Consider the following 57,671-nt stretch of genomic DNA (forward strand, 5'->3'; position numbering starts at 1 on the left):
TTCATCCGTGGTAAGATGGGTGTAGGTCATTCGTGATCACTCCTATGTATTCTTTGGTCGGAATTACAATTTGAGTGTACCACGAATGGCTTTTTTATTTGTCTAGCTTAATTTTACAATCGACGTAGGAATAACAATTTATTATTGAAGTCTAATTAACTGTTATGAACAATCAGATAAGCGAGGTCATTTGCAAGGTCAACTAGCGTGAACATCACAAATTTTAAAGGTGTAAATAGTAGAAATTTTGATAAATAAAAAGTGAGGATGAATAAATATGATAGATATTACTACTGAATATAGGGACATTCTTTTTTCCCCTCCTGATATTTCTGATAGGGAAATTGATGAAGTTGTAAAGGCACTTAAATCAGGGTGGATTACAACTGGTCCTCGTACTAAAGAGTTCGAAAAAGAAATTGCTGAGTTTGTAGGTGTAGATAGAGCAGTATGTTTAAATTCCGCTACAGCTGCAATGGAAGGTGTCTTGAGAATACTGGGTATTGGACCAGGAGATGAAGTTATCACTTCTGCATATACGTATACTGCTTCTGCTTCTATTATTGATCATGTTGGAGCAAAAATTGTACTTGTCGATACTGCCCCAGATTCATTTGAAATGGACTATTCAAAACTTGCAGATGCTATAAATGAAAACACAAAAATGATTATACCTGTTGATTTGGCAGGGAGAATGTGCGATTATGACAAAATTTATGAAGCAGTAGAAAACAAAAAACATTTATTCAAAGCTAATAACTTGCAACAAGAAATTTTTAATCGAGTAGTAGTGATGGCTGATGCGGCACATGCCTTTGGTGCTGAAAGAAATGGATTAAATTGTGGTCAAGTAGCAGATTTCACTTGTTTTTCTTTTCATGCAGTTAAGAATCTTACGACTGCAGAAGGTGGCGCTGTTGTTTGGCGCAATAATCTAGGTATTGATGACGACGAAATGTATAGACAATTTATGCTTTATAGTCTTCACGGTCAGTCCAAAGATGCACTAGCAAAAACGCAAAAAGGTTCATGGGAGTATGATATCGTTTATCCTGCATATAAATGCAATATGACGGATATAGTTGCTTCAGTAGGTCTTATTCAACTGGAAAGATACAAATTCATGTTAAAAAGAAGACGTGAGATGATTGAAATATACGATGAAGCTTTACTTCCACTAGGTATTGAAACGTTAGAACACTATAGTGACCAACATTCATCTTCAGGACATTTGTATTTGGCAAGGATACCAAATGCTACTGAAGAACAAAGAAATGAAGTAATCCTACATATGGCTGACGCTGGAATTGCAACAAACGTGCACTACAAACCTCTACCTATGTTTACTGCATACAAAAATCTAGGGTTTAATATCGATGATTACCCTAATGCCTATAACATGTATAAGAATGAGATAACATTACCACTTCATACATTGTTAAAAGACGATGATATCAAATATATAACAGAAAACATGAAGTATATCTTAAGCATGTTACAGATATGATTGAATCTATGATAAGAGGTGAAAAAGCGTGTATCGATTTTTTCTAAAGAGAGTACTAGATTTGCTTTTAGCGATAATAGCTTTACCATTTTGGTTGATTATTTTAGTGTTTATCGGGCCATTAATATATTTTCAAGATAGAGGGTCAATTTTTTATAATTCTTCTCGTTTGGGAAAAGACGGGGAAGTTTTCAAAATGTATAAACTGAGATCTATGAAATTTAATTCACCTGACATTAGAAATCAAGATGGTTCTACATTTAATTCAGAAAATGATCCAAGGTTAACAAAAATTGGGAAATTTATTAGAAAAACGAGTCTTGACGAAACCCCTCAACTCTTAAATATTATTAAAGGTGATATGAGTATCATTGGACCAAGACCAGATCTTCCTGAACATAAAGAATTATATGAGGGCATTGAGTCAAGAAAACTTGAAGTAAGACCTGGAGTAACAGGGTATAACCAAGCCTACTTTAGAAATACTATTCCCTGGAAAGAAAGAATACAGAATGATATTTACTATATTGACCATCTATCCTTTTTGATGGACGTGAAAATATTTTTTAAAACCATTGTATCTGTATTGAGAAGAGAAGACGTGTTTTCAGAACAACGAATGGCAAATAAAAGTGGTGAAAATACCTATGGACAATAAAAGTTATGAATGTAATTACTTGGAATGGGATACAAATTACTTTGGAATAGAGTGCGGCAGAGTAAATCTTTTTGGGGCTACCAGTAATGAAGACCAACAAAAAATTTCTGACTTTTTAAATGAATTTAAGTTTGTTACGATTTCAAATTATGGTAACAGAAAAGAAAACAATATTTGGATTGCAAATAAAACTAATGCCTTCCTGGCGGATGTAAACATTCAATTTGAAAAAAAATTAAACAACAATAGCAACTTTAAAGATGAGAATACATATGTCACAAATAATCTGCACAAAAATGATCAAATTATAAATATCGCTAATAAATCATTTCAGCATTCTAGATTTTTTAATGACCCTAATCTACCAATAAAAGAATCTGAACGTATCTATGTTCATTGGACGGAAAATGCATTCGAGAAAGAGAATAAATATTTTGTTATCTCTAAAAAAGAAGAGAATGTTTTGGGTTACCTTTTATTTTCCATAACTAATAAAAATAATGCAGTAATAGAACTAATAGCAGTTGATAGTAGTTTCCAAGGGCACGGAATTGGCGGAAAATTAATGAAGACATTAGAAACGTTTCTTTCTCAGAAGAAAATCACATCACTTAAAGTTGGAACGCAAGTCAACAATATTTCAGCGAATCAATTTTATACTGCCATGGGATTCAAGTATGTAAGCTGTGGAAGTATATATCATTTGTGGCGGTAATAAAAGGAGTTAGTAATGAAAGTATTATATATAGCAACCTCATTTCCTGAACCGGATAAAGGAGCAACGATTTATACAGATTTGGCTGAAACATTACATGAAGCAGGACATAGTGTTACTGTAGTTGTATCTGAACAGGCTAGAAACCTATCGGAGACCAAAAAAGGAATAGAACGTGGCTTTGAAGTTATCCGAATAGTTACGGGCAATTACTATGATGTTGGATTATTAGAAAAAGGAATTACTACGTTGAGAATTCCCTTTCTTATGAGAAAGGGAATTGCTCGACACTTAAAAGATAGGGAATTTGACTTTATATTATATGAAGCTCCCCCAGTAACAAATGCGAGCTTAGTTAACTGGGCAAGAAAACATTTTAATTGCCCATCTTATTTAATGTTAAAAGATATTTTCCCGCAAAATGCAGTCGACATCGGCATAATAAAAAAAAATAGCCTCATTTACCACTTTTTTAAGAATAAAGAGAAGCGCCTTTATGAATCTGCAAGTATAATTGGTTGTATGTCAGAAGCCAATAAAAAATTTATTATAAAAAATAATCCTCAGATAGATGAGCGAAAAATTGAGCTGTTCCCAAACACAAAAAAAATAACAGACGATATATTACCACAAAAGCAAACGATGAGGGAAAAATATGATATACCAAATGACGCGTGTGTATTTTTATTTGGTGGAAATATGGGTAAGCCGCAGTATATTGATTTGCTTTGTGAGACTATAGTTGAATGTAAAAACGAGGCTAACATATATTTTCTTTTTGTTGGTAGAGGAACGGAACGTCATAAACTAGAAGAAATAATAAATAGGGAATCAATAACTAACGCAAAGATTATAGAGAATTTACCGAGACCCCAGTATGAACAGATTACTAAAGAGAGTGATGTGGGATTAATAATTCTGGATCCGCGATTTACAATACCTAACTACCCGTCTAGAATTTTATCTTATATGGAGTATTCTAAGCCAGTCATTGCAGCTACTGATAAAGTAACTGATTTAAAAAAACTTGTTGAAGATGCTGAATGTGGAGAGTGGGTATGGTCAGCTGACAAAAATCATTTTGTAGAAGCAGTTAAGATGATGTCAAGGAATCCTAATCGTAAAGAGTTAGGAACAAACGGACGAAAGTATTTGGAGAAAAATTTCTCTATAGCTAAATCTGTTCAAATACTCGAAAAACACTTTAATTCAGAAATGAGGCATTATGATGTTCGAAAATAAAATTTTACTTATTACTGGAGGCACAGGATCTTTTGGTAATGCTGTTCTAAAAAAATTTTTAAATACAAGATTAAAAGAAATTAGAATTTTTTCTCGTGATGAAAAGAAACAAGATGACATGCGGAAACAATACAATAATCCAAAAATCAAATACTACATTGGTGATGTCCGTGATATTAATAGCATCCGAAATGCAATGCACGGAGTAGACTATATCTTCCATGCAGCCGCTCTAAAACAAGTTCCTTCCTGTGAGTTTTTCCCGATGGAGGCTGTAAAAACAAATGTAATTGGTACAGATAATATGTTAAATGCTGCAATTGAAGCAGGAGTAAAAAAAGTAATCTGCTTGTCTACAGATAAAGCTGCATACCCAATCAATGCCATGGGAACATCCAAAGCGATGATGGAAAAAGTATTTGTTGCCAAAGCCAGAAACGTTGATCCAGAAAGAACGTTGATTTGTGGAACGAGATACGGCAATGTAATGGCTTCTAGAGGCAGTGTCATTCCATTATTCGTTGAACAGCTTAAACTAGGCCAACCACTGACTGTAACAGACGGAGACATGACTCGCTTCATGATGAGTCTAGAAGAAGCAGTTGATTTAGTAATGTTTGCCTTCGAAAACGCCGAAGCAGGGGACATCATGGTCCAAAAAGCTCCAGCCGCAACGATTTACACATTAACAGAAGCTCTTCAAAAGATTTTCGGCACAGACGTTCCAGTAAACACAATCGGTATCCGTCATGGAGAAAAAATGTATGAATCCTTATTAACGACAGAAGAAGCTGCTCATGCAATTGACATGGGAGGGTTCTACCGCGTTCCATCTGATAAAAGAGACTTGAACTATGGTAAATTCTTTGATGAAGGAATGGAGGCATTACCTCACCTAGAAGAATACAACTCTGATAACACTGAACAACTAACAGTTGACGGCATGGTTGAAAAATTACTCAAACTTGACTACATCCAAGAAGAGTTGAAAGGATGGAAAGTTAATGCACATTCTAGTTACCGGGGCTAAAGGATTTATCGGTAAAAACCTTGTAGCACATTTAAAAGCGACTACAGATCACACAATCTATGAATTTGATATAGATAGCGACCTACATTTATTAAATGATTACTGTCATAATGCTGAATTTATCTTTCATCTAGCGGGAGTGAATCGCCCAGAAACGGAAGATGAGTTCATGGAAGGAAACTTCGGTTTTACTTCTATTTTATTAGAAACATTGAAAAAAAATAATAACACAAGCCCGATTATGATTTCCTCTTCCATTCAAGCAGAATTGGACAACCCATACGGGAAAAGTAAAAGAGCCGGCGAAGAGCTGTTAAGAAACTACGGCCAAGAAACAGGGGCTAAAGTTTTGATTTATCGCTTTCCGAATGTGTTCGGAAAATGGTGTCGGCCGAACTACAACAGTGCAGTCGCGACCTTTTGCTATAACATTGCAAGAGACTTGCGGATTACAGTTAATGACCCTAGTGTCCTGATGAATTTAGTTTATATTGATGATGTTGTGGAAGAGTTAACTCTAGCACTTCTTGGAAATGAAACGGTAGATGGTCAGTATTGTAAGGTTCCGATAGTTCATCAAGTTGAACTAGGGAGAATTGTAGAACTCCTTGAGTCGTTCAAGAATAGCCGAGAAGAGCTAACTGTTCCTAACATGGCTGATTCATTTACGAAAAAATTGTACAGCACTTATTTAAGTTACTTGCCTGAAGATCAATTTTCATATCCTCTTAAAATGAATGTAGATAACCGTGGATCTTTTACAGAAATCATTCGTACGCCAGATAGAGGTCAAGTATCTGTCAATATTTCTAAACCAGGAATAACAAAAGGAAATCATTGGCACCATACAAAGAATGAAAAATTTGTGGTAGTGAGTGGTGAAGGAATCATACGATTCCGTAAACCTGATTCAGACAAAGTTATTGAGTATCAGGTAAGTGGCGATAAAATTGAAGTTCTTGATATTCCAGTAGGGTATACGCATAACATTGAAAATATCGGTGAAACTGATATGGTTACGATTATGTGGGTAAATGAGCCATTTAACCCTGAACAACCAGACACATACTATTTGGAGGTTTGACACAAGTGAAGAAGTTAAAAGTAATGACGGTAGTAGGTACTCGTCCAGAGATTATCAGACTATCCGCAGTAATAAATAAACTAGAAGAATCAGAAGCGATTGAACATATTTTAGTTCATACTGGACAAAATTACGATTATGAACTAAATGAAGTATTCTTCGAGGACTTTAATTTGAAAAAACCTGACTACTTTTTGAATGCTGCAACAGGTACAGCTATTGAAACAATTGGAAATATCCTTATTAAAATTGATCCTATCTTAGAAGAAGTAAACCCTGATGCATTCCTAGTCTTAGGGGATACTAATAGCTGCCTATGCGCTATCGCAGCAAAAAGAAGAAAAATTCCTATTTTCCATATGGAAGCGGGAAACCGTTGCTTTGATCAACGAGTACCAGAAGAAACTAATCGTAAAATAGTGGATCATATTGCTGATATAAACTTAACATACAGTGATATTGCTAGGGAATATTTGCTAGCAGAAGGTTTACCAGCAGATCAGGTTATAAAAACTGGGAGCCCAATGTTTGAAGTATTAAATTCAAGAAAAGAAGACATTCAAAACTCAAATATTCTTGAAAGATTAAAATTGAAAAAGAATAAATATTTTGTTGTCTCAGCCCATCGTGAAGAAAATATAGCTTCTAAAGAAAATTTTATGGATTTAGTAAATACTTTAAACGCAGTAGCAGAGAAATATGCTTATCCAATAATTGTTAGTACACATCCCAGAACCAGAAAAATGATTGAAGAAACAAACGTAACTTTTAATGACAACATTCAATTGATGAAACCCCTTGGGTTCATCGATTATAATAAACTACAACTAACCGCTAAGGCTGTATTAAGTGACAGTGGAACAATTAGCGAAGAATCCTCTATTCTAGGTTTTAATGCATTAAATATTCGGCAAACACATGAAAGGCCAGAAGCAATGGAAGAAGCTTCAGTTATGATGGTAGGTTTAAAAAAAGAAAGAATTTTACAGGCTTTGAGCATTTTAGATTTTCAACAAAAAGATACTTTAAGAACAGTTGAAGATTATTCTATGCCGAATGTTTCAGAAAAAGTGATAAGAATTATATTAAGTTACACAGACTATATAAATAGAATAGTTTGGAGGAAGTAGTTTATGAGAGTTCTTCAAATTAATAGCGTTTGTGGGTATGGGAGTACAGGAAGGATCGCGACTGATTTATATGATGTCCTAGAGAAAGAAGGACATGAGTGCTGCATCGCTTATGGTAGAGGGACTGCACCAAAGGGATATAAAACAATAAAAATAGGGGGAAAAATTGATTTTTATACACACGTATTAAAAACAAGATTTCTCGATTTACATGGTTTTGGATCGAAAAGAGCAACAAAAACTTTCGTTAAGCAAATAGAAGAATACAAGCCAAATATTATTCTTCTCCATAACATTCATGGATATTATTTAAATATTGAAATTTTATTTAATTACTTTGCCACTATAGATGTGCCTATAGTTTGGCTTCTGCATGATGCTTGGCCCATATCTGGGCATAGTGCTTACTTTGATTTAGATTCTAATGGTGAAGTTCCTATGATGAATTTGAAGAAAAAACAAAACTTAGAATATCCTAAGTCATTTTTTATAGATAATTCAAGAAAGAATTTCTTGAAAAAGAAAAGTTTATTAACTCAAATAAGCAATATGACTATTATTACACCATCCAATTGGCTAGCCAATATAGTAAAGAAATCGTTTTTATCATCCTATGATGTGAAAGTGATTCATAATGGAATTGATTTATCTAAGTTTAAAGTCACACCAAGTAATTTCAGAGATAAAGAAGAGTTAACCAACAAAAAAATCATTTTAGGTGTAGCTAGTATGTGGGATGAAAGGAAAGGATTAATTTATTTTAATCAGCTTGCAAAACATTTGAATAAAGAATTTAAAGTAATAGTGGTAGGAGTTGATAAAAAACAAAATAAGAAATTAAATAAAAATATTTTAGCAATTTCTAGAACGAATGATATTAAAGAGCTGGCTGAGATTTATACAGCAGCTGATGTCTATGTTAATCCTACTTTAGAAGATAATTTTCCAACAACAAATGTAGAAGCACTCGCATGTGGAACTCCAGTTATTACATTTGATACTGGTGGGAGCCCGGAAGCTTTAAATAATGAGACCGGAGAAGTTATCGAAAAGGGGAATTTCTACAGCTTATATAAAACTATCAAAAATTTAGATTATGAGAAAAAAAATAGTGAGGCATGTATAGAACAATCAAAAGAATTCGAAAAAGTCGCTGTATATAATAAATATTTAAATCTTTTTCAAAATTTAATCATGAAGGCAAACTGAAAGGAAAAAGACAGCATCTTATTGTGTAATGAGAAAATATAAAAGAACTGAATTTGAGCTAAGTTACTAAATACTTTTCTATGTAACTGCTAATCTATTCGATCCATTTCGCTCAAAAAGATTGAGATGCATAAATATGTACATCTATTATGTTGAAGGGTTGATAATCGGTGGAGATAGGATTAAAGTAGGGAAGGCAAATTTACAAAGACTAAGTGGTTATAAGTGAGGAAGTGATTCTATGATTATAGTTCATGTAGAAGACTATTTTGATCCTACAGCTGGGTATCAAATAAATGAGTTGTTGATAGCCGGAAAAGAGTTTAATGACGAAGTATATTTAATCACATCAAAAGATATGTCTCCCTTTCATAAGAATATATCTAGAGATGCAGATAGAGATTTTGAAGTTAAAACAGGTGTGAAAGTTATTAGGTTGGAAAGTTATTTTAAAGTATCTAGCAGAATACTCCTTAAAAAACTATTTAAAATTATTGATAAGATTAATCCAGATGTTGTATATATGCATGGTATTGGAGACTTCAAAGATCTAATTTTGTTTAGGAAAAAAAGAAAGTATTCAATAATCAGAGATTGTCATATGTCTTGGGTAGCATCACAAAATAAATTCAGAGTTTTATACTATAAACTTTTTAAAATATTTTTTGCAACAATCATTAATAGAACTGAAAAATATAACAAGATATTTGCCTTAGGAGATGAAGAATACCAATATCTCATCGCTTTAGGAATATCTCCGAAAAAAATAGATTTTTTAAAGCACGGTTATAATGAGAATGTAATGTTCTTAGATGAAATGTCTAGAGAAAAAATTAGGCAGCATTATGAGTATAAAGGTAAAGATATTGTAGTGGCTTATATTGGAAAATTTGATGATTTTAAACGACCTGACATTCTGTTTGATATTGTGAATTGTTTAGACGAAAATCTTATCGATAAGCATCAGATTAAATTGTTATTTATAGGACCGAAAGATACTAAGTATATGGATGAAATTTTTAATCCGAAAATGGATAAAATTAAAAGTAAAATTAATATTACCATTGATTCTTCAAAAAGTTTCAGTGAACTAAGAATGTATTATTCAGCTAGCGACATCTGCATTTTCCCTAAAGAAACTTCTCTAAGTTCGATACATGCTCAAGTATGTGGTTGCCCAGTAATTATGGAAGATCATTCATCTAATAGAGAGAGAGTCATAAATAATAATAATTTATTTTCATTAAATAATACTGCTTCTGCTGCCAAAATCTTAACAAGAATTATTGAAGAGAGTGAATACAAAAAAGATAATAACTTTCATATATATGAATCTCTAAGTGATAGAGAATACAAAAATCAAATAGCTAAATTAAGAACCTTATTTAATACCTAGAAAAAAATTGTATTTCTTGTTTAAAAAATTATATTAAGGGAATTATGAGTTATTTTCTGTTTTTAAAATGTTAATTGAACACCTACAGACTTAAAGCCTATAATATTGATCAGTGTTAAGAATAAAAAAATTAAGATTCTTTAAACTCAGGAATTCTTAATTTTAATTTATTTTTTTAATTCTAGACTGAAATCAAAGTTTACACTAGAATTTTAACTTATCAATTGCTTGTTTAGTCGGTTAGACAAGAGTTTTCCACATGCTTTTGAATCGCTTGATTATGCAATACAATTGACTTGCTTTTTTCAAAATGTGCTTTTAATTCAAAAGAAATTAAATGTAGTTAATTTTTTAACTTTTATTCGCTACAAAATGGAATAGATTTTCATAATTCTGAGGAATGCCAAAGTTTTTAGAGAAATGAACAAAAAATCTTTAATCATCTCATATATTAACACTCCTTAGATAAAAATCTATTTTGAAATAGTAATTGGTAGAACATTTAACGATTACTATTTGAAGATGTCCGTCCTATAATTTACTATCTTCTCCATGCATTAAAATGGATAGAAAATAAAGTACAAATCGTCTTCGTATCGATTAGACTGACTTTATTGCTCAAAACTTGAAATTGAAAGACTATTCATTCTTTCCCAAAAACGTGGAGACGAAGTTTGTAATCCACTACTCTCGTAATCTAGCGAGTAAGAAGAGAGAAATGACTTAAATATAGATTGGTAAAAAACGTAAGAGAGCTAGCAACAATCTAAAATAGTAATAAGTCAAGTATGAAATATTGTTTAGAGATTTAGCTGCGCATCATTCACTAATGATGCACAAACTTTAAAATCCATTGCATAGCCGATTTACTTTAAAAATGTTTGTATAAAAGGTAACTCTTTCAGATTGCAATAGCTCATCAGCTCTAAACTGGCAAAGGTAATTCCATACGAAACTTAATCATATAGGTCGAAGTTCGGGCGAAACTACTTGACCAAGCCATTATAGACTTCACTATAACAATATTGAAACATAACTGTTGTTTTAAGTGTTTAAAAACAACTAATCTCTCAGCCCTAGCGATACATCTTGCTGATTTCTACCAGAGGGTAAGAATTGATGAGGGAAGAGTCCCTCTTGCCCAATACGACTTCGACTTCTGATTGCTGCCAATAAGCTTTCCAGCGGCAAGTTGTAGGGATTTAGGACAGGAATTATGGAATTCTTCTTGATCCGGAGACAAAGAAAAAGCCATCGTGGGAAAGACAATCGAGCAGCTCAAAGTCGAGGTAGCCAAGGTCAGAGACATGAGTGACCAGTTCTGTACTGATCAAGATTTCCAGTTGAATTACATTGTGATTGCTAATTTGTCCTAGTAAGCGTCCATCAGTTCTATCCATGCGTGTCGGAGATGAATTTTCACACATGATGTGGTAGTGCGAAACTCGGCACAAGGATACCGCATTTTATTTATTAAAAAGTGGTGGAGTTACTGAAAGACGCTTTCGCCCGGCACACCCTTTTTTCTTGCGGATAAATTAGAGAATTCAGAAAGAAAAACATTCTTTTCAAAAATGGCCAGGTTATACCCCCAAAGTGCCCGTGAAACCTGAAATGGCTGAAGGAATTGAAATCTAGCTTCTTATGAAGATAGGGATTGAGAAGACCCGCTTCAAAATCACGCAGATTTTTCTTCTAAGTAGATACCGACAGTAGTATTAACTTTCAGGTAGGAGTGGAAATCAAACTTCTTAACATAGGCATTCGCTTGCACAATTTGCCTCTGCACTACGCAGAAAAATGCTTTAGATAGACTGGTTCAACCTAATTACAAAATGTAGTTTTTGTTTTTAATTATCCATGATATAGGGCCTTTAATGTGGTCTTAGATAAGTCGTCACACCAACCATTGTAAAGGATATTTTTGTTTTTTGAGACAAATAGGATTGTGTTATTTTAATGAAATACTAGTAAAAGTATGCATAATAGTCTCTAACTTAATTTGAATATCAAAGAAAGGAATGAAAAATGGGAAGTATATTAATAGTTTTATCAATATTCGGAGCTGATGTATTTTTCTCTTTATCCGCCATTATTGGATATAATTATTTAGGTATAGAAAGTAGCCCTACATACTTGGTTTATATAATTTTGATTTTTGCATTGTCATATTTTTCGTTTATAAAAAATATGGTTTTGACTAAGAAAAAATATAGTACTAAATATATGTTTCCCCTTCTAATACCCATAATATTAACAATAAATTTCTTTTTAACGACGATACGGGGTAAATCATCTGATTTAGCTATAAGGTACTATTTTTTATTTCTGGTGTTTGTAACACCAGCAATTATCACAGGGGTTTACACTACATTTAACAGAAAACTAAAACCCTTAGATAAGTACAGTAATATATTGATGTTAATTTTTGGTTTTTCAGTTTTTGTGTCAGCATTCTCGTCTCTATCAGAGGGAACTAGTTTTACTAGCCTTGGTGGTGCAACATACCAAACTGCGTCATACCTTGGCGGATTCTCTTATGGATTAAATTTGTACAGTATTTTCGAACAAGATAACAGTGTAAAGTTTTCATATCAGAAAACAAATATATATAGGATTTTCTCGTTTATATTATTGCCGCTTCAAATTATAGCGATTTTAATTACTGGTGGACGTGGAGGAATGGTTTTAGTTCTTTTATATTCCTTGTATTTCTTATATGAATTATTTCATAGTGGTAAAATTGAAGTTTTAGTTAAATACACTATTCTGATAGGCCTTTTGTTACTTTTATTATTTAGTATAATTCCCTCTCTATTAACAATAGATTCATTTAATTCTTCGTTCCAAAGGACGTTTTCTTATATAAGTAGTACTGGCATTGATTTTTCACAAACTTCAAACAGAGACTTGGCTTATGGTGAAAGTCTCCGATTAATCAGGCAATCACCAGTAATTGGATTTGGCTATTTTGGAATGTGGAAAATTACAGGATATCCACATAATATTTTTTTGGAAATTCTTCAACAAGGTGGAATAATATACTTAACGATATTTATGATTGTGAGTTTAATGTTGCTAGTAAAGATTAAAAAGATGATCAAATTTGATAACTCAAATAAATTAATAATAGTAGTCGCATTATATCCAATAACAATGTTGTTATTTAGTGGTACTTATCAGATTAATTCAATTTTTTGGTTCGTAGTTTCTTATGTTATTTCATATAAAATAGAAACACCTGATAAAAGTTTATAGTTTTCCTCTCTTTTGGCAGATATTCATGTTATACAAAGTGCCTCTTATATTTTCCATCACTAAAAGGCTTAATAATAGATGTAGACTAAATACCGGACACAGGAAAAAGTACAATGTTCCGTTACAATAGGGTTAACAAGATAAAGGATGTGTTCAGCATGGCAAAGCATCTGGATCAGGAATATAAAAATTACCTATGCCGCATGGTGGTCGAGGAAAAGCGGAAGGTCAGTGAACTCGCCCGTGAATTAAACCTGTCCCCAGGCTCCCTCTACAAAAGGACGCGCGCCTACCGCAAGCGGCAGGAGGCACCGCATATCCAGCAGCAGGCGGACACGCCAAAGGCGGTATACAAGACGCCATCCGACTACGAGAAGGAGCTGAAGGAACGCGAGAAACAGATCGCGAAGCTGGAAGAGCAAAACGCCATCCTAAAAAAAGCGATGCATGTCTTCACGAAAAGCCAGGAGTGAAGTTCCACTTCATGGCCGCCCGCCAGGATGAATTCTCGGTTGTGGGGATGTGCGAAGCATTGGGCGTATCAAGCAGCGGGTATTACGACTGGTTCAGGCGGCAGCAGGAGGGGCCCACCGAAAGGCAGGCACACCGGGAAAAACTGAAGGAACGCATCACGCACTTTTTCCACACGCGGCTGGGCATGTACGGTGCCCCCCCCCGCATCTGGCGGGACTTGTTGGAGGACGGCTGTGAGGTGACGGAGCGGATGGTGAGCAGGCTGATGGCGGAGCTGGGACTGCGTGCCTGTCCTCCGGCAAAGTATCTGGCCACCACGGACTCAGACCATTCCTCCCCCGTGTATCCAAACCTTTTGCGTCAGGACTTTGAAACGGACCAGCCGAATAAGGTCTGGGTTTCCGACATGACCTACATCTGGACTGGCGAAGGCTGGCTGTACCTGTCTGCGGTGATGGACCTGTTCGGCCGCAAGCTGGTGGGCTGGGGAACAACCGACCACCTGCGGACCGAAGGCCCTCTCGCAGCCTTGGAGATGGCCATCCTGTTCCGCCAGCCGGGGGAAGGGCTGATCCACCATTCCGACCGTGACAGCCAATATGCTTCCAAGGATTACGTGGCTGCCCTGCAGGGTATCCAGGCAAAAATCAGCATGAGCCGGAAAGGGAACCCCTATGACAATGCCTGCATCGAGTCCTTCTTCGCGAGTCTGAAAAAAGAGATTGTCTATCGCTGGGATTTCAAGACGAAGGCAGAGGCGATCCAACGGATCAACTGGTACATTTCAGAATTCTACAACCCTGTGCGCCGCCATTCCCACAACGGCTACCTTTCGCCAGACCGGTTCGAGCAGAATCATGAAATCGTCCAGAAAAGTGCCAACCGTCCGATCCAGATTTTGTATCAGTGCCCTTCCCAGCTTGTGGACGTCCCTTGATTTTTTTAGTCTGTTTTTTATCTTTTTTCCGATTTCCCTGTCCGTTTTCTTGACAGAACTCCAATAATAATTAAATAATTTCACTTTATCGGCTTAACTTTGAGTTGAATTATGCATTTGGCTAAGATTTAACTACTTTAATGGTAAAAAGAGATACAGAGATTGACAACATATGTCTAACAATAGAGGATAAGAAGCAACTAAGTACTTTTCTATGAAACTTTGTATCTACATGGAAACTTTGAACTATCTCTTAAAAGAAAGCTAACCAAAGTTTTTTAAAAGTGCAAAATGATTTAAAGCAAATTATGAAATCAATTAAGGTGGTAAGTGTATGAAAATAACTGTACTCGTAAGTAACATCTATATTTCAGGAGGTGTACAAAAAGTAGTCAATACAATATTCAATCAAATTTCAAAGGATTTAAATTATGAAATCACTATTTTATCTCTTTCAAAAACAGAGGAATCCCCTTTTTTTGATTATAATGATAATGTCAAACTTAGATATTTGTTCCCTAATAGAATAGATATAAAAAAAAGTTATTTTCAAATAATATTCAAACTAAAAAAGTTTTTGAAAAAAAATGAGACTAATATACTAATAGTGGCTGGTATTGGTTATAGTAGTTTTGTACACTTAGCTTCTTTAAGAAATAAAAAAATGAAAGTGATTGGCTGGGAACATCAGCAATTCACTTTTGGGAAAAAATTCGGTTTAGAATGGATAGGAAAAAGAATTGCTGCAAGACATTTCGATTCATTGGTTGTTTTAACAAAAGAAGATTATAAACAGTACTCTAAAGGATTAAAAAATATTAATGGTTTAACACAAATTTATAATCCAGTTAATCTTGAATTAGTTAAGAAACCCTACACAAAAAACAAAAGAATTATTAGTGTAGGTACTTTGACTTATAGAAAAGGATTTGATATGGCTGTTGAAGTAGCAAATAAAATATTAAATACATATCCTGAATGGGAATGGCATATATTTGGAGAAGGTGAAATGAGAGACAGTCTGGAAAAAAGCATTATTGCTAACGGATTGCAAAACAGAATGATCTTAATGGGAACAAATAATGATATAATAAATAAATATTCTGATTATTCTTTTTTAGTAATGACATCAAGAAATGAAGGGTTTCCTATGACAATTATTGAGGCAAAAAGCCAAAGCCTTCCTGTTGTAAGCTTCGATTGCAAAACTGGACCAAGTGAGCTCATACAAGACAATGTTAATGGATATCTTATCCCTTGCTTCGATTTGAGTTTAATGGTTTCTAAGATTTCAGAACTAATAGAAAATGAAGAAAAAAGAACTTTGTTCTCGAATGAATCCGCTAGGGATTTAGACAAACTTAACTTAATCAGTATTACTGAAAAGTGGAAAAATCTATTCCTTAACATTTCTGGAAGGGGAGAAGCATGAAAATCGCTATTATCAGTCCGGGAACATTACCAGTACCGCCTGTTGAAGGAGGAGCTGTAGAAAACCTAATAGATATACTGTTAAAAAAAAATGAGGAGTTGTGTGATCACCAAATCACAGTCTTCAGTAGTTATTCATCAGAGGCACTTACAAAGGCAAAGTATTACAAGCAATCTAATTTTGAATTTATAAATAGGAAAAGCTTAATTTTTAGAATCAAGCAAGGAAAGTATTTTTTAAAGAAAAAACTTTTATCTAACGAGCTTAGAAATGCTTTTATAGAAGAAGTAAGTTTAAAACTTAAATTTCAAGATTTTGACATTATCATAGTAGAAAACCAACCAAAATTTGCTGAAAGTTTAAGAAAAAAATTTAATGGTAAACTCATATTACATCTACATAATGATTACATATCAAACAAACTACTGACAAAAAAGTTGTGTGATAGTTACGATGCAGTAATTACGGTAAGCAATTTTTTAAAGGAGAAGGTAGAAACATTAAAATCAAACACTCCAGTTTACTGTGTGTACAATGGGTTAAATTATAAAAATTTTTTTAATGTAAGTGAACAAAAAGAACAATTATTATTGCAAGATTTGAGTATAGAAAAAAAAGATATTGTAATACTTTACACGGGAAGATTGTTATTTTCGAAAGGCGTCCATCTATTAATCAAAGCTTTTAAAAGAATGGCTACTACAAGGTCAATGAAATTGGTTATTGTAGGAAGTTCTAATTTTAAGTATTCTAGAAATAATAAATATATAAAATTTTTAAAAAAAATCGCCCAAAATGATAAAAGAATAATTTTTACAGGGTATATGAATTATAATGAAATTGGAAACCTCTATAAAATCGCTGATATAGGTGTAGTTCCCTCCATTAACGAAGAAGCATTTGGACTAACTGCTCTAGAACATATGGCATCAGGACATCCTGTTATTGTCACAAATGTAGGAGGTTTACCAGAAGTTGTTGATAAAAAATCTGCGGTTATAATTGACATAAAATCTAGAGATATTATAAGTGATTTAAATCAAGCGTTAGACGTTTTGTGTGCTGACCAACAACTCAGAAAATCAATGGGGAGATTGGCCTCAGAAAGGGCATTAACTTTCAATGATTCACACTATTATGATTCATTCATGAAAGTGATAAGTCAAAAGGGTGAAAAAAATGGGTAGGATGAGAGCTACTTTTTTAAATAGTATTACTTCAATGTTAGGAAGAATACTTACGCTTGTTCTTAATTTTGTAGTAAGAATTGTATTTGTAAGATATCTAGATGCAGAGCTTCTAGGTGTCAACGGATTGTTCACAAACATAATACAAGTCCTTTCCTTTGCAGAGTTAGGAATAGGTACAGCATTTACCTTCGCTCTATACAAGCCTTTAGCCAGCCATGATTATTCTAAGTTAAATGCGTTAATGAGGATTTTTAAAAAATCATATATTGTTATTGGATCAATAATTTTGGTGGCAGGTCTTTCATTAACCAATTTTTTACCAATCATCATTCAGGATGTAGGCTCAATTGAAAATTTACCTACCATTTATACTTTGTTTATTTTAAATACTTCTTTTAGTTATTTCTTTAGTTATAATAGATCGTTATTAATTGCAGATCAAAAACTATATATTACAATAATTGTTCAAAATGTTTTTCAGTTTATTATGAGTATTTCTCAAATTATAATCCTTGTCTTTACACAAAATTATATTTTATTTCTATCAGCGCAAATAATCTCTACTGTGTTGCAAAATATCTTCATCACTTTAGTCGTTCGAAAACATTATGGTTATATACTAGCTGGTAAGAGGGGCAAGTTAGGTGAAAAGGATAAAAAGAATATAATAAAAAATATACAAGGGTTAGTAGTAAATAAACTAGGAACAATAGCTGTGTTAAGTACCGATAACATTATAATTTCCATCTTTATAGGAATCAGCCAAGTAGGGATATATTCGAATTATACGTTAATTCTCACTGCGGTTAAACAAGTGATTAATCAAATTTTTGGAGCTGCAATTGCAAGTATTGGTAATTTAACGGCCACATCAAATAAAGAACATTTGCAACTCACGTATAAAAGGATGCTGTTTTTAAGTACTATCATTACTGGCATTAGCAGCGTGATTATTTTTAACTTGTTAAATCCAATTGTTTTATTGTTTTTCGGCGTGGATTACTTATTTTCTAAATCAATTTCATTATTAATTACTATTGAATTTTACTTTGATATTGTAAGGATAGTGAATCTGACATTTTCAGAATCTCTAGGTTTGTTTTGGTATACAAGATACAAATCATTATTGGAAGGGATTGTTAATTTATCTATTTCTATTATTTTAGTAAACTATCTTGGAATTAGTGGAATAATAATAGGTACTATTTGCAGTAAAGTTTTTGTCTCTCTTTGGTATGAGCCTTTAATTTTATATCGGCATGGGTTGCATCTAAAATTAAGAACCTATATTAAATACTTTTACAATAATTTGTTCATCTCAATCTTGATTGGTTTAATAGTAACGCTTGGAAATGATTTTCTTTTCCCGAGCATTGCAGAAGATATTATCCTGAGATTAATATTTACAATTGTTATGACTCTTTTAGGTTTTACCATTATTTATATTAAGAGTGAATATTTTATATATTTTAAAAACATGCTATTGAAGCTTAAAAAAACCTTATAGTGGCCACTCAATGTTACATTAATAAACAATGAGAAGCGTTTTTTGTTGAAGTAACCGTAACTCTAAATAACTAAAGATAGAGTTTTCTTTACATAAACTAAGGAGAGAGCATAACATTACAAAGGCACACACCATTAATGAATAACTAATGTAAATGCTGGTATGTTACAAAATAATGGAGTAAAATAGTATAATTAAGATAGAAAAGTATATTTTTCTCAGAACTAACTCATCTATACAAGTTTTGCTTTTTTAAAACAGATTTGGAGGTAACAATGGAAGAAGAAATTTCTTTAAGCGAATTTTTCGCGATATTAAAACAGCATTTAAGTAAAATTATCCTTTGGAGTTTGGCAGGGCTTATTCTTGCTGGTATTTATACATTCTATTTCGTCACGCCACAGTATGAATCGACATCAAAAATAGTGGTGAATCAGACTCAAAATACAGGACAAGCGATTACCAATACAGATATTCAAACTAACTTGAATTTGATTAACACTTATCAAAGTATTATTCGAGAACCAATTATATTAGAGGATGTTATTGAAATCGCTAATTCTGATTTAACGGTTGATCAACTGCGTAATAAAATCACTGTTCAGACACAAAATAATTCCCTTGTCTTCGGCGTGACTGTAAGTGATGCCAGCCCATATGAAGCAGCTATATTAGCAAATGCAACAGCATTATCCTTTGAAGAAAAAATTGGTGATATTTTGGAAGTCGAGTCTGTCACGATTCTTTCTCAAGCAACTCCTGACTTAAGATCTGTTTCACCTAATGTCTCTTTAAATATGATGCTTGGTTTAATCATTGGGTTAATATTAGGTATCGGTTTTTCTTTCTTGAGTGCGTTCATGGATAACACAATTAAGGGTAGCCAATTCATCAACGAACATATCGGCTGGACCGATTTAGGCGCCATCTCCTTGATGACTGAAAAAGAACTAAAAGACATGGCTGTCAGACAAGAAGAACAAAAAGTTGAATCAAGAAGAGGAAGAAGGGTAGTCTAATGTTATTTGGCAGAAAAAAAAGAAGCAAAAAGGATTATAAAGGACTGATCACATTGGCTTCTCCTGGTTCATTGATTTCTGAGCAGTTCCGTACCTTGAGAACCAATATTGAGTTCGCTATGGTGGATAAAAAGTATAAATCTCTAGTGGTGACGTCATCGATGCCAGATGCAGGAAAATCAACTGTAGCTGCAAACTTAGCTATTACGTTTGCTAGACAAGGTTATAAAGTATTACTTGCAGAAGCTGACTTTCGGCGCCCATCTGTCCATAAAGCTTTCCAAGTGTTGAACGGTGCAGGGATGACATCTTTATTATCAAACCCAGAACTAACGATCGAAGAATGTGTATTGGAAACAGATATTAATAATTTGTCACTAATGACTTGTGGACCAATCCCACCAAATCCGGCTGAATTGATCGGTAGTAACCGCATGAGGGAACTCCAAGATAAGCTGGTCAGCAAATACGATCTAGTCATCTTCGACACTCCACCACTATTAGGCTTTGGTGATGCCCAAATAATGGCCGGCCGTGCAGAAGGAACGATATTCGTGGTTCGCCATGGTGTGGCAAAAAAAGAGAATATGTTGAAAGCCAACGAAATCTTAACCAGAGTGGGAGCAAATGTCTTGGGAGCGGTCTACAACCAAGTCCCAACCAGCGAACAGGACAACAGTTACTACTACTATTACACAGAAGAAAATTAAGCAGGAGGCACAAGGTTTTGTAGTTCAAAAACCGGTGCCTTTTTCTTTTAATTCTTATAGTTAGTTCTTGCAATATACTGTATAATTAAATTTGTATTTATTTAGAAAAATTAGGAAGGAAGATGCGAACATGCTAGATCTTCATTGTCATATTCTTCCTCAAATTGATGATGGTGCTCGGTCATGGGAAGATTCCTTCTCCTTGGCGCGTTTAGCGGTTGATGAGGGGATTACTCATATCCTGGCGACACCGCATCATTTAAATGGAAAGTTTGTGAATAAAAAGCATGATGTCATTAAGTTGACAGAAGAACTGCAAGAGAGGCTAGATATAGAGGGGATTCCACTGGAAATTTTTCCCTCGCAGGAAGTGCGCTTGAGCGGCGACATTTTAACAGGCATTGAAAACGATGAAATCCTTTTTGTGGACGAAGGGAATCGCTACTTGTTAATTGAGTTCCCGACGATGAACATTCCGCACTATGCGGAGCAGTTGTTTTTTTCCCTGCAGCAAAGAGGAATCGTACCAGTTATCGTCCATCCGGAACGCAATCAGGAAATCATCAATAATCCCAACAAATTATTAGAGTTTGTCGATCGCGGAGCTTTAGCTCAGCTGACTGCCAGCAGTTATGCTGGTGTTTTTGGAAAAGAAACGGCGGAACTGAGCAGACAACTGATTGAAGCGAATCTGGTTCATTTCCTCGCTTCAGATGCACACAACACACGTGGACGTGCCTTTCGCATGAAGGATGCGTTTAACAAGTTGGAGCAGGACTTTGGTGCTGGGAAGGTGGAGCAGTTTCATCAAACCACCAAAGACTTGATCAATGGTGATTTTGTCCGAGCGGAGAGTCCACAGGAGATACGCAGGAAAAAAAAGTGGTTTGGCTTGTTTTAGTTTTAGTTAGAAGGAGTTGACTTTAGTATGAATTTATCCAGAGGGCAAAAAGCGTTTATTTTAATGTTTGTGGATTCCGTGTTTATCTTGTTTTCGGCTTTCTTGGCCCATTTTATGGTAGAAGCCTATATTCGTCCAGAAAACAATTTCTATTACGTCATGATTGGCTTATCAATTCTAGTGTATTTAGGATTTGGTTTACGCAATCATCTATTTTCCCGCATTATCCGCTATACAAGCATGTATGAAATCCTGCGTGCAGTGATATCAATGACGGTATCCTTTGCGGTATCGGGTCTTATTTCTATGCTGTTCATCCGCTCGGTTAGTTACCGCTACATCTTCTTGATGTATGCCTTCAGCTTACTGCTGATTCCTGGGTCACGTGTAGCGTGGCGCTTGTATCATGAATACAAAAGCGGTCAGTCATTAAAAGGAACCAACAAAGAAGATAAAATCCGCACGTTGATTGTTGGTGCAGGTGATGGGGGCAACCTTTTCATCAGCAATTTGACCAAAAGGCCTGGTGAAGTGGATATTATTGGGATTGTCGACCAGGATCCTGGCAAGCAGCACTCTTTATTATTCGACATTCCTGTTTTAGGTACTGAAGAGGATATCCCCGCATTGGTAAAGGAATATAAAATAGATCAAGTCACTATCGCTATCCCATCGGCTACGCCAGATGACTTGGAGCGTATCATTGCACATTGTTCCGCAGTAGATGTAAAGATCAACCAAATGCCAAGCATCGAAGATGTCTTAAAAGGGAAACTGAGTGTCAATCGTTTCCGGGACATCGACGTAGTGGATCTATTGGGCCGCGAGGAAGTACAGCTCGATAAATCAACGATTGCCGAAAAGCTGCACGGCAAAGTGGTGCTCGTCAGTGGGGCTGGGGGTTCGATTGGATCGGAAGTGTGTAGGCAGGTAGCCAAATTTGAACCAGCCAAGTTGATTCTGTTGGGTCACGGCGAAAACTCAATTTACTTGATTGATAAAGAATTACGCAATCTATACGGCCGTTCGATTGAAATCGTGCCGGTGATTGCGGATATTCAAGACCGGAAACGTATCTTTAGCATTATGGAGAAGTTCAAACCGGATCAAGTGTATCATGCAGCCGCACATAAGCATGTGCCGTTAATGGAATACAATCCGACTGAATCAATCAAGAATAATGTCTATGGTACGAAGAATATTGCAGAAGCTGCCAAGTCTGTAGATGTGAAGAGCTTCGTAATGATTTCGACAGATAAGGCAGTACGCCCTACAAACGTAATGGGCTCGACCAAACGTATTGCGGAAATGATTGTTACTGCGTTGAATGAACCTGGTAAGACCAAGTTCGCAGCTGTGCGTTTTGGAAATGTATTGGGCAGTCGAGGTAGTGTAATACCTGTTTTCCGCGAACAAATTGCTAGCGGTGGGCCTGTAACGGTCACAGACTTCCGGATGATTCGATACTTTATGACCATTCCTGAAGCTAGCCGCTTGGTAATTCAAGCAGGTGTGTTAGCGAAAGGTGGCGAAATTTTCATCCTTGATATGGGGGAACCTGTTAGGATTGTAGATTTGGCTAAAAAAATGATTCGCTTATCTGGCTTTACAGAAGCAGAGATTCCAATTCTTGAAACAGGGATACGCCCGGGAGAAAAATTGTATGAAGAATTGTTGGCAGATGGCCAGTTAGCCGAGCAGCAAGTTTTTAATAAAATTTTTATTGGCAATAGTGCACAGTACAAATTGAATGAGACGATGGCTTTCGTAGAGTCAGTTCTTACCAAGCCGGATGACATTATCCGGGAAGAAATTGTTCAATTTGCTAATGAACATGAATAGTTTGTTAATTATAAGCAGAATTGATTCTTATTCTTTGAAAGATTGCTAAAAAAATAATGATAAGAGAGTGTGGCTATATTGAAAAAAGTAATGGTTGTATTTGGAACGAGACCTGAAGCAATTAAGATGTGTCCTCTTGTGAAAGAATTAAAAGGAAGAGATAATCTTGAAGTAACAGTATGTGTCACTGGACAACATAGAGAGATGCTAACACAAGTATTAGAGGCTTTTGATGTAGAACCAGATTTCGACTTAGAGATTATGAAAGAAAACCAGACTTTGTTTGATGTAACCACAAATATACTAAACAAAATTAAAGAAGTATTGGATAAAGTAAGACCAGATATAGTGCTTGTTCATGGAGATACTTCTACAACATTTGTAACTTCTCTAGCGTGCTTTTATTCCCAAATTCCTGTTGGTCACGTTGAAGCTGGTCTTCGAACTTACGATATTTATTCTCCATTCCCAGAAGAATTTAATCGTCAAGCAGTAGGTTTAGTAGCAAAATATCATTTTGCTCCTACAGAAACATCTAAGCAGGCATTGTTAAAAGAGGAAAAAAATGCTGAAGATATATATGTCACTGGAAATACAGCTATAGATGCTCTAAAAACAACTGTAAAAGAAGACTATTCTCATGAACAATTAGAATGGGTCGGTGAAAGCAAACTAATTTTATTGACTGCTCATAGAAGAGAAAACCAAGGTGAGCCTATGCATCAAATGTTCCGGGCAATTAGAAAAATAGTTGAAGAACATGAAGATATTAAAGTACTCTATCCTATTCATATGAATCCTCGAGTACGAAAGGCTGCAGCTGAGGAGTTAAGTGGTAATGACAGAATTCGAATTATTGAACCTTTAGATGTGTTAGATTTCCATAATTTTATGTCTCGTTCTTATTTGATTGTGACTGATAGTGGTGGCATTCAGGAGGAAGCTCCAAGCATGGGAGTTCCAGTGCTGGTGATGCGAGATACAACTGAAAGGCCAGAAGGCATCGAAGCAGGTACATTAAAATTAGTAGGCACAGAAGAAGAAGTGATTTACTCAAATATGAAGCTATTAATTGAAAATGGTAAAGAATATGAAAAAATGAGTCAGGCATCTAATCCGTATGGTGATGGATTTGCGAGCCAAAGGATTGCAGATATTTTAGAAAATAACTAATTTGTATTAAAATTTTATTAATAAAGATTGGAGAAACTAAATGATTAATGTTATTGGATTGGGGTACATAGGGCTTCCAACAGCTCTTATGCTAGCGGCAAGTGGTAATGAAGTTATTGGTACAGACGTAAAGAAAGAGACAGTCAGCAAATTACAAAATGGAGAGATTCCATTTGAGGAAGTTGGAATTCAAGAACTTTACGATGAAGCGGTAAATAAAGGAGTTCAGTTTTCTACAGAATATCAAGAAACTGACACTTACATCGTAACAGTCCCAACACCTTATATGAAGAGTAGTAAAAAGATTGACCCATCGTATATATTGTCAGCAGTCGAGTCAATATTAAAAGTTGCGAAAAAAGGTGCAATTGTCGCAATTGAATCAACAGTTTCACCTGGTACAATGGACAAATTTGTTAAGCCGAAAATTGAAGAATTAGGATTCAAATTAGGAGAGGATATACATTTAATTCATACTCCAGAAAGAATCCTTCCGGGTAATATGGTTTATGAATTACGTCACAACTCTCGAACAGTAGGGGCAGATGATTTAGAACCAGCAGAAAAAATTAAGGCTGTTTATGAAACTTTCTGTGAATCTGAAATTGTGATTACTGATATACGTAGTGCGGAAATGACAAAAGTAGTAGAAAATACATACCGCGATATTAATATCGCATTCGCTAATGAATTAGCAAAAATTTGTCGGTCAGATGATATGGATGTATATGAAATAATTCGTATTGCAAACAAGCACCCACGGGTAAGCATTTTGAATCCTGGTCCAGGTGTAGGTGGACACTGTATCTCAGTAGATCCTTGGTTTTTAGTTGGGGACTATCCTGGGTTGACTAACTTAATACTGACAGCGCGACATACGAATGACTCCATGCCAGAACATGTACTACAACGGACTTATGAGATAATGTTGGAGAATGGTATAACGGATCCATCAAGAGTTGGCTTATATGGTCTAGCTTACAAAGCAAATGTTGATGATGTACGCGAAAGTCCTACACTTCAGCTTCTAGACAAAATGGCTAAAAACTTATCGAATGGTCTAAAGGTTTATGATCCATGGGTTAAACAAGATCTAGTCCATAACCAATATCAAGATTTTGAAGCTTTCTTAAATGATGTGGATATGGTAGTTGTAATGGTAGGACACGATCACATTAAGCAACATGAGTCCGAATTACTAGGAAAAATCATTTTAGATACTCAAAATATTCTACAAACAGAACAACGCTATTTTATTTAATAGAAGTTATTATATAATTCATACCCCAAATGTTTCGAAGGGTATCGACCCCTAAAAGTTTAGATTTTTCTCTAATGACTTTTGTATTGGCTCTTTGTCAATATACTATATAATTAAATTTGTCTATATCAAAAAAATGAAAGGAAGATACGAACATGTTAGATCTTCATTGTCATATTCTTCCTAATATTGATGACGGTGCCCGGTCATGGGATGATTCCTTTGCTTTGGCGCGTTTAGCGGTTGAGGAAGGCATTACCCATGTACTGGCAACACCACATCATTTGAATGGGAAATTTGAGAATTACAAACATGATGTGATTACTTTGACTGATCAATTACAACAAAAGTTGGATGAGGAAATGATCCCTTTACAAGTATTTCCTTCGCAAGAAGTACGGTTGAGTGGTGACATCTTAAAAGGAATTGAAAAGGATGAAATTCTATTTGTGGACGAGACGAATAAGTACTTGTTGATAGAATTCCCTACCATGTCGATACCTACCTACGCGGAACAGCTATTTTTCTCTCTCCAGCAACAAGGCATCATCCCAGTAATTGTGCATCCAGAACGGAATCAAGAAATCATTCAAGACCCAAATATACTTTTGGAGTTTGTTGAACGAGGCGCACTGGCACAAGTAACCGCCAGCAGTTATGTCGGTGTGTTCGGCAAGGATACGGCTGAGTTGAGCAGACAGCTGATTGAAGCGAATCTGGTACATATTTTAGCATCTGATGCACACAACACGCGCGGCAGGTCATTCCGCATGAAAGATGCCTTTGAGAAGCTGGAAAAAGAATTTGGTAAAGAAAAGGTAGCTCATTTTCAAAAAAATGCAAAAAACATGATTAATGGGGACTACATAAGCGTATTATCGCCTGATGAAGTACGAAAGAAGAAAAAGATTTTTGGCTTATTTTAGAATAGGGGCTTGAGGGGGGATTCGTTTTGACCAGAGGACAAAAATCGTTTGTCTTAATGTTTGTAGATTCATTATCTATATTATTTTCAGCATTTCTAGCTCACTATTTAGTAGAAGCATATATCCGTCCAAATGATAGTTTTTATTATGTCATGATTGGTGTTGCGATAATTAGTTATTTATTTTTTGGCTTACGTCACCATCTGTTTGCCCGGATTGTCCGCTATACAAGTGTGTATGAAATTTTTAATGCGACTAAGATTATGACGCTAGCATTCTTTATATCGGGATTGACGACGCTTTTATTCATACCGTCTGTTAGTTATCGTTATATCTTTTTGATGTATGTGTTTGCGCTTATTTTTATACCAGGATCACGCGTATTATGGCGTTTCTATCACGAGTACAAAAGTGGGAAATACTATGGAGGAGTCAATAAAGAACAAGGGATTCGAACGTTAATTGTGGGTGCAGGAGATGGTGGTAATCTTTTGGTTAGTAATTTAATCAAGGAGCCAGGAGAGGTAGAAATCGTCGGAATTGTCGATGGAGACATTGGTAAAAAAGGCTCACGATTGTACGATATCCCAGTTTTAGGAACAGAGGCAGATATACCGAAGTTAGTAGAAAATATGCAAATTGAGCAAGTAACTGTTGCGATTCCATCGGCCAAACCAGAAAATTTAGAAAAAATCTTGGAGTACTGTGCGCAAGTAGACGTGAAAGTCAATCAAATGCCAAGTATCGAAGATGTCCTGAAGGGCAAGTTGAGTGTTAATCGTTTCCGTGAAATCGATGTTGTAGATTTATTGGGACGCGAAGAAGTTAAGCTTGATCGTTCTCTGATTGCGGAGCATCTCCACGGAAAAGTCGTTTTAGTGAGTGGCGCTGGCGGCTCGATTGGTTCTGAAATTTGTCGTCAAGTAGCGAAATTTGAACCAGCTAAGTTAATTTTATTGGGTCATGGTGAGAATTCAATCTACTTGATTGATAAAGAGTTGAAGAACTTATATGGGCGTGCCATCGAGATTATTCCTGTAATTGCCGATGTACAAGATCGTGAACGGATTTTTAATGTGATGGCTAAGTTCAAACCGGATCAAGTGTATCATGCGGCTGCACATAAGCATGTCCCTTTGATGGAATATAATCCGCGTGAATCAATCAAAAATAATGTGTATGGCTCTTTGAATATCGCTGAGGCCGCAAAAGTTGCTAAGGTGAAGAGTTTTGTCATGATTTCAACTGATAAAGCCGTACGTCCAACGAACGTGATGGGTTCAACAAAACGGATTGCGGAAATGCTAGTCACTGCCTTGAATGAAGAAAGCTGCACGACGTTTGCGGCAGTTCGCTTTGGAAATGTGTTGGGAAGTAGGGGAAGTGTAATTCCTGTTTTCCGCGAGCAAATTGAACGGGGCGGTCCGATCACCGTCACGGATTTCCGAATGATTCGATACTTTATGACTATTCCCGAAGCAAGTCGCTTGGTTATCCAAGCAGGTGTATTAGCAAAAGGTGGCGAGATTTTTATTTTAGACATGGGTGAACCGGTTAAAATTGTTGATTTGGCTAAGAAGATGGTTAAACTATCCGGATTTACAGAAGCTGAGATTCCTATTGTTGAAACAGGGATTCGACCCGGTGAGAAGTTGTATGAAGAACTCTTAGCTGAAGGCCAATTAGCTGCTAATCAAGTTTACGAAAAGATATTCATCGGTAATAGCTCTCATTATGTAATAGAAGAAACATTAGCCTTCGTAGAGTCTTTGGAAAATAAAACGGATCAAGAGATTCGTGAAGAAATTGTCGCTTTTGCGAATACACATCAATAGTAAAAAAATGGATTCTATAGGGATCCATTTTTTTTACTGTATATCAGTAGAATGAAACAGGTATAATTAGAGCTATATGGAATTTAAAACGAGGAGTAATGACTATATGAAAAATAAAACAATTCTAGTAACAGGTGCAGCTGGTTTCGTGGGCTATTACCTTTCAGAAAAAATAACTAGTGAAGGTCATAAAGTGATTACGGCATCGAAAATGTACCATCTCTGCAATAATTTTTACCAGGCTCGGCAAAGAAATGTACCAGTAAGTGCAAAGCAGTGTACCACAAATACCTCTTGTATAATGTAGGTGCACACCTTAGGGTGTGACATTTATTTTACAGGAGGTATTTTTATTATGTTTCGTTATCGAAGGATACTTGAAATGCACAGTGAAGGAATAAGTATTCGCAGTATTGCAGCAAGCACGGGGAACTCACGTCAGAAAATTACTGAGGTTATCCGAAAAGCTGAGGAGAAAGGGATAGCGAGGGCGTTGTCGGAAGAAATGACCGATCAATGGCTAGGCGAATTTTTGTTTCCAGAAAAACAATTAGAAGCCAATGGACGGCACCTGCCTGACTTCGACAAGATTCACAAGGAATTGGCCAAACCAAACGTGACCTTGACGCTTCTTCATCAGGAATACGCAGTTGAGTGTCGCACGAGTGGGAAAATCCCTTACGCCTATCGTACATTTTGTGACTATTACAATGCGTTCGCGCGAAAGCATAAAGCCACTATGCGCATCCGTCGGAAGCCTGGTGAAATTATGGAAGTGGATTGGGCTGGATCGCCAGCTTATGTCATCGATCGAGATACGGGTGAAAAAGTAAAGACTTATGTCTTTGTGGCAACCTTACCGTGCAGCCAATTGTCTTATGCGGAAGCATTCCTAACGATGAAATCGGTGGCTTGGATTACGGCACATAACCATGCATTTGAATATTTTGGCGGTTCTACCGACATAATTGTTCCCGATAATCTAAAAACAGGTGTAAAAAAGAATGAAGGCATCGATGTCATCCTTAATGAATCATATCGAGAGCTAGGGGAACATTACGGGTCCATCATTTTACCTGCCCGAGTTTCTACTCCCAAGGATAAGCCCAGTGTTGAAGGCAGCGTAGGCGTCATCTCCACTTGGATTATAGCTGCCTTACGCAATACGCATTGTTTTACAATCGAAGATTTAAATCGTGAAATCAGAATGAAATTAAATGAATTCAATGAGCGACCGTTCACTAAGAAACCAGGATCCAGGATCAGAGCCTTCGAGGAAGAAGAAAAATTCGCACTTAATCCTCTTCCACTGGCACCTTATAAGATGTCTGTCTGGAAAAAAGCAAAGGTTCAACTAAACTACCACGTCTCAGTTGAAAGCATGTTTTATTCCGTTCCATACGAATACATTCAACAAAATATAGATATTCGAATGACAGAGAATCTAATTGAACTATATTTTAATTCCATGCGAATCGCAACACATAAACGTCTGTACGGGAAATTTGGGCAGTATTCGACTGTCAGAGATCATATGCCAGATAATCACAAAATGTATGTGGACCATACCCCGGAATCCTCGATAGAATGGGCTGAAACCGTCGGTTCCTCAACAGTAAAGGTTGTTCAACACCTCTTAGACCGTTATCAAAATGAAAAACAAGCCTTAAAGTCGATCATGTCTTTGAAGAGCTTTGGTAAAAAGTATTCTAAAAATGAAATAGAAACGGCCTGTTCAACAGCTTTAAATCTGGCTTCTTTGCCTTCTGTTAAAATTATCCAGACCATTCTAAAGGGCAACAAGCAGAAGCAAGCAACAAGCCAATCACATATTGAAGACACTAACATTGAAAAGCATGGATTCACTCGCGGTGCGTCCTATTTTGGAGGGAAATAATGATGTTAAATGAGCAAACAGAAGTAAAATTAGCTGAATTGAAACTTTCAGGCATGCTTGAATCCTATCGTGAACAGATGACAAATAAAGAGTACCAATCCATGAGTTTCGAAGACCGCTTCAACCTCATGGTTGATCTGGAGCATTCCCGGCGAAAAAATAATAAACTACAGCGGTTGATTAAATCTGCAAACTTTAGAAATGCCTCTGCCAGCATTGAGGATATCGAATACCATCCGGACCGTAATTTAGATAAGAACCTCATTTTAAAACTAGCCAGTGGGACTTATTTGGAAGAACACCATAACATCATTTTGATGGGCGCTTCAGGGAATGGGAAAACGTATATCGCCAATGCCTTCGGAATACAGGCATGCCGGCAATACTACAACGTGAAATACATCCGACTCCCTGAACTACTAGATGAATTAACCATCTCGAAAAATCAAGCAGATGGTAGTTTTCGAAAAATAATCAACAGATATAAAAAAGTTCAATTACTCATCATCGATGAATGGCTATTAACCAATCTTTCGTTAGAAAATTCCACCTTTCTATTGGAAATAATCGAATCCCGTCTTAAAACAGCATCAACTATTTTCTGTTCTCAATTCCATCCAGAAGGATGGCACGAAAAGCTCGGTAACCCCCAAATCGCTGATGCCATTCTAGATAGAATCATACATGATTCTTATCAAATTCTGGTAGACGGTAAAGTTTCTATGCGTGAACGTTACGGCATCCGTAATTAAATGAGTCATTAAAATAAATTAAGAGCCACTCCATGATTTTCAGGAGTGGCTCTTAGTTGACCTTGTGGTCATTATTGTCGCTTTTATTATTTGAAATGGTAACCGCGTCGCACTAACTGGTACATTTCTTTGCACTTAGTGGTAAAAAACAATGCACTAGTGGTACATTTTCGATGCCGTATTCATAAAGTAATCGGTATCGATAATATGAATAATTATTATGATGTTCGTTTGAAAGTGTAACCGTCAAGTAGAAATGAGCCAATTTCGCTCATTAATTTTGAGCCATTATTGCTCATTAAGAATGAGCCACCCTTATTCCTCAAATATCGAGGTGCGATGTTTGACACGATAACTGTCTCCTTTGAGCTGAATCACTTCGGATCGGTGGACCAGTCGGTCCATGATGGCTGCTGCGATGGCGGGATCGCCTAAAAGCTCTCCCCATTCGCTAGGTCCTTTGTTGGAAGTGATGATGACCGAGGCCGCATTATACAAATGATTGATGAGATGGAAGAGAAGGTTCGCTTCTCTTCTGTCCATAGCTATGAACATTAAGTCATCGATAATGACCAAGTTTGATTCACGGAGACGTTTGAGCCGAATCTGCGACTTCCTGCTGATTTCTTCCGTTTTTAATAACTGTATGACCTCCGCCATGGTGACGAAAGTGACACGATAGCCTTCCTGCACAGCTTTGATTCCTAAACCAATTGCGATATGTGTTTTTCCGACCCCTGAGGGTCCCAAGAGAATGAGGTTATAAAGCTGGTCAAGCCAGCCGAGATCCTTCAATTGATTAAATTGTTTTGTTTTAATCGTAGGTTGATCGGTCAATGAAAAAGAGTCTAGGGTTTGTTGGATAGGAAAATTGGCCCATTTTAAATATTTTTCAATGACTTTTTCTTCCCGACGTTTTTTCTCATATTCCATTACCTGTAATAAGAATTGCGTATAGGACAGTTGTTGTTTTTCCGCTACTTTTATAAATTCAGGGAGCTCATTTGCGGATTCTACTAAACGCATCGCTCGCATTAATCCCTGTGTCTTTGTCACGTTGCTCATCTTATTCACTTCCCTTCCAGAATGGCGACATAGGTATCCAACTGACGCGTTTCTGGTCGGACATGGTAGGTCATTTCTGCTTCAGGCGTGAGTTGCTCTACATAGGATTGTGCCAACGCTGTTTCGGTGGTTTCCACAATGATGCTCTCCAGAAATTGAATCATATCCTCAAAATCAGTGCCGCTGAAAAGCTTCTGGTTGACACATTGCTCCAGTGCTAGATTGATGACTTTTGCGGAATGACGGTCCCACTGCCGGTTGATTAATTGCAGTTGGTCCCGGAGATACCGTGGGTACTTCACCTTGATTTCATCCAAGAAAGCTGTGGCCAAGTCGTACTGTTCGAACTTTTGGGCAACACTTTCCATGTATTGCGGGATGCCTTTGCTCCGGTCGCGTTTATGTGAACGGTCCTGGATCAGCTTTCCTTTCTCTAAGGACAATCTATGCTTACCCAATACTTCTCCTGTTTCGCTCTCGATAATGGTAAGTGTGTCGTCCTGTACAACCAATTTGACTGATTTCCCCTGACCGTCATAAGTCCCCAGCGGGACGGAATAACGATTGGATTCGTAAAGAACGACATTGTCCTTTCGGACAACTCTTGTTATACTTTCATTGCTATGAATAACATTTTTATCCTCGGCTGCTACCGAGGCAAAAACAGAGATCGGTCGTAATGTTTCCCTTTCGAGGCGGAAAACATCGACGGGTCTCTTTTTGGTTGTATTGTGCTTTTTACCATTTCCACGCCGGTCGAGCCAATCGATCGCTTCCTCATTCCAACGATCCAGGTTTGTATAGGGGCGATGCTTGGCAAAACTCTTCTTGATGAACCCAATAACATTTTCAATCTTTCCTTTGCTCTCTGGGTCTGCGCCCCGGCAAGCATACACTTGGAAGGCCTCATTGCGACGGTACGCTTCGAACTGCTGGGTGAAGATGATGTCGCCATTGTTCTCACTCACGACGATGATATTGTCTTGGTCGTACACGATTTCCCGCGCTTTTCCTCCGAAATGCTGGAAGGCACGCACATGAATGTGCACCAAATCATTGGTTGTAAAAGGGCGATCCTGCCATTCCATGTATTTATAGCGAGAATGGGACAAAACGAATGCTGCGACATACAGTTTAATTGTTTGTCCACCAACAGTCCGTTGTTCGCACTGACCAAAATCCACCTGCATCTGGAATCCCATTGGGGATTCAGAGACTGCCTCATAGGCACGTTTTGGTGTGACTTTCGGAATCCGGTACTCTTCCCTTAGACTCTTCACGTACCTCCGGACCGTACTTTCAGCCGTGTTAAAACCAGGATACTTCTCCTCTAACCAGTCGCAAACCTGAGCGGATGACATATCGGGGTGTTTCCGTAACCCCGTCAGGACATCCGCCTCGTAATCGTCCAGCTTTTTCTTTCTAGCTGCTGTGGAAGCCAGCCAAGTTGAAAACTCCTCAGCCTCCATGTTCAGGTATTTATCCACGGTATTTCGCGAACAGTTTAGTTTTTCTGCAATACTTCTTCTTGAAAATCCTTTTTCATGTAATTGTCTAATTGTGACGTACATTTGCCATTTCTCCACCTTTTTTCCTCCAGTACCAATAAATCATCAAATCTTAATGATACTACGGAATGGAAGTTATTTTATTAAAAAGTGGCTCATTCTTATTGAGCGAAATTGGCTCACTTTAGTTTAGCAGTCACATGAAAGAAGAGCGTTTAAATAAAATGAAGGATAATGCTTTATTTACGTTTGTTAAACTAGATCTAACTGACAAAGAAGGTTTAGAAAATCTGTTTAAGGAATACAAGCCCGAAATCGTTGTAAACCTTGCAGCGCAGGCGGGCTTGCGTGCGTTATTCAATCGAAAATCCAGATGCATATATCCAAAGTAATATTATTGGATTCCATAACATACTAGAAGCTTGCCGCCACCATCCAGTGGAACACTTATTATATGCTTCTTCAAGTTCAGTATATGGCTCCAATAAAAAGGTTCCTTTTGAAGAAACCGATTTCGTTGATAATCCCGTTTCTCTTTATGCAGCAACGAAAAAATCAAATGAATTAATGGCTCATACCTATAGTCATTTGTACAAAATACCAGCTACTGGTCTTCGTTTCTTTACTGTTTACGGACCAATGGGAAGACCCGATATGGCTTACTATGGCTTTACAGACAAGTTTTTCAACAATGAACCCATTCACATTTTCAATAACGGTGATTTTGATAACGACTTGTATCGTGACTTCACCTACATTGATGATATCGTAACGGGTATTGGTAAATTGATTGAGAAACCACATCAAGGCCATACTGTCTTTAATATCGGAAACAATAACCCTGAAAAATTGATGGTATTTATCACGAGCCTTGAAAAAGCATTGAGTAACTCATTAGGTAGAGAAGTTGAGTTTGAAAAGATTTACGAACCAATCAAACCAGGAGATATGCCTGCTACGTATGCTTCTACTGATAAACTGCAAGCAGCAATTGGTTTCAAACCAGAAACATCTATTCAAGATGGTTTACAAAAGTTCACAGATTGGTATGTTGACTACTACAATAAGAAATAGGAAGGGGCAAATCTGTTGCAAGAGTTAATGATGAAATTCCAAGAAATATATAACGGCGAAGACGTACGTGCAGTTCGTTCGCCACTTCGTATTTGTCCAATTGGTGCTCACTCGGATCACCAAGGCGGACGAGTATCTGGTATGGCCTTAGATGCGAGTGTAGATATGATCTATTCACCAACAGAAGATGGGTATGTCCGTATTCAAAGTATGGATTTTCCTGATAAAGAACTATTTCATATCACGCACGATGCAGAGTATATTCCCGGTTTCTGGGGAACGTATATCCGTGGTGCAGTAATGGCCTTGCGTCAAGATTATGTTTTGAAAAAAGGAATCAATGCGATTGTGAGCGGGAAGTTGCCTATTGGTGGGTTGAGTTCTTCTGCCGCAGTAACAACGGCTTATTTGATGGCATTGTGTGATGCGAATGACATCGAGGTTTCTAAGATGGATATCATTCAGTACAGTCACTGGGTAGAAACGCAATTCATCGGATTGAAAAACGGAATTTTAGATCAGTCTGCAAATGTCTTGAGCATGGATAATCAGTTGATGGTGATGGATTGTTTGAGTAACGAGCACGAGATGATTCAAAAGGGCGCAGATATGCCTGAATTTGAAGTTGTAGTGGTTTACTCAGGAATCTCTAAGCAGTTAATCAGTACGGACTTTAACAACCGTACAGACGAGTTACGTGTTGGAGGATGGTTGCTACAAGATTTGAGCGGTCTGCCGATTACACCCGCTTTAGAGGATGTAAAACTGCGTAATATCCCAACTGAAGTCTATGAAGCGCACAAAGACCAGTTACCAGAGCGCTTGCGTAAGCGTGCAGCCCATTTCTATACAGAACAAAAACGTGTGGTAGATGGTGCCAAAGCGTGGGCTGAAGGGGATATCGAAAAGTTCGGACAGTTGATGTTCGAATCAGGCGAAAGCTCCTTCTACCAGTATGAATCAGTGATACCAGAAATGCAGAGTATCTTCTATTTATTGAAGGAATGTAAAGGTGTTTATGGTGCCCGTCCAAGTGGGGCGGGTTACCGTGGTGCAGTGATCGGTTTGATTGATCCAGCCTATAAAGAAGAAATAAAAGCAAAGATTGATGCGAACTATCCGGTTCAACATCCCGAAATAAAAGACTTGTATGAAGTAAACTTCTGAAAAACTGCTGATGGTGCTCATCTCGTTAAAGACTTGGAGGGGATGAAACAGTGAAAGCAATTATTTTAGCAGCGGGGTATGCAACACGTCTGTATCCGTTAACGAAGGATCGGCCAAAACCCTTGTTGGAGGTTGCCGGGAAAACCATTCTTGATTTTATCGCTGAAAAAATAGAGCGTGTAACTGAAATTGATGAGATAATTATTGTAACCAATGATAAATTTTCCGGTCATTTTGAAAAGTGGCGAGAGATATGTGATTATTCGAAAAAAATCACAGTTGTCAATGATGGGACGCTAACGAACGATACCCGTTTAGGGGCAATTGGCGATATCCAGTATGTGATTGATACATTAAAAGTTCAGGATGACTTAATGATTCTCGCCGGCGACAATCTATTTGATTTTGAATTGACAGATTTTGTCAGCTACTTCAAGGAAGTTGAGACAGATTGTATTACTTCTTATTTTGAAGAAAATGATGCGCAAGTGAAACGTGCAGGTGTTGTAGAGCTCGATGGAAACCAAATGGTCCTTTCTTTCGAAGAAAAACCGGCACAACCACGTTCTCAATATTGCGTGCCAGCATTTTATTTATACAAAAAAGAAACCCTTCCCCTCTTTGAACAGTATTTAATGGAAGGAAATAATCCAGATGCACCCGGCCATTTTGTGCCATACCTGATCAGTAAAAAGCCTGCTCACGCTTTCTTATTTGAAGGAAGACGCTATGATATTGGGACTGTTGAGAGTTATGAATGGGTGAAAGGGATATTTGAAGCAAGATAAAGAGTCCCATCGCAGCTAGTTAACGAAACGGTGTTGGAGGATCATATAAGGGTCAAAGTGAAATCCCATTCACTTTGGCCTTTTCCATTTTCAAAAATGATTCACCAACACCGTTTACTATAGAGCCTGAATCTATAGATTTACTTAAACTCATAAATCCTTCTTTTTTATTTAGGTAAATTCAGCTATACTGTAGGATAATGAGGTAAAGTGTCTAAATTTATCTCTTTCATACGAAAGGAAAGAGGAACCAACGGAATGGAAGAAAAGCGCTCGGAGAGTTTAAGAAAGAAAAGACGAAACAGAAAGATATTATATGTGGTCATTGGAATATTCCTGATTGGCTATACATTATTCTGGAAAGCATATAACGACCTTAACCAAACATCGAATAATATCTTTAACAGACTAAACACAAATAACAAAAGAGAATCTGAAATCGTGATTGAAGCAACGCAGCCCATCTCCTTTGCCTTTTTGGGAGTCGATAATGGTTCAGTTGATCGGGCAGATGCTGTCGGTCGTTCTGACGCCATCTTGATCGGAACGGTTAATCCAAAGACCCGTACCACGACTCTGGTAAGTATTCCACGGGATACCTATGCTTTAATGGTTGGCTATGAGACTTATGAGGGTATGGAATACTATGATAAATTAACGCATGCCTATGCTTTTGGGGATGCAGAAATGGCCATTGATTCCATTCAGGAACTGATAAATATCCCGATTGATTATTACGTAGAAGTTAATATGCAAGGCCTCATCGATATTGTTGACGCTTTGGGAGGTGTCGAAGTCAAGAGTCCCTTGACGTTTGATTACCAAGGTAATTACTTTAAAAAAGGTGAAACGCGAACGCTGAACGGGAAAGAAGCACTGGCATTTTCACGGATGCGAAAAACCGATCCCGAGGGTGATTTCGGTAGACAGAAACGCGAAAAAATTGTCATCAAAGCGATTATGGACAAAGCATTGAGTTTAAAGAGTATTTCTAACTACGAACCAATTCTGGAAACCTTGGAGGACAATGTCAAAACAAACCTGACTTTCAAGGATATGACCGATATGTTCTTCTCGTATAATAAGTCATTGGAGAATTTTGAAACCGAGAATTTGGTCGGTGAGGAATTATGGTTGGACGATTTGTATTATCTGTATGCCTACCCAGAAGATCGTTTGGAAATCTCGAACTTACTTCGGAAGGAACTTGAATTAGAAGAAATTTCCATGGACGACATCAGTTTGTCGGATGTCGATTACTATAATATCGAGACTGGATACATCGAGGATCCATGGGAAGAAGACAGTAGTGAATATTAAAGAATGAGGTGTCAAATTGGAAGAGAGACGTTCGCGTAAGGGGAATAAGAAAAAAAGAAGAGGCCTCAAAATTTTTTTGGCGGTTGTTTTGTTACTATTCGTGGCCATAGGCATTTACGTGGCAGATTTTTACCGCAACATTGATAATACGACAGTGGAGATTTATGAGCCGGTCGACGAAGAAGTGGATCCAGTCAGAACGAGTTCGGCAGATTTAAGTGAAAAAGAACCTATTTCTATTTTGTTGTTGGGGGTTGATACGGGTGATTTGGGACGCGATGAAAGAGGGCGTTCTGACACAATGATGGTCGTAACCGTTAATCCCAATACAAAAAAATCGGTGCTGATGAGTATCCCGCGTGATACTTATACCGAAATCGTCGGTTATGGCACGATGGATAAATTGAACCATGCCTATGCCTTTGGTGGCAACTCGATGGCCATCAATTCGATTCAAAATTTATTGGATATTCCGATTGACTACTATGTCACAGTTAATATGGCTGGGATTCAAGAACTCGTGGACGCAGTGGGCGGAATCGATATCGTGAGCCCGATGACATTTACCATGGATGGGTATACTTTTTACGAGGGTGAATCGGTGCATTTAGACGGTCCAGCCACTTTATCTTTCGTCCGGATGCGTTATGAAGATGCAGCAGGCGATACCGGGCGTCAAGCAAGACAACGTCTGGTCATTGAAGGAGTTGTCGATAAGGTTGTCAGCGCGTCAACATTGCTGAACTATCAAGACATCTTGGGCTCTTTATCCAATAATGTCCAAACCAATTTCCAAATGAAAGATTACCTTGCTCTACAAAGCAATTCCTACACGGCAGCTGCACGGAACATCGTTTCTGAACAAATCGGGGGTTCTGGTGGAATTGCCGAGGATGGGATATACTATCATTATATTCCAGAAGAGGAATTGTTACGCGTGCAAAATTTATTAAGTTCTGAACTAGAATTAGATTGATGAAGGGAGACTGATTTAATGGCAGTTTTAGTAACAGGGGGCGCTGGTTATATCGGCAGCCACACAGTGGTGGAATTATTGAATGAGGGACACGAAGTTGTCATTGTTGATGACTTTTCCAATAGTAAGCCAGAGGTTTTGAACCGCATCAAAACGATAGCTAAAAAAGATTTCAAGTTTTATGAAGCGAATTTATTGGATAAAGCCGCAATCACTGAAATTTTCGAAAAAGAAACGATTGATTCCGTCATTCATTTTGCTGGCTTCAAGGCAGTAGGGGAATCAGTAGAAAAACCTGTTGAATACTACCACAACAATATCACCGGAACGTTGATGTTGCTTGAGGTCATGAAAGAACATGGTGTTAAAAACCTCGTCTTCAGTTCTTCGGCAACGGTATATGGTATGAATAACCCATCACCTTTAACAGAGAACTTGCCAACGAGTGCAACGAATCCTTATGGTTATACCAAGGTAATGATTGAGCAAATTTTACGTGATGTGTATGTTTCCGACAATGAATGGAATATTGCATTACTGCGTTACTTCAATCCGATTGGGGCTCACGCATCCGGTTTGATCGGGGAAGACCCTTCCGGTATCCCGAATAACTTGATGCCTTACATTACCCAAGTAGCAGTCGGAAAGTTACCGGAATTGAGTGTCTTCGGTGATGATTATGATACACCGGATGGCACTGGCGTACGTGACTATATCCATGTCGTGGACTTGGCGAAAGGTCACTTGAAAGCTTTGGAAAGTTTCACAGACCACAAAGGTGTGGGAACATATAACTTGGGAACAGGAATTGGCTACAGTGTTTTGGATCTAGTCAAAAATTTCCAAAGAGCGAACGATATCCTTATTCCTTACCAAATCGTGGAGCGTCGTCCTGGAGACGTAGCAACGTGCTACGCCGATGCAAGCTTGGCTAAAGAAGTACTGGGCTGGTCTGCTGAGAAGAATTTGGAAGACATGTGCCGTGACTCCTGGAAATGGCAAAGCCAAAACCCTAACGGTTACGATAAATAATAGCTCTATCATTTAGGGTTTGGGTAGTCGTCTTCTCAGAAATCCCGGAGGACGGAGTGGTTGCTTGTGGCCGTGTCAAGGATGCAATGCGAAAATAGGGACCGTTGGCGCTTCAGCGTCTACGAGCCCTTTGAGGCTTGCAAGCCCGGAGACTACAGGCTCCGGGTGGTCCCACGGCAGCACATAAGCAACCACGCAGGCCGAAGGGCATTTCCTTCACAACAATAAATAACAACAATGCACTGAAAAGCTACTTACTTTTCAGTGCATTTTTATTTAGATAAAAGTTTGTTATAATGATAGAAAATGTATTTGAAAGGAAGTCTCTCATGCAGAAGGTTAGGAAAGCAGTTATTCCGGCAGCGGGTTTAGGTACACGTTTTTTACCAGCTACAAAAGCTATGGCAAAAGAAATGATGCCGGTTGTTGACACTCCAAGTATCCAATATGTCGTTGAGGAAGCAATCAAAAGCGGCATTGAAGAAATTCTGATTGTGACTGGTAAAGGCAAGAATGCAATAGAAGATCACTTCGATGCAAATATTACCCTTGAAAATAATTTACGTGAAAAAGGTAAAGACGCTTTACTCGAAAAAGTAAAAGCTACTAATATTCCATCTATTCATTATGTGCGTCAGGCTTATCCTAAAGGCTTGGGAGATGCCATTCTACAGGCTGCACCATTTGTTGGCAATGAACCCTTTGTGGTATTGCTAGGTGACGATATCATGCCTAACGACGTTCCTTTAACAAAACAGTTAATGGAAATCTATGATAAATACGGAAAAGGTTCAATCGCAACCATCAGAATCCCTGAAGACAAATCCAATCGCTTTGGCGTGATTGATATGGACGGAGCACTGGGTGAACACCTCCATTTAATCGACCATTTAGTCGAAAAACCATCGCCAGAGGAAGCACCAAGTAATTTGGGAATTGTCGGGCGTTATTTATTAACACCTGAAATTTTTGAAATTTTGAGGGAACAAGCGCCGGACTCCGGTGGTGAAGTCCAACTGACAGATGCTCTGGAAACATTGAACCAGATTTCGCCCTTGATTGCCTATGAATATACCGGCAAACGTTACGATGTGGGGGACAAATATGGCATGTTGATTGCGAACATCGAATTCGGTTTGGACCATCCAGAAACAGACGAAAAGATGAAGACATTTATTAAAGAATTGGCGACTAAACTTAAAGAAAATTAATAAACCTAACGAGAAAATTATGCTAGTATTAGCAGAAATCATTTTTAGAGAGCGAGATGTCACAGACAAATGAATATTACCATTGTAGGAACAGGCTATGTCGGTTTATCCAATGCCGTATTACTGGCACAACATAACAAAGTGGTTGCTTTAGAAATCATTGAAGAAAAAGTCGATTTAATTAACAAAAAAATCGCACCGATAGCTGATAAGGAAATCGAAGAATATCTAGCACATAAAGAACTTAATCTACTGGCAACAACCGATAAAGCGGTCGCTTACGAGAAAGCTGAATTCGTGGTTATTGCCACCCCAACGAATTACGATGACAAACTGAATTTCTTTGATACTTCCAGTGTTGAATCGGTTATCGAAGATGTTTTAGAGTATCGCCCCGAAGCAACGATGATTATTAAATCAACCGTTCCTGTGGGCTATACAGCCGAAGTCCGGGCAAAATATGGTGTCGATAATATTATCTTCTCCCCAGAATTCTTGCGTGAAGGTAAAGCTTTGTATGATAATTTGTATCCTTCCCGTATTATTATCGGTGAAGAATCAGAACGCGCGACAAAATTTGCGGAGCTTTTGATTCAAGGAGCCGAAAAAGAAGATATCGAAGTCTTGTTCATGAATTCAACCGAAGCTGAAGCGGTTAAGCTGTTTGCGAACACTTACTTGGCTCTACGTGTGGCGTATTTCAACGAACTGGACACTTATGCGGAAGTAAGAGGCTTGGACTCTAAATCAATCATCGAGGGTGTAGGTCTGGATCCACGTATTGGTTCACACTACAATAACCCATCCTTCGGTTATGGTGGCTACTGCTTGCCGAAAGATACCAAACAACTATTGGCGAACTATAACGATGTGCCGAATAACTTGATTCAAGCCGTTGTTGAATCAAACCGGACACGCAAAGATCATATTGCGGAAATGGTCATCCAAAGAAATCCAAAAGTTGTCGGTATTTACCGTTTGACCATGAAATCCGGATCAGATAACTTCCGTTCCTCGTCGATTCAAGGTATCATGAAACGCATCAAGGCTAAGGGAATTGAAGTCGTGGTTTATGAACCAGTACTGGAAGATGAAACATTCTACAACTCTCGTGTCATCCGTGATTTGGAAGAATTCAAACAAATCTCAGATGTGATTGTTTCCAATCGTAATGCGAAGGAACTACAAGATGTACAAGCGAAAGTCTATACGCGTGACTTATTCAACGAAAATTAAGAGAATGAAAGAGGAAAAGTAATGAAACTTTACCAAAAATTAGTGGACAGAAAAGCTAAGTTAGCATTAGTCGGTCTAGGTTATGTAGGGATGCCGATTGCGGTTGCTTTTGCTAAAAAAGTGGATGTCATTGGTTTCGACACAAACACGCATAAAATTGATTTGTATAATCAAGGTTTTGACCCGACCAATGAAGTCGGCGATGATGAAATCAAAGAAACAACCGTTGATTTTACCGCAGATGAAAGGCGTTTGAAAGAGGCACAATTTATCGTTGTGGCTGTTCCGACACCAATCAATCAAGATAAAACACCGGATCTTTCTCCAGTTGAAGGAGCGACTCGCACTGTGGGTCGTAACTTGACGAAGGGCGCAATCGTTGTTTATGAATCGACTGTTTACCCGGGTGTTACCGAGGACATTTGTATTCCGATTCTGGAACAAGAGTCTGGCTTGAAATGCGGCGTAGATTTTAAAGTCGGTTATTCGCCAGAACGCATCAATCCAGGTGATAAAGTCCACCGTCTGGAGAATATCATTAAGATTGTCTCCGGAATTGATGAAGAAAGTCTGGAAGAAATCGCTAAAGTTTACGAATTAGTAATCGACGTCGGTGTTCACAAAGCGAGCAGCATGAAAGTTGCGGAAGCAGCCAAAGTGGTGGAAAATAGCCAACGTGATATCAACATTGCTTTCATGAACGAATTAGCGATGGCATTTGACCGCATGGGAATTAATACCATGGAAGTCGTCGAAGCCATGAACACCAAATGGAACGCACTCGGTTTCACACCTGGTTTGGTAGGTGGACATTGTATCGGTGTGGATCCGTATTATTTCGTCTATGAAGCCGAAAAATTAGGCTACCATTCACAAATCGTCTTGGCAGGCCGCCAAATCAATGACGGTATGGGCGACTTCATTACCGAAGCCATCATCAAAAAATTGGTACTGGCTGGCAAAAAAGTCCGTGATTCACGTGTGGGTATCTTTGGCCTAACGTTCAAAGAGAACACACCGGACATCCGTAATACCAAAGTGACGGACATCATTGAAGGCTTGCGCCGTTATGGTATCGAACCACTGGTGACCGATCCCGTTGCTGATTTGGAAGAAGCCAGAAATGAATATGGTATTCAAATGGTTACACAAGAAGAAATGCAAGATTTGGATTGTGTGATCTTGGCTGTGACACACGATGAGTATAAAGAAATGACTTTTGAAGCATTCGCACAACACTTCGGTGACATGCCGAATGAAGAAAAAGTATTCATCGATATCAAGACCATGTTCAATCAAGCAGAAGTAGAGGCTCAAGGAATTTCTTACTGGAGCTTATAAAAGTTCTAACTCGCGCACCATTTCGCGTGCTGAGTCAGAAGTTTCTTGAAAAAGTTCCAACTCAGGGCTGAAATACGCTATGAGTTAGAACTTTTCGCTGAAATCTCTAACTCGCGATTTTGAGTCGGAACTTTTCACCAATAGTGAATATTAGCTTCCATCATTTATGGCGTTGGGAGATTTCCTTCGCCAACACCATATAACCAGTAGCCAAAAATTTTAGATGATAGAAAATGCAAGATTCCATAAAGAAATGGAGGCTTGCATTTTTTTTATACAGGATTTTTGCTATAATAGCTTAGATTGATAATAAGGGGAAGAATGTCTGGAGGTAAAATTATGAAGATTCTTCACATTAATTCATATTACAGCGATAGTAAATTATATAAAAATCTATACGACAAACAAATCAAACAACAATTAGATATCGATGTTTTTGTATCCGTGCCGACCAATTATGAAATGCCTGAGCGTGATTTTGGCGACTATACAGTTGTCAGCAAAAATCACCGCAAATGGGATCGCATCTGGTACGAATACAAACAAACAAAAATGCTGAAAGACTTAGAAGACCACTACAATGCGCAGGACTATGACTTGATGCATGCCCACTCGCTTTTCACGAATGGTGGATTGGCTTATAAATTATACAAAAAATATGGAACCGAATATGTGGTTGCCGTTCGCAATACCGATATCAACACCTTTTTCAAAAAAATGCCACATCTTAGAAAATATGGCATCGAAATCATGGAAAACGCGAAAAGAATCATTTTTATTTCCGACGTATTTAAAAAGCAGATTATCGCGCAATACTTGCCGGAATCCAAAAAAGCTGTCATGGTGGAAAAAATGGTGACCATTCCGAACGGGATTGATCAGTTATGGCTGGACAACCAATTTGAGAAGCCAGCTTTCAATAAAGACAGTAAGGAAATCAAGCTTATTTATGTAGGCAAAATCATGAAATTAAAAAATGTCCCGACCATTGCGGCGACTTGTGAGGAACTGCAAGCAAGAGGGTACGAAGTTTCACTGAAGGTTATCGGCCAGATCATTGATGACAGTGAGTTCCAAAAAATAAAAAATAAACCCTATGTTAGCTACGAATCATTCCAGCCAATGGATGAAATCATTGAAAAATATCGCGCTAGCGATATCTTTGTGATGCCTTCCTTTGGGGAAACATTTGGTTTGGTTTATGTAGAAGCCATGTCCCAGGGACTGCCGGTCCTTTATACAGAAGGCCAAGGTTTTGACGGACAATTCCCTGAAGGGGAAGTCGGGTATCATATCGATCCAAACAGTCCCTCTGACATTGCCGATAAGGTAGTAAAGGTACTGGAAAACTATGACCAAATTTCACGCAATAGTACTGAAAATGCCAAACGTTTTAATTGGGATGAAATCAGTCAGCGCTATTTGGACGGTTACAAGCGCGTTATTGAAGGAGTACAGTCATAATGAAAGAGCCTGTAAAAGTTTTACACATCATGAGCTCATTCGGCGGTGGTATTTCAAGCTTTATCCGTAACAAAGCAAAAGCAGTCGACAGCTCCAAAATCGTCTTCGATATCGCAACCTTCAATGATTATCCGGCTGAGTTTGCCGAAGAGATTAAGGCAATGGGTGGGAATATCTATCACATCCCCAATCCCAAAAAAGAAGGCATAAAAAACTTCAATCAAGCCTATACGAATATCCTGAAAAATCATGGTCCCTATGATGTGGTCCATTCACACGTAGGGGGTTACCGCGCCTTTTCGTTCTATTTACTTACCAAGAAGGCTGGAATCAAGCGTTTTGTGGTCCATGCCCATAGTTCTGAACCCTATTATTTTAACGGCAAGCCGCTTAAGGCCAAATTAAAGAATAAATTCGAACAACGCTTAAACCGGATGGCTGCAACGGATTTGGTGTCCTGTGGCAAGAATCCTTCCGCTTTTTATTTCGGCGAACATGCCGTCCAAAAGAAGGAAGTCATGCATATCCCGAACAGCATCGATTTGGATAAATATATGGTTGATTATTCCGAATCAGAACTTAAAGCGAAGAAGGAAGCCCTGGACATTCCCCAGGACCGCTATATTGTCGGGCATGTGGGGCGAGTGGACCGCAATAAGAATCATGCTTTTCTTTTGGAAGTCATTAAAAAAATGAAAGAGCAACAACTCCCTTTTTACTGGATTTTTATTGGAACGGGTGTATTGCTGGATGCTATCAAAGCACAAGTTGAAAAAGAAGACCTCGGTGACTATGTCCAAGTGTTGGGTCGACGGGAAGATGTGCAAACCTTGTATCCTTTAATGGATGTCTTCGTCCTGCCTTCTTTCTCAGAAGGGTTGCCGACCGTTTGTGTTGAAGCCCAAGCAAGTGGCACGCCTTGTGTCGTCTCGGATACCATTACGGACGAAATAGACATGGGGTTAGGGATGGTTTCTTTCAAAGCTTTGACAGATCCAGCAGGATGGATTCAAGCCATTGAAGCATCCGTCAAAAAAGAAGTTCCTTCCCAAGCAGAAATTAGACAAAGATTAACGGAAAAGAAATTCAGCAATGCTGCTTCGGCAGACTTATATGAAGCATTCATTTTGGGCGAAATGGACCATTATGAGCTATAACCGGTTGAAAAAGAGGAGAAAGTAATTCATGAAGAATTTTTTTAAACGATTCATTGGTTTTTCGATTGGGCCAATAGGTGGAGCAGCAATCTCATTCTTTACCACACCACTATTGACCTCATTCGTTTCACCCATTGAATATGGACGTGCGAGTATGTTTACCACGCTCCAGGCACTGGTCGCATCCTTTATTTTTCTGGGGATGGATCAGTCCTATACGCGGGAATACCAGGATGAAGATGATAAACGGAACTTGTTCCAAAACGCCTTATTGGTCCCATTGGGGGTTTCCCTCATTATTTTGTTGGTATTAACACTATTTTCAAAGCAAATTTCGCAACTGATGTTTGAGAGCACGGAGTACCGTTCTACCGTGTTTATGTTTGGGATTTTAATTGTTTTCACGGTCCTGGAAAGATTTATGTTGCTGTCTGTGCGGATGCAAGAAAAAGCGATCGAGTATTCCACTTTCAATATCGTCCTTAAATTGGCGATATTTGTAGTTGCCGCCTTGATGATCGCAGTAGGAAAACGTGATTTTCTGACCGTTGTTTATTCAACCATCATCGGACAATTAGTCGGGGATGCGTTCTTATTATTCCGCTACCGTGATTTATTTAATATCAGTGGTTTCCGTTTGGAGAAAAAATTAATTATCCAAATGGTGAAATTTGGACTGCCATTGATTATTGCAACCTCACTGGCAAGTCTGCTTAATTCCCTGGACCGTTTGTTCTTACGGGCCTATAGTGACTTTGGGCAATTGGGTATTTATACGGCAACGATGAAGATAGCGGCTGTTATTGCCATTGTAAAAACGAGCTTTACTAGTTTTTGGGTCCCAACTGCTTATCGTTGGTATGACGAACAAAAACCGATTCAACATTTTAAGGTGATCAGTGATGCCATCTTATTATTGATGACTTTCCTATTCTTCTTCTTGGCATTTTTCAAAACGCCTATTACCGCAATCTTGTCCAGTGATTATATGGACTCACGCTATATCCTGGCACTGCTTTGTTTGCCACAGATTTTATATACGTTAAGTGAAACAACAACCTTGGGAATCGTCTTTTCCCGAAAAAGTTACTTGAATATTTGGGTAAGTGTTATCTCCATCGTACCAAGTATCGTCTTAAACTTTATGCTGACACCTGTCTTTGGAAATATCGGTGCTGCCGTTTCTAACTGTGTCGCGTATTTCTTTTTCTTCACTGCGCGGACCTATTTCTCCAATCGTACTGGGTTCAGTTTCTCGGTGAAAAAGCATTATATCGTGATTGTGTTGATGCTGATTTGTGCGTTGATCAATACAGTGGACGGTGCCTTTGTATTGCCGGTTAGCATTGGCTTGTTTATACTGTCCCTAATCGCACAGATTCCAACCGTTAAACAATTCATCACTATTTATCAAGAACCTGCTGAATGGGACTTCAACTAAAGAAGGGAGTGGGATGATGAAAAAACTGGTTTATTTCATGGTCGCTTCGGTTTTTCTCGGAGCCCAAATACTTGCAGTTGATGTTGGAATCGCAAAGTTATCGTTATACCGAATTAGTATTGCATTGTCCGTCTTTTTCTTGATACTGGCTTTTTTCAGAAACGACCGTACCATCAAAGTTTTTCCCAATAATATTGCGACGAAGTACGTTGCCTTTTTTGGAATCTGGCTGGCTTATGGTCTGCTTTCCGTTATTTGGGCCAACAACTTGTCAGGGTGGTTGAAAGGGAACTTTTTCATCGGAATTGGATTTCTTTCAATCCTTTTGATCCATTTATTCATCCACAGCAAAGCCGATTTGTTGGTGCTCTTCCGGATTGTGGCCGGTGCGTCCTTACTGCATAATCTTATCGGGTGGTCGGAAATCCTGACGGGTTATTACCGCTTTGCAGATTTGGCCAAATTGGATAAATACGGAACGTTTGCTACCCAACCCGGTACGCGGATTCCGATTTCCATTTTTGCCAATCAGAATGATTACGCGACGTTAATATTGGCCGGTATGTTTTTCACTTATCTCCTATTTAAACTTGAAACAAAATTTAAATGGAAATATTTATACCTGACCTTATTAGTTTCTTCGATGTATTTGATTATCAGAACGGATTCACGGGCCAACTTACTTGCTTTGTTTTTAGGTTTGGCGTTCATGACCGCCCTGAAGTTGAAAGATTTACTATCCAGAAAACAATTACTGGGGCTGGCAACAGCTGGCGTTATTGCGGCAGGCTTGGGGCTTTTGTTTGTTCCTGCTGTCCAACAGATTGGTTATAAAGTAGCTTCCTTATTATTGGATACCTCAAATGTGTTGGGCGATTCCGATAATACCCGGATTAACTTAATCTATAATGGTTTTGTATTCTTGGCTCAAACGCTCGGATTTGGCGTCGGGGCAGGGAACATTGAGTACTGGATGGAAAACAATGCCTTCTTTAATATCTCGACAAAATATAATATGCATAATTGGTGGATGGAGATCCTGACTGGTTATGGCGTTTTTATTTTTATCGGCTATGTGATTTTATTTATCCTCATGATGAATCAACTTGCAAGAGTCTACCATAGTAGTGCCGACTCTTTTGTAAGGCAGACAGCTTTTGTTCTCTTTGGTTATATGGGAGCATTTATCCTGTCCTCCATCTCATCAGCTTCAAACTTGATTATAGAATGGCAATGGGTCATTTTCGGAATTATCATTGCTTTTTGTGGATACGCAAAAAATGCACATTACAAACCTTTGAAAAAAAGAACAAAACGACATTTCAACCTGGAAATGTATTTAGGAGGACAAAATGGATAGCCTAACTCTTGCTAATGAACTAAAGAGATTTTTTAAAGAAAATCGTTTAATCATCGCCTTGACAACCCTTTTGACAATTGCGGCTGTAGTAGGGTTGGCCTTTTTCGCTTCCCGCTCATCGATCCCTGAACCTGGTAAAGACGATGACGAACAAGTAGGAGTGCCCGCTATCTTTCAGTTTTATGTTCAAACGGAAGATGGCAATTCATTCGGCAACTCTGCCGTTGTGGAAGAATTTTTCTTGCAATCAGAAGTTGTGGCGGAAATAGAAGCCAAGACGGGCGTCTCCATCACACCAGCGTTAGAAGAACAACGCTTGGAAGGGTTTGTAAAAACACAAACCGATCGTGGTGTGTTAGGCGTTATGCGTGATGGTTCTTCTCACGTTTTTACCGCAAATGCGACTTTGGGAACGAAGGAAGAAAACTTGGCTGTAATGGAAGCTTACTTTGATTATTTGAATTCGGGAGAAATTCCGGTTCTCACAGACAAAGATGTCTACATTCTTAAAGAGCCAACGAATATGCAATTCTTAATGAACGATAATGAAGAGTTTGAATTATCAGAAGAAACAAACCCCACATTCAATGCTAAGCGTGCCATCCTTGCTGGTGTGGTTGGATTGTTCGGGGGCGTTATTGCAGGGATCTTGCTTGCCTTGATTTATCAATTGTTCCGTAAAGTTATCACGTACGCATTCTCATTTGGTTGGGATGAAACAGATATTTACCAACGGCTATCTAAAGATGATACGCGTGCTGTTCAACAAACGGTCTTGCATCCATTTGCCGAAACAAAAGTGATAGTGACCCAATTCCCGGAAGCAGTAAAGTTATCCGAGACTGACACGCATGAGAAAGTGAACCTGGTTTCTGAAAAACAACCGTTGCAACTGGGCGCTATGAACATCTTAACCGTCAGTGATTTAGCAGAACTGGATCCTTTGTTGCCGGTTGATGAATGCATCATTTATGTTGAAAGTGGCAAGACAGAAAAACGTTGGTATGAGAAACAACGCATGCAACTGAAAAATTATGATGCCCGCGTAAAAGTGATTCAATTCGTGTAACGAGAAAGACTGAGGAAAAAATATGATTGAAAATCTCGTGTCCATTGTGACACCCGTTTATAATGCGGAACGTTTTATTGAAAAAACAATTAACTCCGTGCAGGCACAAACATACGAGCAATTTGAAATGATTCTGGTTGACGATTGTTCACCGGATGATAGTGCAGCCGTGATAAAAAAGCTGACTGCTCTTGACGAGCGGATCAAGTATGTGAAACTTGACGAGAACGCAGGTGCAGCAGTCGCCCGGAATACCGGTTTGGAACATGCCAAGGGGCAGTATGTTGCTTTCATCGATAGCGATGATGTTTGGAAACCAGAAAAATTAGCCAAGCAAATAGCCTTCATGAAGAAGAATGACTACGCCTTTACTTATACCAATTTCGAAATGGTAGAAGAGGACGGAACGGTCATTAACGCCTCGGTTCCCTTGCCGGAAAAATTAAATTATTCCGGTTTGTTGAAAAATACCGCCATTGCTTGTTCCACGGTCATTATTGATCGTAAAGTCATCGGCGATTTCAGGATGCCGTTGGTTCGTAAAGGACAAGACACGGCTACGTGGTTGAAAATTTTACGGACGCATGACTATGCCTACCTTTTTAATGAAGTGATGGGTTCTTATCGACAAGTACAAGGTTCTATTTCCAGCAATAAAATCGGAGCCTTGAAACGGACGTGGAACACCTACCGTAACATTGAAAAATTACCTTTGCCTAAAGCACTTTATTACTTTGCATTCTATGTTTTCAATGCCGTCAAGCGGAGAATATAAAGAGGAAAGGTGAAATGATGCCTAAACAGAAAATTAAATACTTCAAAAATGTAGCTATCGCGGGTATGTTATTCGCGATAGCACTATTTGTTTCCATGCACCTTAATGCCAATCCACTTTCAATACGGATACCTGGTAACGACTCGAGTATGTTCCAATATTTTGGCTATGCGATGCGACGGGGCGATACGTTGTATACCGAAATATTCGATCATAAAGGTCCCATTATTTTTATCATCAATTGGTTGGCGACATACTTAAATGTTGGATCCTTGGCAGGAATCTGGCTTATTGAACTGGTGAGTATCTATGTATTCATGATTTATACCTATCAGACGGCACGTATCTGGCTGGACGAAATAATGTCGTTCATACCCGTGATTATTTCTTCCCTGCCGTTGGCAATCTGGCTGACAGGAGGAAATTTGACCGAAGAATATTCACTGCCCTTCATTGCCTATAGTCTGTATGTTTTTATAAAGTACTTATTAAAAAGAGAAGACTTTCATAAATATGAAATTGTATTGACGGGTCTATCTTTTGCTATCGTATTTTTATTGCGTCCCAACAACGCGATGTTATGGGTCGTGTTTGCCGGATTTATTTTCTTCCAGTTGCTATTCCAGAAAAAGTTCACTTACTTGCTCTCGTTTACAGGGCTATTTTTACTGGGAGTAGGAATTCTGGTTGTGCCTTTAGTCGTTTATTTGGGAGCGAACCAAGCCCTCCAGGCCGCTTTTTTCCAAACCTGGACTTTCAATATTTCCTATCTGGGCGATACTTCCTACAGTGCAGGGGATGTCGCGAAACAGTTCCAGGAATTAAGTACCTTCTTTTTAAATCAGCTTATGTTGGCTTATGTAGCGGTATTGGTCTTTCGTTGGAAAAAACTGACAGGAGATTTGCGTACGATTCATCTGTTGAATAGCGTACTGACTGTGCTGACCGGCTACCTAACGATTGGCTCGGGACGTGCGTATAGTCACTACCTGATTATATTAATTCCGTGCTTCACATTGGCGATTGTTTTCATATTAAAGACGATCTTCGCAAAAAGAACCAATGTGCTCTTTTCGCTGTTGTTGATTGGGTTTATTCTGCTGGGTTATCACTATCCGCTATCAGTGAGCAGTTTTAATCGGGCGGTTTTGAATAGTGATGGAAATTACGCCCAAGTAGATGATGAAAACAAAGCGAAATACATAAAGCGTTACGTCAATGAAAAAGCACATCTCACTGAACTAGCGACGTTTATCAAGGAGAATACTGAACCGGATGAACGGATTTACTCCCATCGTTTGGCTGGGAATGTCTATCTCATGAGTGACCGCTTGGCATCCATCAAATATTTTAATTTGCCATCCATTGACCTGGATAATAGCGAACGCATCGCCACGGAATTCTTGGATGAATTCTTCGCCAGTGAAACCCGTCTTGTGGTTGTAAAACGCTCATTTGTGGAAAATAGTAAGTCGCAAGTTGAACAAATATTCTACGATTATCTGTTATCAGATTACACACTTTCATACGACAAAAACGAACATTTAGTATTTGTCAAAGAATAGAAACCTTTTTCAAAGGTTTCTATTTTTTTTTGTCAATATTTTACAAGTAAATGGTCACAGGAAATGTTAAACTAATAGTGTTTAATAAAATCTTTATAATTTTTTTAGGAGGTTGGGAATGGATTTTTCTCATACTAAAGTCAAGTACACTTTAGTAGCTTTTTCATGTGCTACACTCTTGGCCACATATATGAATGACAGTAAAGCCAGTGCGGCCACTGTTGAGTCGGATGTAACTAACGGACAAATAGAAGAAACACAGACAAACGAGGTAGTAGAAACAACCGAACCGGTTGAGGCAAATGTGATAGTAGAGGTAACTGAAGAAGTACCTGAGTCAGAGATTGAAGAGCAAATTATCCAGGAAGTGGAGTGGACAGTTGAAGCATTTGCTAAAACAGATACTACAATTCAAGGAAAAGGACTGCCATTATATAAAATTATTTTACAAGATGACCAAGGAACTTTCATTACCGAAACAGTCGTTGATGACCAAGGTTTATTTATTTTAGAACTCCCAACTGAAGTAACTTTTCAAAAACTCTTCATCACTGTTTTTAATTTAGAAGATGAGTTGGTTAAAGAGATAGAAGTTGCGATCGAAGGAGAAGAAGTTCTGCCAGAAGAAGAGGTAGCAACAGAAGAAATAGTTGCTGATGAGTCAGTGGCGGACGAGACTTCTGAAGAAGTGATTGAAGAAGAGCTCGTTGAAGAACAAGAAGAAGTTAAGGAAGTAGTTAAAGAAGAAATTAAAGAAGAAGCTGTTGCACCCGTTAAAGAGACGTTGGAACAAAAAACAGCTGTCTTGTCCGCAACACCCGTTTCTACTAACGGTAAAACGTATTACTACATCCAATCAGGCGATACGTTAAACAGTTTAGCGAAACATTTCGGTGTTACAACTGCACAATTGCAAACGTGGAACGGCATCACGAATGCCAACAGTATCTATGTTGGCCAATTGATCAGTGTGGATGGAAAAAACGATTACCATACAATCAATAAGGAAGACAAAGAATTTGCGACTTCGGCTGAATTTGTTAAACATTTAGCAGGTTATGCAAGTCAAGTTGCCCCAGAGTATGGCCTCTATTCCTCCGTGATGGTTGCGCAAGCTGCCTTGGAAAGTGGCTATGGCCAAAGTGGACTAGCTGAACTGGGTAATAACTTGTTTGGAATCAAAGGAACCTATGAAGGAAATTCCATCGTTATGCGTACATGGGAAGAAGTAAATGGTGAAGTGATCTGGATCAACGCGCATTTCAGACTTTATCCAAGTTACTATGAGTCTTTGGTTGATAATGCTGACTTATTGAAAAACGGTTTGTATTATACACCAGACTTTTATAAAGGTACGTGGGTAGAAAATACCAAATCCTATAAAGATTCTACAGCATGGTTGACGGGCCGTTATGCGACCGATTCCAGCTACGGCACGAAATTGAACAGCATCATTGAATACTGGGATCTAACCGAATATGATAAGCCAGTACAGAAATATGATGAAATTTATTCTTCCAAAACAACGAATTATCAAGCACAAATCATTCAAGGTGGCCATACGCTTGCTACATCACCTTGGGGGACAGAAGGTTCTCAAACGGTTTATAACTCAAGCAATTATCTTTGGAAAACCTACAAAGTTGTAGGCGAAATGGAAACGTCACGCGGTAGCTGGGTACAACTGGCAATCGGCGGTCAAAAACTTTGGATGGATAAAAGAGGGGTTGCGGCTGAAACCATTACCTCATCCGCAAATGTCAATTACCAAGCACAGATTACGCGTAGCGGTGATTCCTTGAACACATTGCCATGGGGCGTTTCAGGGTACCAAACAGTAGCGAACACTTCTGGTTATGTTGGTGAGACGGTAAGAGTCTTGCAAGAAGCAACGACGCCAAGAGCGCATTGGGCTAAAATCAGAGTAGGCGGCAGAGACCTTTGGGTGGACCTTAAAGCGTTGACTCCAGAAGCAATGACAAATACAAAATCAGTTAACTATGAAGCAACGATTACACGTAGTGGTGATTCAATTTCAACATTACCATGGGGTGTCAAAGGCTTCCAGGTTACTGACAATTCCAGAAACAGATTGAATACGGTAGTTAGAGTTGTTGAAGAAACAACGACACCGCGTGCAAGATGGGCACGCATTGAACTAAACGGCCAAAATTTGGGCTGGATCGATATCAATGCCTTGGAAACAAAAGGCTTGGAACCAATTTTATCTTCAACGGCAACCGTTTATATGGCTGAAGTGACACAAGGTCGTCATACACTGGATACGGCGCCTTGGGGAACAAAAGGCTTCAAGACAGTCGGTTACTCTACAAGTGTCGTAGGAACGACCGTTAAAGTCGAAGAAGTTGCCACAACAGAACGTGGTACATGGGCGAAATTCAAATGGAATGGCCAATTTGTGTGGATGGATAAATCAGGATTAACTGCTGAAGCAATGTCCAACACGCAAAATACGAGCTACCAAGCGAAAATCACCCGTTCAGGCGATTCAATCTCGACCTTGCCTTGGGGTGTTGAAGGATTTAAAGTAACCGGAAAATCAGCAGATTATTTGAATCAAACAGTTGTGGTTAGACAAGAAACAACAACGCCTCGTGCAACCTGGGCGAACATTGAATTGAATGGCCAATCATTAGGCTGGATCGATATCAAGGCTTTGAACACGAAAGGTCTGGAAACGATTCTGTCTTCTGAAAAAACCGACTACCAAGCAAAAATTGTTCAAGGTGGACATACCCTGGATACATCTCCTTGGGGAACAGTCGGATTCAAAACAGTTGGCAATTCAAGACAACATGTCGGAAAAACAGTTAAAGTAGTAGAAGTTGCGACAACATCACGGGCAACATGGGCTAAAATTAAATTAGACAGCCAGTACCTGTGGATGGACATCAGAGGCCTGCAAGCCGAAACAATGACCAACACTGTATCTACTAACTACACGGCGACTATCACACGAACAGGTGATACCATTACAACATTACCTTGGGGCGTGAAAGGCTACGCTGTTACTGCGTATTCACAAAACTATTTGAATCAAAAAGTTACTGTCTTGCAAGAAACAACAACACCACGTGCGAAATGGGCTTATGTATCCATTGGCAATACTGTCGCTGGTTGGATTGATATCAGAGCATTGCGTTCATAATAAAAAAACTAACCCGCTAATTTTTTAGTGGGTTAGTTTTTTTGGTCTAGGCGACGGTTAAGTTTTGTTCTATGAGCTAATCGTCGTGATTTTCCCAAAAAGCGACGATTGGGAAATGAGCGAGTAGCTCATAGGCGCAAAATCACTCATTCACGACGATTAGCAATTTTATCCCAAAATGATTGTCGTTTTTTTAAAGATACACTTCATACTGACACGCCAAGAAATTATAGTATAATGGTGAAAGTGTAACCAGATTGGAGATGTATCTTTTTGAAGAGAGAATTAATTTCATTAATCGTACCTTGTTACAATGAAGAAGAAATGATTCCTTTATATATAACTGAAATTGAAAAAATTATGATTAATATGCCGGAAGTCGATTACGAATATGTTTTTGTAAATGATGGGTCAAAAGACCAGACCCTAAAGGTATTAAAAGAACAAGCCTTATTGAATTCACATGTTCGTTATTTATCCTTCTCCCGTAACTTCGGTAAAGAGGCCGGGCTATACGCCGGATTGAAACATGCCAAAGGGGACTATGTGGTGGTCATGGATGTTGATCTTCAGGATCCACCGGAACTGTTGCCTGAAATGTACCGACTTATCAAAACGGAAGCATTTGATTGTATCGGTACGCGCCGAAGTACCCGAAAAGGGGAACCACCTATCCGTTCTTACTTCGCCCGTCAATTCTATCGGTTAATCAATCGCATTTCCGATACCGAAATAGTAGACGGTGCGCGTGATTATCGCATGATGACGCGCCAGATGGTCAATGCAATCTTGGAAATATCTGAATACAATCGTTTTTCCAAAGGCATTTTCAGTTGGGTCGGCTTTGAGACCAAGTACCTGGAATTCGAAAACAAAGAACGTGTCGCCGGAGAAACATCGTGGTCATTTTGGAGTTTATTTAAATACTCGATTGATGGCATAGTGGCATTTTCGGAAGCACCGTTGGATATTGCCTCCATTGTCGGATTCCTATCGTTCGCCGCTGCGGTTGTTCTGGCTATTTTCTTTGCAATCAGAACCTTGATTTTTGGTAATCCAACTTCTGGATGGACATCCTTGATTACGATTATCCTGGGATTGGGTGGTATGCAACTCTTGTCATTAGGGATATTAGGCAAGTATGTGGGGAAGGTGTTTTTGGAAGCCAAACGCCGTCCCATCTATATATTAAAAGAAACTGACGAGGATTTAAGAAACCATGAAACAACCAAATAAATTATTCGCACAACTGATGAAATTTGGCATTGTAGGCGTAGTCGCAACGGTTATAGACTTTGCCGTTCTGACTATCTTGACAGAGTTTTTTGGCGTCCATTACCTGACCTCCGCCGCTATTGGGTTCATCGTTTCCACTCTGTTTAATTATTTTGCCAGTATGCGCTATGTATTTAATAGCCGATTTGGAGAGGACGAAAAGCATAAGGAATTAATGATATTCGTGGTGTTGTCTGTAGTCGGGTTGGGACTGAACCAATTATTCATGTGGCTGTTTGTCGAAATTGCAGGGATTTTCTACATTTTCTCGAAAGTTTTTGCTACGACGTTGGTCATGGGGTGGAATTTTGTTTCAAGGAAGATTTGGATAGAATAGCACATAAATTTTAGTAGGCAAAACCCGTACAGCGGTTTTTGCCTATTTTTTTTACTTATGCTTACAGATAAATGATAAACTATAACTAATATAATAAAAGAGAAGGTGATCTGGTAAATGTTTAAAAAGGATATTCGAGCAATTATTTCCATTTTATTATTAACAACTTCATTATTCTTTTCGCCTCTAAATCAGGTGGAAGCAACAGAAGTTGGAACGAATATTGAAAGATACGATGGCAGTAATCGTGAGGCCG

General features: G+C 38.2%; 47 protein-coding genes and 1 pseudogene (1 of these 48 running past the window's edge). 46 read left to right on the top strand and 2 right to left on the bottom strand.

Annotated features, from left to right (window positions below):
* The first annotated feature begins 277 nt into the window (after positions 1–277).
* The 26 genes from ACTVAI_RS08645 (at position 278) to istB (ACTVAI_RS08770) (ending at position 31,085) form a co-directional block, all read left to right on the top strand.
* On the top strand, positions 278–1,507 hold the full coding sequence (locus ACTVAI_RS08645) for a DegT/DnrJ/EryC1/StrS family aminotransferase (protein WP_443486412.1): 1,230 nt from the start codon (positions 278–280) through the stop codon (positions 1,505–1,507).
* A 28-nt stretch (positions 1,508–1,535) separates the two neighbouring features.
* Positions 1,536–2,165, top strand: coding sequence for a sugar transferase (locus ACTVAI_RS08650; protein ID WP_443486413.1), 630 nt, complete (start codon positions 1,536–1,538; stop codon positions 2,163–2,165).
* Positions 2,155–2,880 carry a GNAT family N-acetyltransferase gene (locus tag ACTVAI_RS08655; RefSeq protein ID WP_443486414.1) on the top strand — a complete coding sequence of 242 codons (726 nt, stop codon included), beginning with the start codon at positions 2,155–2,157 and terminating at the stop codon, positions 2,878–2,880. The genes ACTVAI_RS08650 and ACTVAI_RS08655 overlap by 11 nt, the downstream gene beginning before the upstream one ends.
* 15 nt (positions 2,881–2,895) lie before the next feature.
* Positions 2,896–4,122, top strand: a complete 1,227-nt coding sequence (locus tag ACTVAI_RS08660; RefSeq protein ID WP_443486415.1) for a glycosyltransferase family 4 protein — start codon at positions 2,896–2,898, stop codon at positions 4,120–4,122.
* On the top strand, positions 4,109–5,152 hold the full coding sequence (locus tag ACTVAI_RS08665) for a polysaccharide biosynthesis protein (RefSeq protein ID WP_443486416.1): 1,044 nt from the start codon (positions 4,109–4,111) through the stop codon (positions 5,150–5,152). Before ACTVAI_RS08660 ends, ACTVAI_RS08665 begins: the two co-directional genes overlap by 14 nt.
* Positions 5,127–6,236 (top strand): capsular polysaccharide biosynthesis protein CapF, encoded by a 1,110-nt coding sequence (locus ACTVAI_RS08670; RefSeq protein ID WP_443486417.1) that lies wholly within the window; start codon positions 5,127–5,129, stop codon positions 6,234–6,236. The genes ACTVAI_RS08665 and ACTVAI_RS08670 overlap by 26 nt, the downstream gene beginning before the upstream one ends.
* A gap of 5 nt (positions 6,237–6,241) precedes the next feature.
* Positions 6,242–7,366: a non-hydrolyzing UDP-N-acetylglucosamine 2-epimerase gene (gene wecB, locus ACTVAI_RS08675; RefSeq protein WP_443486418.1), complete on the top strand. Its 1,125-nt coding sequence runs from the start codon at positions 6,242–6,244 to the stop codon at positions 7,364–7,366.
* A 3-nt stretch (positions 7,367–7,369) separates the two neighbouring features.
* Entirely contained in the window at positions 7,370–8,575 is a 1,206-nt protein-coding gene (locus tag ACTVAI_RS08680; RefSeq protein ID WP_443486419.1) for a glycosyltransferase, read from the top strand.
* Between the two features lie 241 nt (positions 8,576–8,816).
* The gene (locus tag ACTVAI_RS08685) at positions 8,817–9,971 is read left to right on the top strand and encodes a glycosyltransferase family 4 protein (protein ID WP_443486420.1); all 1,155 of its coding nucleotides are present in this window, start codon (positions 8,817–8,819) and stop codon (positions 9,969–9,971) included.
* 2,028 nt (positions 9,972–11,999) lie between these two features.
* Entirely contained in the window at positions 12,000–13,229 is a 1,230-nt protein-coding gene (locus ACTVAI_RS08690; protein WP_443486421.1) for an O-antigen ligase family protein, read from the top strand.
* A gap of 158 nt (positions 13,230–13,387) precedes the next feature.
* On the top strand, positions 13,388–13,702 hold the full coding sequence (locus ACTVAI_RS08695) for a transposase (protein WP_443486422.1): 315 nt from the start codon (positions 13,388–13,390) through the stop codon (positions 13,700–13,702).
* A gap of 11 nt (positions 13,703–13,713) precedes the next feature.
* A complete protein-coding gene (locus tag ACTVAI_RS08700; RefSeq protein WP_443486423.1) occupies positions 13,714–14,640 on the top strand; it encodes an IS3 family transposase in 927 nt (308 codons plus the stop codon).
* 334 nt (positions 14,641–14,974) lie between these two features.
* Complete coding sequence (locus tag ACTVAI_RS08705; RefSeq protein WP_443486424.1) at positions 14,975–16,072, top strand: glycosyltransferase family 4 protein; 1,098 nt, start codon at positions 14,975–14,977, stop codon at positions 16,070–16,072.
* The gene (locus tag ACTVAI_RS08710) at positions 16,069–17,259 is read left to right on the top strand and encodes a glycosyltransferase family 4 protein (RefSeq protein WP_443486425.1); all 1,191 of its coding nucleotides are present in this window, start codon (positions 16,069–16,071) and stop codon (positions 17,257–17,259) included. The genes ACTVAI_RS08705 and ACTVAI_RS08710 overlap by 4 nt, the downstream gene beginning before the upstream one ends.
* The gene (locus ACTVAI_RS08715) at positions 17,252–18,769 is read left to right on the top strand and encodes a lipopolysaccharide biosynthesis protein (RefSeq protein ID WP_443486426.1); all 1,518 of its coding nucleotides are present in this window, start codon (positions 17,252–17,254) and stop codon (positions 18,767–18,769) included. Before ACTVAI_RS08710 ends, ACTVAI_RS08715 begins: the two co-directional genes overlap by 8 nt.
* Before the next feature lie 275 nt (positions 18,770–19,044).
* Entirely contained in the window at positions 19,045–19,788 is a 744-nt protein-coding gene (locus ACTVAI_RS08720; RefSeq protein WP_443486427.1) for a YveK family protein, read from the top strand.
* Positions 19,788–20,498, top strand: a complete 711-nt coding sequence (locus ACTVAI_RS08725) for a CpsD/CapB family tyrosine-protein kinase (RefSeq protein ID WP_443486428.1) — start codon at positions 19,788–19,790, stop codon at positions 20,496–20,498. The genes ACTVAI_RS08720 and ACTVAI_RS08725 overlap by 1 nt, the downstream gene beginning before the upstream one ends.
* Positions 20,499–20,628: 130 nt before the next feature.
* Positions 20,629–21,399: a tyrosine-protein phosphatase gene (locus ACTVAI_RS08730; RefSeq protein WP_443486429.1), complete on the top strand. Its 771-nt coding sequence runs from the start codon at positions 20,629–20,631 to the stop codon at positions 21,397–21,399.
* Positions 21,400–21,426: 27 nt separating this feature from the next.
* Entirely contained in the window at positions 21,427–23,241 is a 1,815-nt protein-coding gene (locus ACTVAI_RS08735; RefSeq protein ID WP_443486430.1) for a polysaccharide biosynthesis protein, read from the top strand.
* Positions 23,242–23,319: 78 nt separating this feature from the next.
* Positions 23,320–24,414, top strand: a complete 1,095-nt coding sequence (gene wecB / locus ACTVAI_RS08740) for a non-hydrolyzing UDP-N-acetylglucosamine 2-epimerase (protein ID WP_443486431.1) — start codon at positions 23,320–23,322, stop codon at positions 24,412–24,414.
* Positions 24,415–24,454: 40 nt separating this feature from the next.
* Positions 24,455–25,675 (top strand): nucleotide sugar dehydrogenase, encoded by a 1,221-nt coding sequence (locus ACTVAI_RS08745; RefSeq protein WP_443486432.1) that lies wholly within the window; start codon positions 24,455–24,457, stop codon positions 25,673–25,675.
* 155 nt (positions 25,676–25,830) lie between these two features.
* On the top strand, positions 25,831–26,601 hold the full coding sequence (locus tag ACTVAI_RS08750; protein WP_443486433.1) for a tyrosine-protein phosphatase: 771 nt from the start codon (positions 25,831–25,833) through the stop codon (positions 26,599–26,601).
* Between the two features lie 56 nt (positions 26,602–26,657).
* Positions 26,658–28,436: a polysaccharide biosynthesis protein gene (locus ACTVAI_RS08755; protein ID WP_443486478.1), complete on the top strand. Its 1,779-nt coding sequence runs from the start codon at positions 26,658–26,660 to the stop codon at positions 28,434–28,436.
* Between the two features lie 106 nt (positions 28,437–28,542).
* Positions 28,543–28,743, top strand: coding sequence for an NAD-dependent epimerase/dehydratase family protein (locus tag ACTVAI_RS08760; RefSeq protein WP_443486434.1), 201 nt, complete (start codon positions 28,543–28,545; stop codon positions 28,741–28,743).
* 48 nt (positions 28,744–28,791) lie between these two features.
* A complete protein-coding gene (gene istA / locus ACTVAI_RS08765; RefSeq protein WP_443486435.1) occupies positions 28,792–30,333 on the top strand; it encodes an IS21 family transposase in 1,542 nt (513 codons plus the stop codon).
* A 2-nt stretch (positions 30,334–30,335) separates the two neighbouring features.
* Positions 30,336–31,085: an IS21-like element helper ATPase IstB gene (gene istB, locus ACTVAI_RS08770; protein ID WP_002293721.1), complete on the top strand. Its 750-nt coding sequence runs from the start codon at positions 30,336–30,338 to the stop codon at positions 31,083–31,085.
* Positions 31,086–31,400: 315 nt separating this feature from the next.
* On the opposite strand, the gene istB (ACTVAI_RS08775) is transcribed toward istB (ACTVAI_RS08770), so the two are convergent.
* The gene (gene istB / locus ACTVAI_RS08775; RefSeq protein ID WP_443486436.1) at positions 31,401–32,150 is read right to left on the bottom strand and encodes an IS21-like element helper ATPase IstB; all 750 of its coding nucleotides are present in this window, start codon (positions 32,148–32,150) and stop codon (positions 31,401–31,403) included.
* A gap of 5 nt (positions 32,151–32,155) precedes the next feature.
* Positions 32,156–33,736: an IS21 family transposase gene (gene istA, locus ACTVAI_RS08780; RefSeq protein WP_443486437.1), complete on the bottom strand. Its 1,581-nt coding sequence runs from the start codon at positions 33,734–33,736 to the stop codon at positions 32,156–32,158.
* A gap of 122 nt (positions 33,737–33,858) precedes the next feature.
* On the opposite strand from istA (ACTVAI_RS08780), the pseudogene ACTVAI_RS08785 reads away from it, so the two are divergent.
* The 20 genes and pseudogenes from ACTVAI_RS08785 to ACTVAI_RS08880 form a co-directional block, all read left to right on the top strand.
* Positions 33,859–34,732, top strand: a pseudogene (locus ACTVAI_RS08785) (NAD-dependent epimerase/dehydratase family protein); the annotation flags it as partial.
* 15 nt (positions 34,733–34,747) lie between these two features.
* Entirely contained in the window at positions 34,748–35,899 is a 1,152-nt protein-coding gene (locus tag ACTVAI_RS08790) for a GHMP family kinase ATP-binding protein (protein WP_443486438.1), read from the top strand.
* A gap of 50 nt (positions 35,900–35,949) precedes the next feature.
* Positions 35,950–36,687 carry a nucleotidyltransferase family protein gene (locus tag ACTVAI_RS08795; RefSeq protein WP_443473332.1) on the top strand — a complete coding sequence of 246 codons (738 nt, stop codon included), beginning with the start codon at positions 35,950–35,952 and terminating at the stop codon, positions 36,685–36,687.
* Positions 36,688–36,945: 258 nt separating this feature from the next.
* Positions 36,946–38,007, top strand: a complete 1,062-nt coding sequence (locus tag ACTVAI_RS08800; RefSeq protein WP_443486439.1) for an LCP family glycopolymer transferase — start codon at positions 36,946–36,948, stop codon at positions 38,005–38,007.
* 16 nt (positions 38,008–38,023) lie between these two features.
* Positions 38,024–38,983 (top strand): LCP family glycopolymer transferase, encoded by a 960-nt coding sequence (locus ACTVAI_RS08805; RefSeq protein ID WP_443486440.1) that lies wholly within the window; start codon positions 38,024–38,026, stop codon positions 38,981–38,983.
* Between the two features lie 18 nt (positions 38,984–39,001).
* The gene (gene galE / locus ACTVAI_RS08810; protein ID WP_443486441.1) at positions 39,002–40,015 is read left to right on the top strand and encodes a UDP-glucose 4-epimerase GalE; all 1,014 of its coding nucleotides are present in this window, start codon (positions 39,002–39,004) and stop codon (positions 40,013–40,015) included.
* A 329-nt stretch (positions 40,016–40,344) separates the two neighbouring features.
* Positions 40,345–41,226 carry a UTP--glucose-1-phosphate uridylyltransferase GalU gene (gene galU, locus ACTVAI_RS08815; RefSeq protein ID WP_443486442.1) on the top strand — a complete coding sequence of 294 codons (882 nt, stop codon included), beginning with the start codon at positions 40,345–40,347 and terminating at the stop codon, positions 41,224–41,226.
* Between the two features lie 69 nt (positions 41,227–41,295).
* A complete protein-coding gene (locus ACTVAI_RS08820) occupies positions 41,296–42,462 on the top strand; it encodes a nucleotide sugar dehydrogenase (protein ID WP_443486443.1) in 1,167 nt (388 codons plus the stop codon).
* Positions 42,463–42,483: 21 nt separating this feature from the next.
* On the top strand, positions 42,484–43,803 hold the full coding sequence (locus ACTVAI_RS08825; RefSeq protein ID WP_443486444.1) for a nucleotide sugar dehydrogenase: 1,320 nt from the start codon (positions 42,484–42,486) through the stop codon (positions 43,801–43,803).
* A 339-nt stretch (positions 43,804–44,142) separates the two neighbouring features.
* Positions 44,143–45,267: a glycosyltransferase family 4 protein gene (locus tag ACTVAI_RS08830; RefSeq protein WP_443486445.1), complete on the top strand. Its 1,125-nt coding sequence runs from the start codon at positions 44,143–44,145 to the stop codon at positions 45,265–45,267.
* Positions 45,267–46,424 carry a glycosyltransferase gene (locus ACTVAI_RS08835; protein WP_443486446.1) on the top strand — a complete coding sequence of 386 codons (1,158 nt, stop codon included), beginning with the start codon at positions 45,267–45,269 and terminating at the stop codon, positions 46,422–46,424. The genes ACTVAI_RS08830 and ACTVAI_RS08835 overlap by 1 nt, the downstream gene beginning before the upstream one ends.
* Before the next feature lie 28 nt (positions 46,425–46,452).
* On the top strand, positions 46,453–47,865 hold the full coding sequence (locus ACTVAI_RS08840; protein WP_443486447.1) for a lipopolysaccharide biosynthesis protein: 1,413 nt from the start codon (positions 46,453–46,455) through the stop codon (positions 47,863–47,865).
* A gap of 13 nt (positions 47,866–47,878) precedes the next feature.
* Positions 47,879–49,225: an O-antigen ligase family protein gene (locus tag ACTVAI_RS08845; RefSeq protein ID WP_443486448.1), complete on the top strand. Its 1,347-nt coding sequence runs from the start codon at positions 47,879–47,881 to the stop codon at positions 49,223–49,225.
* Positions 49,218–50,294 carry a hypothetical protein gene (locus tag ACTVAI_RS08850; protein WP_443486449.1) on the top strand — a complete coding sequence of 359 codons (1,077 nt, stop codon included), beginning with the start codon at positions 49,218–49,220 and terminating at the stop codon, positions 50,292–50,294. The genes ACTVAI_RS08845 and ACTVAI_RS08850 overlap by 8 nt, the downstream gene beginning before the upstream one ends.
* Positions 50,295–50,316: 22 nt before the next feature.
* The gene (locus ACTVAI_RS08855) at positions 50,317–51,069 is read left to right on the top strand and encodes a glycosyltransferase family 2 protein (RefSeq protein WP_443486450.1); all 753 of its coding nucleotides are present in this window, start codon (positions 50,317–50,319) and stop codon (positions 51,067–51,069) included.
* Positions 51,070–51,083: 14 nt separating this feature from the next.
* A complete protein-coding gene (locus tag ACTVAI_RS08860; RefSeq protein ID WP_443486451.1) occupies positions 51,084–52,634 on the top strand; it encodes a hypothetical protein in 1,551 nt (516 codons plus the stop codon).
* 118 nt (positions 52,635–52,752) lie between these two features.
* On the top strand, positions 52,753–55,803 hold the full coding sequence (locus ACTVAI_RS08865) for a GW dipeptide domain-containing protein (protein ID WP_443486452.1): 3,051 nt from the start codon (positions 52,753–52,755) through the stop codon (positions 55,801–55,803).
* 273 nt (positions 55,804–56,076) lie between these two features.
* Entirely contained in the window at positions 56,077–57,039 is a 963-nt protein-coding gene (locus ACTVAI_RS08870; RefSeq protein WP_443486453.1) for a glycosyltransferase family 2 protein, read from the top strand.
* A complete protein-coding gene (locus ACTVAI_RS08875; RefSeq protein ID WP_443486454.1) occupies positions 57,023–57,415 on the top strand; it encodes a GtrA family protein in 393 nt (130 codons plus the stop codon). Before ACTVAI_RS08870 ends, ACTVAI_RS08875 begins: the two co-directional genes overlap by 17 nt.
* 117 nt (positions 57,416–57,532) lie before the next feature.
* On the top strand, positions 57,533–57,671 hold the 5' portion of the coding sequence (locus ACTVAI_RS08880; RefSeq protein ID WP_443486455.1) for a cell wall-binding repeat-containing protein. It continues 1,841 nt past the right edge of the window; the window shows 139 of its 1,980 coding nt (coding positions 1–139); its start codon is at positions 57,533–57,535; the stop codon falls past the right edge of the window.

The organism is Jeotgalibaca sp. A127, assembly GCF_052266745.1.
GTDB lineage: Bacteria > Bacillota > Bacilli > Lactobacillales > Aerococcaceae > Jeotgalibaca.

Coding starts and splice junctions, on each gene's coding strand:
- ACTVAI_RS08645 (WP_443486412.1), top strand. CDS start 278: ATGATAGATATTACTACTGAATATAGGGACATTCTTTTTTCCCCTCCT.
- ACTVAI_RS08655 (WP_443486414.1), top strand. CDS start 2,155: ATGGACAATAAAAGTTATGAATGTAATTACTTGGAATGGGATACAAAT.
- ACTVAI_RS08660 (WP_443486415.1), top strand. CDS start 2,896: ATGAAAGTATTATATATAGCAACCTCATTTCCTGAACCGGATAAAGGA.
- ACTVAI_RS08665 (WP_443486416.1), top strand. CDS start 4,109: ATGTTCGAAAATAAAATTTTACTTATTACTGGAGGCACAGGATCTTTT.
- ACTVAI_RS08670 (WP_443486417.1), top strand. CDS start 5,127: ATGCACATTCTAGTTACCGGGGCTAAAGGATTTATCGGTAAAAACCTT.
- ACTVAI_RS08680 (WP_443486419.1), top strand. CDS start 7,370: ATGAGAGTTCTTCAAATTAATAGCGTTTGTGGGTATGGGAGTACAGGA.
- ACTVAI_RS08685 (WP_443486420.1), top strand. CDS start 8,817: ATGATTATAGTTCATGTAGAAGACTATTTTGATCCTACAGCTGGGTAT.
- ACTVAI_RS08690 (WP_443486421.1), top strand. CDS start 12,000: ATGGGAAGTATATTAATAGTTTTATCAATATTCGGAGCTGATGTATTT.
- ACTVAI_RS08695 (WP_443486422.1), top strand. CDS start 13,388: ATGGCAAAGCATCTGGATCAGGAATATAAAAATTACCTATGCCGCATG.
- ACTVAI_RS08700 (WP_443486423.1), top strand. CDS start 13,714: ATGGCCGCCCGCCAGGATGAATTCTCGGTTGTGGGGATGTGCGAAGCA.
- ACTVAI_RS08705 (WP_443486424.1), top strand. CDS start 14,975: ATGAAAATAACTGTACTCGTAAGTAACATCTATATTTCAGGAGGTGTA.
- ACTVAI_RS08710 (WP_443486425.1), top strand. CDS start 16,069: ATGAAAATCGCTATTATCAGTCCGGGAACATTACCAGTACCGCCTGTT.
- ACTVAI_RS08715 (WP_443486426.1), top strand. CDS start 17,252: ATGGGTAGGATGAGAGCTACTTTTTTAAATAGTATTACTTCAATGTTA.
- ACTVAI_RS08720 (WP_443486427.1), top strand. CDS start 19,045: ATGGAAGAAGAAATTTCTTTAAGCGAATTTTTCGCGATATTAAAACAG.
- ACTVAI_RS08725 (WP_443486428.1), top strand. CDS start 19,788: ATGTTATTTGGCAGAAAAAAAAGAAGCAAAAAGGATTATAAAGGACTG.
- ACTVAI_RS08730 (WP_443486429.1), top strand. CDS start 20,629: ATGCTAGATCTTCATTGTCATATTCTTCCTCAAATTGATGATGGTGCT.
- ACTVAI_RS08735 (WP_443486430.1), top strand. CDS start 21,427: ATGAATTTATCCAGAGGGCAAAAAGCGTTTATTTTAATGTTTGTGGAT.
- ACTVAI_RS08745 (WP_443486432.1), top strand. CDS start 24,455: ATGATTAATGTTATTGGATTGGGGTACATAGGGCTTCCAACAGCTCTT.
- ACTVAI_RS08750 (WP_443486433.1), top strand. CDS start 25,831: ATGTTAGATCTTCATTGTCATATTCTTCCTAATATTGATGACGGTGCC.
- ACTVAI_RS08755 (WP_443486478.1), top strand. CDS start 26,658: ATGTTTGTAGATTCATTATCTATATTATTTTCAGCATTTCTAGCTCAC.
- ACTVAI_RS08760 (WP_443486434.1), top strand. CDS start 28,543: ATGAAAAATAAAACAATTCTAGTAACAGGTGCAGCTGGTTTCGTGGGC.
- istA (WP_443486435.1), top strand. CDS start 28,792: ATGTTTCGTTATCGAAGGATACTTGAAATGCACAGTGAAGGAATAAGT.
- istB (WP_002293721.1), top strand. CDS start 30,336: ATGTTAAATGAGCAAACAGAAGTAAAATTAGCTGAATTGAAACTTTCA.
- istB (WP_443486436.1), bottom strand. CDS start 32,150: ATGAGCAACGTGACAAAGACACAGGGATTAATGCGAGCGATGCGTTTA.
- ACTVAI_RS08800 (WP_443486439.1), top strand. CDS start 36,946: ATGGAAGAAAAGCGCTCGGAGAGTTTAAGAAAGAAAAGACGAAACAGA.
- galE (WP_443486441.1), top strand. CDS start 39,002: ATGGCAGTTTTAGTAACAGGGGGCGCTGGTTATATCGGCAGCCACACA.
- galU (WP_443486442.1), top strand. CDS start 40,345: ATGCAGAAGGTTAGGAAAGCAGTTATTCCGGCAGCGGGTTTAGGTACA.
- ACTVAI_RS08820 (WP_443486443.1), top strand. CDS start 41,296: ATGAATATTACCATTGTAGGAACAGGCTATGTCGGTTTATCCAATGCC.
- ACTVAI_RS08825 (WP_443486444.1), top strand. CDS start 42,484: ATGAAACTTTACCAAAAATTAGTGGACAGAAAAGCTAAGTTAGCATTA.
- ACTVAI_RS08830 (WP_443486445.1), top strand. CDS start 44,143: ATGAAGATTCTTCACATTAATTCATATTACAGCGATAGTAAATTATAT.
- ACTVAI_RS08835 (WP_443486446.1), top strand. CDS start 45,267: ATGAAAGAGCCTGTAAAAGTTTTACACATCATGAGCTCATTCGGCGGT.
- ACTVAI_RS08840 (WP_443486447.1), top strand. CDS start 46,453: ATGAAGAATTTTTTTAAACGATTCATTGGTTTTTCGATTGGGCCAATA.
- ACTVAI_RS08845 (WP_443486448.1), top strand. CDS start 47,879: ATGATGAAAAAACTGGTTTATTTCATGGTCGCTTCGGTTTTTCTCGGA.
- ACTVAI_RS08850 (WP_443486449.1), top strand. CDS start 49,218: ATGGATAGCCTAACTCTTGCTAATGAACTAAAGAGATTTTTTAAAGAA.
- ACTVAI_RS08855 (WP_443486450.1), top strand. CDS start 50,317: ATGATTGAAAATCTCGTGTCCATTGTGACACCCGTTTATAATGCGGAA.
- ACTVAI_RS08860 (WP_443486451.1), top strand. CDS start 51,084: ATGATGCCTAAACAGAAAATTAAATACTTCAAAAATGTAGCTATCGCG.
- ACTVAI_RS08865 (WP_443486452.1), top strand. CDS start 52,753: ATGGATTTTTCTCATACTAAAGTCAAGTACACTTTAGTAGCTTTTTCA.
- ACTVAI_RS08875 (WP_443486454.1), top strand. CDS start 57,023: ATGAAACAACCAAATAAATTATTCGCACAACTGATGAAATTTGGCATT.